Source organism: Amphibacillus jilinensis Y1 (assembly GCF_000306965.1).
GTDB classification, from domain to species: domain Bacteria; phylum Bacillota; class Bacilli; order Bacillales; family Amphibacillaceae; genus Amphibacillus_C; species Amphibacillus_C jilinensis.
In genome coordinates, this window is record NZ_AMWI01000057.1 from 1 (window position 1) to 57,671 (window position 57,671).

General features: G+C 37.6%; 55 protein-coding genes and 1 tRNA gene (1 of these 56 running past the window's edge). 5 read left to right on the forward strand and 51 right to left on the reverse strand.

The genetic code is table 11. The features are described from left to right. Positions 1–307 precede the first annotated feature (307 nt). The 16 genes from lysS to spoIIE form a co-directional block, all read right to left on the reverse strand. Positions 308–1,792, reverse strand: coding sequence for a lysine--tRNA ligase (gene lysS / locus B494_RS0100005; RefSeq protein WP_017470300.1), 1,485 nt, complete (start codon positions 1,790–1,792; stop codon positions 308–310). Positions 1,793–1,957: 165 nt separating this feature from the next. Further along, positions 1,958–2,947, reverse strand: a complete 990-nt coding sequence (gene dusB / locus B494_RS0100010) for a tRNA dihydrouridine synthase DusB (RefSeq protein ID WP_017470301.1) — start codon at positions 2,945–2,947, stop codon at positions 1,958–1,960. A 4-nt stretch (positions 2,948–2,951) separates the two neighbouring features. Next, positions 2,952–3,179 carry a helix-turn-helix domain-containing protein gene (locus B494_RS0100015; RefSeq protein ID WP_017470302.1) on the reverse strand — a complete coding sequence of 76 codons (228 nt, stop codon included), beginning with the start codon at positions 3,177–3,179 and terminating at the stop codon, positions 2,952–2,954. Beyond that, a complete protein-coding gene (folK, locus tag B494_RS0100020) occupies positions 3,149–3,661 on the reverse strand; it encodes a 2-amino-4-hydroxy-6-hydroxymethyldihydropteridine diphosphokinase (RefSeq protein WP_017470303.1) in 513 nt (170 codons plus the stop codon). Before folK ends, B494_RS0100015 begins: the two co-directional genes overlap by 31 nt. Then, positions 3,658–4,026 carry a dihydroneopterin aldolase gene (gene folB / locus B494_RS0100025; protein WP_017470304.1) on the reverse strand — a complete coding sequence of 123 codons (369 nt, stop codon included), beginning with the start codon at positions 4,024–4,026 and terminating at the stop codon, positions 3,658–3,660. Before folB ends, folK begins: the two co-directional genes overlap by 4 nt. Then, positions 4,027–4,857: a dihydropteroate synthase gene (folP, locus tag B494_RS0100030; RefSeq protein WP_017470305.1), complete on the reverse strand. Its 831-nt coding sequence runs from the start codon at positions 4,855–4,857 to the stop codon at positions 4,027–4,029. Between the two features lie 129 nt (positions 4,858–4,986). Next, positions 4,987–5,913, reverse strand: coding sequence for a cysteine synthase A (gene cysK, locus B494_RS0100035; RefSeq protein WP_017470306.1), 927 nt, complete (start codon positions 5,911–5,913; stop codon positions 4,987–4,989). 207 nt (positions 5,914–6,120) lie between these two features. Further along, positions 6,121–7,020: a peptidylprolyl isomerase gene (locus B494_RS0100040; protein WP_017470307.1), complete on the reverse strand. Its 900-nt coding sequence runs from the start codon at positions 7,018–7,020 to the stop codon at positions 6,121–6,123. Positions 7,021–7,022: 2 nt separating this feature from the next. Further along, positions 7,023–7,907 (reverse strand): Hsp33 family molecular chaperone HslO, encoded by an 885-nt coding sequence (hslO, locus tag B494_RS0100045; RefSeq protein WP_017470308.1) that lies wholly within the window; start codon positions 7,905–7,907, stop codon positions 7,023–7,025. Between the two features lie 16 nt (positions 7,908–7,923). Further along, positions 7,924–8,691, reverse strand: a complete 768-nt coding sequence (locus B494_RS0100050) for a type III pantothenate kinase (protein ID WP_026065087.1) — start codon at positions 8,689–8,691, stop codon at positions 7,924–7,926. 242 nt (positions 8,692–8,933) lie between these two features. After that, the gene (ftsH, locus tag B494_RS0100055) at positions 8,934–10,931 is read right to left on the reverse strand and encodes an ATP-dependent zinc metalloprotease FtsH (protein ID WP_017470310.1); all 1,998 of its coding nucleotides are present in this window, start codon (positions 10,929–10,931) and stop codon (positions 8,934–8,936) included. Positions 10,932–11,080: 149 nt separating this feature from the next. Next, the gene (gene hpt / locus B494_RS0100060) at positions 11,081–11,623 is read right to left on the reverse strand and encodes a hypoxanthine phosphoribosyltransferase (RefSeq protein WP_017470311.1); all 543 of its coding nucleotides are present in this window, start codon (positions 11,621–11,623) and stop codon (positions 11,081–11,083) included. 19 nt (positions 11,624–11,642) lie between these two features. Beyond that, positions 11,643–13,034 carry a tRNA lysidine(34) synthetase TilS gene (gene tilS / locus B494_RS0100065; RefSeq protein ID WP_017470312.1) on the reverse strand — a complete coding sequence of 464 codons (1,392 nt, stop codon included), beginning with the start codon at positions 13,032–13,034 and terminating at the stop codon, positions 11,643–11,645. A 60-nt stretch (positions 13,035–13,094) separates the two neighbouring features. After that, complete coding sequence (locus tag B494_RS0100070; protein WP_017470313.1) at positions 13,095–14,018, reverse strand: protein kinase domain-containing protein; 924 nt, start codon at positions 14,016–14,018, stop codon at positions 13,095–13,097. Further along, complete coding sequence (locus B494_RS0100075; protein ID WP_083855693.1) at positions 13,984–14,742, reverse strand: vWA domain-containing protein; 759 nt, start codon at positions 14,740–14,742, stop codon at positions 13,984–13,986. The genes B494_RS0100070 and B494_RS0100075 overlap by 35 nt, the downstream gene beginning before the upstream one ends. A gap of 63 nt (positions 14,743–14,805) precedes the next feature. After that, positions 14,806–17,229 (reverse strand): stage II sporulation protein E, encoded by a 2,424-nt coding sequence (gene spoIIE / locus B494_RS0100080; protein WP_144032144.1) that lies wholly within the window; start codon positions 17,227–17,229, stop codon positions 14,806–14,808. 448 nt (positions 17,230–17,677) lie between these two features. Between spoIIE and B494_RS0100085 the strand changes: the two genes are divergently transcribed. Next, positions 17,678–17,754: transfer RNA gene (locus tag B494_RS0100085), tRNA-Met, on the forward strand. 82 nt (positions 17,755–17,836) lie between these two features. Here B494_RS0100085 and B494_RS0100090 read toward each other — a convergent pair. The 5 genes from B494_RS0100090 to B494_RS0100110 are packed head-to-tail and all read right to left on the reverse strand — an operon-like array spanning position 17,837 to position 22,330. Beyond that, positions 17,837–18,658: an energy-coupling factor transporter transmembrane component T family protein gene (locus B494_RS0100090; RefSeq protein ID WP_017470316.1), complete on the reverse strand. Its 822-nt coding sequence runs from the start codon at positions 18,656–18,658 to the stop codon at positions 17,837–17,839. Next, positions 18,655–19,512: an energy-coupling factor transporter ATPase gene (locus tag B494_RS0100095; protein WP_017470317.1), complete on the reverse strand. Its 858-nt coding sequence runs from the start codon at positions 19,510–19,512 to the stop codon at positions 18,655–18,657. The genes B494_RS0100090 and B494_RS0100095 overlap by 4 nt, the downstream gene beginning before the upstream one ends. Further along, on the reverse strand, positions 19,503–20,318 hold the full coding sequence (locus B494_RS0100100; RefSeq protein WP_017470318.1) for an energy-coupling factor transporter ATPase: 816 nt from the start codon (positions 20,316–20,318) through the stop codon (positions 19,503–19,505). The genes B494_RS0100095 and B494_RS0100100 overlap by 10 nt, the downstream gene beginning before the upstream one ends. Before the next feature lie 21 nt (positions 20,319–20,339). Beyond that, complete coding sequence (menA, locus tag B494_RS0100105; protein ID WP_017470319.1) at positions 20,340–21,278, reverse strand: 1,4-dihydroxy-2-naphthoate polyprenyltransferase; 939 nt, start codon at positions 21,276–21,278, stop codon at positions 20,340–20,342. Between the two features lie 14 nt (positions 21,279–21,292). Continuing rightward, a complete protein-coding gene (locus B494_RS0100110) occupies positions 21,293–22,330 on the reverse strand; it encodes an FAD:protein FMN transferase (protein ID WP_017470320.1) in 1,038 nt (345 codons plus the stop codon). 352 nt (positions 22,331–22,682) lie between these two features. Between B494_RS0100110 and B494_RS0100115 the strand changes: the two genes are divergently transcribed. From B494_RS0100115 to B494_RS0100125, 3 genes are all read left to right on the forward strand, one after another. Then, positions 22,683–24,545 carry an FAD-dependent oxidoreductase gene (locus B494_RS0100115; protein WP_017470321.1) on the forward strand — a complete coding sequence of 621 codons (1,863 nt, stop codon included), beginning with the start codon at positions 22,683–22,685 and terminating at the stop codon, positions 24,543–24,545. A gap of 411 nt (positions 24,546–24,956) precedes the next feature. Further along, the gene (locus B494_RS0100120) at positions 24,957–25,484 is read left to right on the forward strand and encodes a Gx transporter family protein (protein WP_017470322.1); all 528 of its coding nucleotides are present in this window, start codon (positions 24,957–24,959) and stop codon (positions 25,482–25,484) included. A gap of 31 nt (positions 25,485–25,515) precedes the next feature. Further along, on the forward strand, positions 25,516–26,496 hold the full coding sequence (locus tag B494_RS0100125) for a polyprenyl synthetase family protein (protein ID WP_017470323.1): 981 nt from the start codon (positions 25,516–25,518) through the stop codon (positions 26,494–26,496). Between the two features lie 82 nt (positions 26,497–26,578). On the opposite strand, the gene B494_RS0100130 is transcribed toward B494_RS0100125, so the two are convergent. The 3 genes from B494_RS0100130 to B494_RS0100140 all read right to left on the reverse strand — a co-directional run bounded on the left by B494_RS0100130 (position 26,579) and on the right by B494_RS0100140 (position 29,383). After that, the gene (locus B494_RS0100130; RefSeq protein WP_017470324.1) at positions 26,579–27,106 is read right to left on the reverse strand and encodes a hypothetical protein; all 528 of its coding nucleotides are present in this window, start codon (positions 27,104–27,106) and stop codon (positions 26,579–26,581) included. A gap of 233 nt (positions 27,107–27,339) precedes the next feature. Next, on the reverse strand, positions 27,340–28,695 hold the full coding sequence (locus B494_RS0100135; protein WP_017470325.1) for a sensor histidine kinase: 1,356 nt from the start codon (positions 28,693–28,695) through the stop codon (positions 27,340–27,342). After that, the gene (locus B494_RS0100140) at positions 28,688–29,383 is read right to left on the reverse strand and encodes a response regulator transcription factor (protein ID WP_017470326.1); all 696 of its coding nucleotides are present in this window, start codon (positions 29,381–29,383) and stop codon (positions 28,688–28,690) included. Before B494_RS0100140 ends, B494_RS0100135 begins: the two co-directional genes overlap by 8 nt. Before the next feature lie 143 nt (positions 29,384–29,526). On the opposite strand from B494_RS0100140, the gene B494_RS0100145 reads away from it, so the two are divergent. Next, positions 29,527–29,745, forward strand: coding sequence for a hypothetical protein (locus tag B494_RS0100145; protein WP_017470327.1), 219 nt, complete (start codon positions 29,527–29,529; stop codon positions 29,743–29,745). Positions 29,746–29,853: 108 nt separating this feature from the next. Here B494_RS0100145 and B494_RS20745 read toward each other — a convergent pair whose 3' ends face one another. From B494_RS20745 to metG, 27 genes are all read right to left on the reverse strand, one after another. Beyond that, positions 29,854–30,000: a transposase gene (locus tag B494_RS20745; RefSeq protein WP_144032143.1), complete on the reverse strand. Its 147-nt coding sequence runs from the start codon at positions 29,998–30,000 to the stop codon at positions 29,854–29,856. Positions 30,001–30,257: 257 nt separating this feature from the next. After that, positions 30,258–30,668, reverse strand: coding sequence for a S1 domain-containing RNA-binding protein (locus B494_RS0100150; protein ID WP_017470328.1), 411 nt, complete (start codon positions 30,666–30,668; stop codon positions 30,258–30,260). 76 nt (positions 30,669–30,744) lie between these two features. Beyond that, entirely contained in the window at positions 30,745–31,125 is a 381-nt protein-coding gene (locus B494_RS0100155; protein ID WP_017470329.1) for an FtsB family cell division protein, read from the reverse strand. 48 nt (positions 31,126–31,173) lie between these two features. Next, positions 31,174–31,740: a spore cortex biosynthesis protein YabQ gene (gene yabQ, locus B494_RS0100160; protein WP_017470330.1), complete on the reverse strand. Its 567-nt coding sequence runs from the start codon at positions 31,738–31,740 to the stop codon at positions 31,174–31,176. Continuing rightward, positions 31,737–32,039: a sporulation protein YabP gene (gene yabP, locus B494_RS0100165; protein WP_017470331.1), complete on the reverse strand. Its 303-nt coding sequence runs from the start codon at positions 32,037–32,039 to the stop codon at positions 31,737–31,739. Before yabP ends, yabQ begins: the two co-directional genes overlap by 4 nt. A gap of 68 nt (positions 32,040–32,107) precedes the next feature. Continuing rightward, positions 32,108–32,371 carry an RNA-binding S4 domain-containing protein gene (locus B494_RS0100170; RefSeq protein ID WP_017470332.1) on the reverse strand — a complete coding sequence of 88 codons (264 nt, stop codon included), beginning with the start codon at positions 32,369–32,371 and terminating at the stop codon, positions 32,108–32,110. Then, the gene (gene yabN, locus B494_RS0100175) at positions 32,361–33,827 is read right to left on the reverse strand and encodes a bifunctional methyltransferase/pyrophosphohydrolase YabN (RefSeq protein WP_017470333.1); all 1,467 of its coding nucleotides are present in this window, start codon (positions 33,825–33,827) and stop codon (positions 32,361–32,363) included. Before yabN ends, B494_RS0100170 begins: the two co-directional genes overlap by 11 nt. Before the next feature lie 5 nt (positions 33,828–33,832). Then, positions 33,833–35,401: a putative polysaccharide biosynthesis protein gene (locus B494_RS0100180; protein ID WP_017470334.1), complete on the reverse strand. Its 1,569-nt coding sequence runs from the start codon at positions 35,399–35,401 to the stop codon at positions 33,833–33,835. Between the two features lie 466 nt (positions 35,402–35,867). Then, positions 35,868–37,895, reverse strand: a complete 2,028-nt coding sequence (gene ptsG / locus B494_RS0100185; protein ID WP_017470335.1) for a glucose-specific PTS transporter subunit IIBC — start codon at positions 37,893–37,895, stop codon at positions 35,868–35,870. Positions 37,896–38,168: 273 nt separating this feature from the next. Then, on the reverse strand, positions 38,169–39,011 hold the full coding sequence (gene glcT / locus B494_RS0100190) for a glucose PTS transporter transcription antiterminator GlcT (protein WP_017470336.1): 843 nt from the start codon (positions 39,009–39,011) through the stop codon (positions 38,169–38,171). 227 nt (positions 39,012–39,238) lie between these two features. Beyond that, complete coding sequence (gene spoVT, locus B494_RS0100195) at positions 39,239–39,772, reverse strand: stage V sporulation protein T (RefSeq protein ID WP_017470337.1); 534 nt, start codon at positions 39,770–39,772, stop codon at positions 39,239–39,241. A gap of 262 nt (positions 39,773–40,034) precedes the next feature. Next, positions 40,035–43,559: a transcription-repair coupling factor gene (gene mfd, locus B494_RS0100200; protein ID WP_017470338.1), complete on the reverse strand. Its 3,525-nt coding sequence runs from the start codon at positions 43,557–43,559 to the stop codon at positions 40,035–40,037. 104 nt (positions 43,560–43,663) lie between these two features. Beyond that, positions 43,664–43,894, reverse strand: a complete 231-nt coding sequence (locus B494_RS0100205; protein WP_017470339.1) for an anti-sigma-F factor Fin — start codon at positions 43,892–43,894, stop codon at positions 43,664–43,666. Positions 43,895–43,975: 81 nt separating this feature from the next. After that, entirely contained in the window at positions 43,976–44,533 is a 558-nt protein-coding gene (gene pth, locus B494_RS0100210; protein WP_017470340.1) for an aminoacyl-tRNA hydrolase, read from the reverse strand. A gap of 191 nt (positions 44,534–44,724) precedes the next feature. Continuing rightward, positions 44,725–45,360, reverse strand: coding sequence for a 50S ribosomal protein L25/general stress protein Ctc (locus tag B494_RS0100220; protein ID WP_017470342.1), 636 nt, complete (start codon positions 45,358–45,360; stop codon positions 44,725–44,727). 172 nt (positions 45,361–45,532) lie between these two features. Further along, entirely contained in the window at positions 45,533–46,486 is a 954-nt protein-coding gene (locus B494_RS0100225) for a ribose-phosphate diphosphokinase (RefSeq protein ID WP_017470343.1), read from the reverse strand. A 21-nt stretch (positions 46,487–46,507) separates the two neighbouring features. Next, positions 46,508–47,884 (reverse strand): bifunctional UDP-N-acetylglucosamine diphosphorylase/glucosamine-1-phosphate N-acetyltransferase GlmU, encoded by a 1,377-nt coding sequence (glmU, locus tag B494_RS0100230; RefSeq protein WP_017470344.1) that lies wholly within the window; start codon positions 47,882–47,884, stop codon positions 46,508–46,510. A gap of 173 nt (positions 47,885–48,057) precedes the next feature. After that, positions 48,058–48,348 (reverse strand): septation regulator SpoVG, encoded by a 291-nt coding sequence (spoVG, locus tag B494_RS0100235; protein ID WP_017470345.1) that lies wholly within the window; start codon positions 48,346–48,348, stop codon positions 48,058–48,060. Positions 48,349–48,667: 319 nt separating this feature from the next. Beyond that, positions 48,668–49,480, reverse strand: coding sequence for a pur operon repressor (gene purR, locus B494_RS0100240; RefSeq protein ID WP_017470346.1), 813 nt, complete (start codon positions 49,478–49,480; stop codon positions 48,668–48,670). Positions 49,481–49,549: 69 nt separating this feature from the next. Then, positions 49,550–50,404 carry a 4-(cytidine 5'-diphospho)-2-C-methyl-D-erythritol kinase gene (ispE, locus tag B494_RS0100245; protein WP_017470347.1) on the reverse strand — a complete coding sequence of 285 codons (855 nt, stop codon included), beginning with the start codon at positions 50,402–50,404 and terminating at the stop codon, positions 49,550–49,552. Positions 50,405–50,810: 406 nt separating this feature from the next. Beyond that, positions 50,811–51,077: a biofilm formation stimulator Veg gene (gene veg, locus B494_RS0100250; protein ID WP_017470348.1), complete on the reverse strand. Its 267-nt coding sequence runs from the start codon at positions 51,075–51,077 to the stop codon at positions 50,811–50,813. A 343-nt stretch (positions 51,078–51,420) separates the two neighbouring features. Further along, entirely contained in the window at positions 51,421–52,293 is an 873-nt protein-coding gene (gene yabG, locus B494_RS0100255; protein WP_017470349.1) for a sporulation peptidase YabG, read from the reverse strand. A 272-nt stretch (positions 52,294–52,565) separates the two neighbouring features. Beyond that, positions 52,566–53,450 carry a 16S rRNA (adenine(1518)-N(6)/adenine(1519)-N(6))-dimethyltransferase RsmA gene (rsmA, locus tag B494_RS0100260; protein WP_017470350.1) on the reverse strand — a complete coding sequence of 295 codons (885 nt, stop codon included), beginning with the start codon at positions 53,448–53,450 and terminating at the stop codon, positions 52,566–52,568. Beyond that, on the reverse strand, positions 53,443–54,003 hold the full coding sequence (gene rnmV / locus B494_RS0100265; protein ID WP_017470351.1) for a ribonuclease M5: 561 nt from the start codon (positions 54,001–54,003) through the stop codon (positions 53,443–53,445). The genes rsmA and rnmV overlap by 8 nt, the downstream gene beginning before the upstream one ends. A gap of 191 nt (positions 54,004–54,194) precedes the next feature. Beyond that, positions 54,195–55,406, reverse strand: a complete 1,212-nt coding sequence (locus tag B494_RS0100270; protein ID WP_017470352.1) for a ubiquitin-like domain-containing protein — start codon at positions 55,404–55,406, stop codon at positions 54,195–54,197. Positions 55,407–55,608: 202 nt separating this feature from the next. After that, entirely contained in the window at positions 55,609–56,385 is a 777-nt protein-coding gene (locus B494_RS0100275) for a TatD family hydrolase (RefSeq protein WP_017470353.1), read from the reverse strand. A 259-nt stretch (positions 56,386–56,644) separates the two neighbouring features. Further along, positions 56,645–57,671, reverse strand: partial view of a methionine--tRNA ligase gene (gene metG, locus B494_RS0100280; RefSeq protein WP_017470354.1) — the 3' portion only. It continues 920 nt past the right edge of the window; only the last 1,027 of its 1,947 coding nucleotides appear in the window; its start codon lies off the right edge, out of view — the gene reads right to left on this strand; its stop codon occupies positions 56,645–56,647.

Sequence of the window (57,671 nt, forward strand, 5' to 3'; positions counted from 1 at the left end):
TTTTGTTCAGTTTTCAAAGATCAATTCGCTTGCCGTCTTTTCGCGACAGCTTTTATATTATATAAAAACCAAGATTGAATGTCAACAGTTTTTTTGTTTTTTTCTAACGCTTCAAAACCGTTATTCAATTTGGCGACTTGATTAATATAACACGCACCTGTTATACAGTCAACCACTTTTTAAAAACAATATGCTCTATTCATAAAATAATCAACATTTCTTCTATACTCAAATTAAAAGCGCCACTCCAATCCCTATTAATTATAGAAATCCTTTGAGTAGCGCCTTTGTAACACATGACAACATATTATTCTTTGTTTTTCATTTGTGGAAATAACAAGACATCTCTAATTGAAGGGGCATTAGTTAGTAACATCACTAAACGATCAATGCCTATTCCTAAACCGCCGGTTGGTGGCATACCATATTCAAGTGCTTCAAGGAAATCTTCATCCATTTCATGTGCTTCATCATTCCCCTGTTCCTTCTCCTTCACTTGCGCTTCAAATCTTTCCCTCTGGTCTATTGGATCATTTAATTCCGAAAAGGCATTGGCGTGTTCTCGGCGAACAATGAATAATTCAAACCGATCTGTAAAACGTCCATCAACTTTATTCTTCTTTGCTAATGGTGAAATTTCAACGGGATGTCCATATACAAAAGTAGGCTGGACAAGGTGCTCCTCCACCTTTTGCTCAAAGAACTCATTAACAATATGCCCGTAAGTCATCGTATCTTGGATGCTAACACCATGCTCTTTAGCTAATAACTTTGCATCTTCATTACTCATTTGTTGCCAGAAGTCTACACCTGTATACTCTTTAATGATATCTACCATATGCACCCTTTTCCAAGAAGGCTTTAAATTAATCTCTTCTTCTCCATAAGTAACAGTGGTAGAACCTACAACTTCCTCAGCAATATGAGCGACCATATTCTCAACTAAATTCATAATATCATGATAGTCAGCATAGGCTTCATAAAGCTCCAACATCGTAAATTCAGGGTTATGTCTTGTTGATACCCCTTCATTACGAAATACACGTCCAATCTCATAAACGCGTTCCATTCCGCCAACAATCAATCGTTTAAGATGTAACTCTATTGCTATTCTCATATATAACGGTATATCCAAAGCATTGTGATGTGTGATAAACGGACGAGCAGAAGCTCCGCCGGCAATACTATGCATCATAGGTGTTTCCACCTCTAAAAATCCAGATTCGTCCAAATAGCGTCGCATAGACTGAATGATTTTACTACGCATAATAAAAGTCTCTTTACTCTCATGGTTTGTAATTAAATCTAAATAACGTTGGCGATAGCGCTGTTCAACATCCTTTAAGCCATGAAACTTTTCAGGTAACGGACGTAGGGATTTAGTTAAGATAGTAAACTCTATCGCTTTAATTGATAATTCGCCAACGTTTGTTTTAAAAACCGTTCCCGTAACACCAACAATATCACCCAAGTCAGCTCCCTTAAAAAGTTCATAGGCTTCTTCACCAATGGCATCCTTACGAACATAGAGTTGTATCTGACCACTTAGATCTTGTATATGAGAGAAGCCCGCTTTTCCCTTGCCTCGCTTGGTCATGATCCGACCTGCAACCGTCACTTCAATTGCCTTTTCTTCTAACTCTTCTTTAGAGAAAGAATTATATTCTTCAGTTAAAGAATTAGCAAAATGTGTGCGTTCAAACTTGTCACCAAAAGGATCTATACCATTATCTTGCATCATTTTTAATTTGTCTCGACGCACCCGCATGTGTTCATTTAATTCTTCTGACACCTTCTATCACTCCACTTCTTATTTATAGCTATATATTTAATTAGCATTCATTTTAAGAAAAATCGAATAATCCTATCATAGCATATTGCTAATAAAGTATAAATTATTAAAGTAATCAGGCAACTACCTTAGTTTACATTGTTAACTATCGACGAAACCGAAAAACTACACGAAACTATATTGAGACTTTAGGTGGTCAACAAATCGACTTAGGAGTTGCTCTAATGCATCACGTGTTTCAACCTCATTAATTTCACGACGCACCTTTTCGTTTCCTTTTAGTCCTTTCAAATACCATGCTGTATGTTTGCGCATCTCCATCACTGCTACTTTTTCTGATTTTATTTTAATTAAGCGATCTGCATGTAACATACAAACTCTAATCTTCTCTTCCGGTGATGGCTCATCTAATAGAACACCATGATCTAAATACTGAGCAATACGGTAGATGATCCATGGGTTACCTAGCGCAGCTCGCCCTACCATAACAGCATCAACACCTGTTTCTTCAAGCCTCTTTTTAGCTATCTCTGGCGAATCAATATCACCATTGCCGATAACAGGAATTGATACGTTATCCTTAACTGTCTTAATAATGTCCCAATCGGCACTTCCCTCATACATCTGCTCCCGCGTCCGACCATGTAATGCCAAAGCTTTTGCACCGGCCTCTTCTAAAGCTTTAGCATTTTCTAAAGCGAAGATGCTATCCTCGTCCCAACCTGTTCGCATCTTTACAGTTACAGGCTTATTAACAGCCGATGATACAGATGAGACCAGCTCATAAATTTTTTCTGGCTGAAGGAGCCACCTTGACCCAGCATCACATTTCGTAATTTTAGGAACTGGACAACCCATATTAATATCAATAATATCTGCATTCGTGTGTTGATCAACAAATTGCGCTGCCTTAATCATTGACTGTTTCTCTCCACCAAATATTTGTAAGCTCATTGGTTTCTCTGCTTCATCAATATAAAGCATATCCATTGTTTTTTTATTTTTATTCACGATTCCTTTATCGCTTACCATCTCTGCACAGACTAAACCCGCTCCAAATTCTTTGACAGTTAAACGAAACGCCCAATTACTAACCCCTGCCATTGGTGCAAGCACTACACGATTCGGTATAGTTATATTTCCTATCTGAAACATATCTTTACCCCCTTTCTTTGTTCTCATCTAACGGCGGTCTCAATTCTACCAAAGCAACCTCTAACGTCTCCACCGTTCTTTCTATAAATGCATCTGATGGTTGTCGTTTCCCTCGTTCTATCTCACCTACCATTGATAAGGAGTAGCCGACAGCCTCAGCGAACTCTATTTGAGTATAGCCCTTCAACTTCCGAAATGCTTTTATTCTTCTTCCCCATCTTGCTTGATCCATTTAACGACGCCTCTCTTTTCTTCATTAGATATTTGAGCAAGGTGTTCTTTTACGGATTTGTTTGTACCTGGTATCCTTAACCCAGGGTTAAGTTCAGCTAACGGTACAAGCACAAACGCTCGTTCATGCATACGCGGGTGCGGAAGAATTAATTGTTCCGTCACCATATTTTCTTGATTGTAGAGTAAAATGTCAAGATCTATTGTTCTTGGTCCCCATTTAATCTCTCTTTTTCTCCCTAAATCAGCTTCTATTGTTTGACAAAACTCTAATAGCTCAACAGAAGAAAGTGTGGTACTCACTTCAACAACCATATTAAGAAATTCCCCTTGATCTTGATAACCAATGGGAACTGTTTGATAGATCGACGAATGGTTGTTGATAAAGGCATGTTCAGATCGCTCAATATAGTCTATAGCCTGTGTTAAATGGAAATGCCTTGGAGCGATGTTGGAACCAAGCGCTACATAAGCTTTATTCATGCGGATAACCGCTCTCGATATATTTCCACTGCAACCGATTGATAATGGCCATGGATTGGGGGATCTGGCTTTATCAACTTAACACGACACGCTAATAATTGAGGGTAATTATCTAAAAGCTTTGACGCTATTGTTTCTGCAACCGTTTCTATCAATGCATAAGCTTGTCCCTCAACAACGTCCTTTGTCATTTGATAAACTTCTCCATAATGTACAGTGTAGGTCAGATCATCGGTTTCTCCAGCCTTTCTCAAATCGGCTTCTAACTCTAAATCAACATTAAACCGTTGGCCTAACTCATTTTCAGCTTTAATCGCGCCGTGATAACCATAAAAAGCTAATCCATTTAATAAAATTTTATCCATCTAATTCCCGCCCTTCTTCACCAGTAAATCTGTCATCTTCGCTACTCTTGCGTTCATCTTTACATTATGTACACGCACCATATCAGCACCGTTAACAATGCCATAACTTGTAGTCGCAGCTGTTGCTTCATCACGTTCGTTTGTCGGTAAATCCAATAAATGTCCAATCAGCGATTTCCGTGAAGCACCTAATAAAATTGGATAGCCCAAAGATTTAAGGGCATCAAGATTTTGAATGATCTCGAGATTCTGCTCAACATTCTTGGCAAACCCAACACCTGGATCAATGATAATTTGCTGCTTTTTCACACCTTTATTCAGCACTAAATCAATACTCTCAGTAAGGTCTGCCTTAACCTCATCAATTAAATTATAGTGATAAACGGGATGTTTACGATTTTGCATCAATATGATAGGGGCTTGATATTCAGCGGCAACACTAGCAATTTCAGGTTCAAACTTTGCCCCCCAAATATCATTGATAATGTCTGCTCCCGCCTCTAAAGCATAACGTGCTGTTTTAGCTTTAAACGTATCAATAGAAATAGGAACAGACACGACCTCCCGCACTTTTTTTATTATTGGAATAACACGTTCAATCTCTTCATCCTCTGATACCGGGGTATAACCTGGTCTCGTCGACTCTCCTCCAATATCAATAATATCTGCACCTTCTAAAACCATTTTTTCGGCTTGCTTAACTGCACGATCTATATCATTAAATTGCCCACCATCTGAAAAAGAATCTGGCGTAACATTTAGAATGCCCATAATAGCTGTCTTCTTAGCTAAATTTAGTTCACCATGTTGAGTGTAAAGCTTACGATTCAAAACGATCTTCCCTTCTGTTTTTATTTTATTTTAACACCAATTGGCAAAAATGAGCAGTCCCCTTTTATGATGTTTCAATAATGCGAGTAAAAAAATCAGCTCTCACCTTAAAGATGAGAGCTGATTCTTTTACTCTTGATCGAATTGATACAAAGGTGTGGATAAATAACGTTCTCCGTTACTTGGAATAACCGCTAGAACTTTCTTCCCTTTTCCTAATGATTTAGCCACTTGTTTAGCAGCAAAAATAGCGGCACCGGAAGAAACACCTCCTAATAACCCTTCCAATCGAGCTGCTTCTCTAGCCGTCTCATAAGCCTGATCATTCGTTACAGTTATAATTTCATCATATATTTCAGTGTTTAGAATTTTAGGCACAAATCCTGCACCAATACCTTGTATTTTATGAGGACCTGGATCTCCCCCAGATAATATCGCCGAATCTTTAGGTTCTACAGCATAAATTTTCACATCTTTATAATGTTCTTTTAATACTTTACCCGCTCCAGTAATCGTACCCCCTGTTCCAATACCGGCAACAAATGCATCTAACTGGTCGCCCATTTGTTCAACAATTTCTTTACCTGTTGTCTGCTCATGGACAGCTGGATTTGCTTGATTCTGAAATTGTTGTGGCATAAAGTATCCGTGCTTTTCTCGTAATTCTTCAGCTTTTTGAATTGCACCTTTCATTCCTTCTGATCCTGGTGTTAGCACGAGATCAGCCCCATAGGCACGTAATAGATTACGTCGCTCAAGACTCATTGTATCAGGCATAACAAGGACAGCCTGATAGCCTTTTACCGCTGCAACTAGTGCTATACCAATCCCTGTATTACCACTAGTTGGTTCAATAATCGTATCACCTTGTTTTAATTGACCACTTGCCTCAGCCGCTTCAATCATCGCTAAAGCTATACGATCTTTCACTGAACTCCCTGGATTCATAAATTCAAGTTTAGCATAAATCTCAGCATCTTCTGGACCAGATAAACGATTTAATTGAACAATTGGGGTATTACCAATTAACCCCGCTATCGATTGAGCTATTTTCATTTTTCAGCCTCCTAATTCCGAGTATTCTTATTTGTTTAATTATAAGTTAAAATCCTGATATTGTCAATAAAATGATCATTCAATCAGTGGCGGCTTTCATTCTTTTCCACTGATTGGTCGTTGAGTAAATCAGGACATTAGCATGCCGTTATTTCCTGTCTAACCGATTAACCCCGCCCCTATTTTGGGCAGTAGTGTTACGACCGGTTATCTGTGATAAATCCAATCCACATCAAGTTGTTGCCAAAATGCTTGGGTAGAAGGAGGTTCTCCTACTTCTTCGACAGCCAATTTAGTACGTATATGGTCCTTTAATTGATCATAGCTTAGCTCAACTCTCGGCAACTCGCGATGTAAATACAAAATGGCAAAGCCTTGATTCACCCTAACAGGTTCACTATAGCTAAACTGATCTAAACCTCGAACCTCCTCAAAATAACCATCAGGCAAGAAAGAACTTCCTTCAGTAAAAAAACCTAAGTAGCCACCATTTAATAATGATTCTTCGTCAATTGAATATTCACGTGCTAAGGCAGCAAAGTTAGCTCCTTCTTCTAATTCATTATAAATACGGTTTGCTGTTTCTTGATCTGCTACAACAATATGAGATACCTCTACCCGATGCGAAAATTCATATTGCGATTGGTAGGTATTATAATAAGATTCAATATCCGCTTCACTTATAGTTACATCTCTTGTAAAAATTTTTTCAGTTAGTAATCGATGTTCAATCGTTTCACGCCACTCTTCTTCTGTTTCCACCACATCTTCTTGTCGCATTTGACCGGCCAAAGAAGCCAACAGAGACACTTCTAACTCAATCACTCCCGGGTCAACCGACAAATTATATTGATCTGCTAACTGTGACACAACATGCCGATCCACCATTTGAGTGAGCGCTTCTTCTCCAAAGTGCGTTCCCAGATAATTCATCCATTCATTATAGTATATTTCTTCTTCATTTATGACAGCTACCGGCTGACGTACATCTATCTCCTTTGAGGGGATATAATTTGAAGAATCTCGATTACCATTAAGCAACAAAGACAACATTAAAATATTTGTCCCTAATAACACGAGAATAATGACTAGAATTATTTTTCGCATAACTACTGCAACTCCTCCGATTGCTTAAGTTTGCTTAAATCATCAGGTGAGAGGTGATAATGCTCATTACAAAAGTGACAGGTTGCCTCTGCACCACCATCAACCTTGATCATATCATCGATTTCGTCATTACCTAACCCTCTAATAGCATTGCTGATGCGTTCAATCGAACACGGACAATGGAACGTAACTGGTAGTTTATCTAAGATGTTCAGATTGGTTTCACCAAATAAAATATTAAGTATCGCTTCTGGCGACTTACCTTCTCTTATTAATGTTGAAATTGGCGGGATCGTCGCAATGCGATTTTCGAGTAGGTCAATGGCTTCATCACTAGCCCCTGGCATCACTTGAACAATGAACCCACCAGCAGCCAAAATCGTATGATCAGGGTTAACTAATACACCTGCCCCCACAGCAGATGGCACTTGTTCAGATGTAGCAAAATAATAAGTGAAATCCTCACTCACTTCCCCAGATACAATAGGGACTTGTCCAGTAAAATGATCCTTTAAACCAAGGTCTTTGACAACACTTAAGTTCCCCGCTGTTCCAACCGCACGAGCTACATCTAATTTGCCTTTAGCATTTAAATCAAAATCGACATGTGGATTCGTTATATAACCCCTGACTTGGCCTTTAGCATTAGCATCAACAACAATCGGTCCTGTAGGCCCATCCCCCTCAAGTTTGATCGTAAGCTTATCTTCCCCTTTGAGCATGGCACCCATGATCGCTGATATGGTCATCGTTCGACCTAGAGCCGCCGATGCCGTCGCCCATGTATCATGGCGTTTTCTTGCTTCCTCTACTAATTCCGTTGATTTTATCGCATAGGCACGAACGGTCCCTTCAAATGCCGTCGCCTTTATCAAATAATCACTCATAATAAATAACTCCTTTTCATCTCACACATTGGTAAATCTCCTTTAAACCTTTTAGGGTCAAAGCCGAATCTACTATGTCTATTGTAGCGGATTCATCAGCAATTAATTCAGCTAACCCACCAGTAGCAATAACTTTAGGGTTTTGACCGCTTTCCTTCTTAAATCGCCTTACCATTTCATCAACTTGACCTACATAACCAAAATATAAACCTGATTGCATCGCATCAACCGTTGATAAACCAATTATATTCTTCGGATGGGTGATCTCTACCTTTGGTAATTTAGCCGCTTGGCTGTACAAAGCATCAAGCGAAATTTTTATACCAGGAATGATGGCGCCTCCGACATAAGAGGCGGTCTCATCTATATAACAATAGGTCGTGGCTGTTCCAAAATCGACAACAATTAACGGACTTCCATATTCAGCAATCGCACCTACTGCGTTAACGATGCGATCAGCCCCTAACTCAGCCGGGTTTGGATATTTCATTTTTAAATAGCTATCAATCGGAGTTTCTCCGATTACAATAGCCTTACGATTAAAATATTTTTCGGCCATACTCTCAAGAGCATACATAATCGGTGGTACAACAGATGAGATCATAATATCTTTAACCACCGAAAAGCTTAATGCTTGATGATCAAACAATGATTTAACTAACATGGCAAACTCATCTTCCGTTTTATCTCTATCTGTCTTTATTCGCCACTGATAAGCGAGGTTATTACCTTCAAATAATCCGAGTACTGTATTTGTATTACCAACATCTAACACAAATAGCATATTCATCACCATCTCTTTTTTAAATAACAAACACTAAAACTGACTTTTCTCTATTTTACTTCTTTTTTTGACATTCTCCAAATAAATCAATTTTGCTAAAAAAATTCTTACTTCATATTGATATTAGCCTATACCAATAAACCTTTTTAACTCTAAAGATTTGATCTATTCTCAATTACACTAACTCAAAAGAAAAACCAGCAGAAAACCCGATATTATGGTTTTCATACTGGCTTTCACCGTTAATCTTCTTTTGTTTGGTTATCATTTCCATCAGATGTTTGTTCTGTTTCATTAACAAACAGTTCTTCGTTATCGTCATCCGCTTTGGCTTGAATATTAACCTTCACGTCTTCTTCAGCTTTTGTACTCGCTTCTTCATCATTAGATAGACCACTTTGCTCCGATACAACAGGGTCTGGAAGCGATCCTGTTTCAAATAGCGATTTAATTTGTGCGGCGTCTAACGTTTCAACTTCTAATAATGTTTTAGCAATTAACTCTAGCTTATCCTTATTTTCAGTAAGAATTTCTTTAGCACGACTATAGCAATGATTGATAAAGTTTTGCATTTCTTGATCAATCTCATATGCTATCGCATCACTATAATTTGCCTCGTTCTGCATATCGCGCCCCAAGAACACCTGACCTCCTGAACTACCAAATTGAAGTGGGCCAATCTTATCACTCATACCATATTCGGTAACCATTTTACGCACCATACTTGTCGCTCTTTGGAAGTCATTGTGTGCACCTGTACTCACTTCGCCAAAGGTAATTTCTTCAGCTACTCGGCCACCTAATAATCCTGTGATTTTATCAAGCAACTCTGGCTTCGTCATAAAGTAGCGATCTTCTTTTGGTAACATTACAGCATATCCGCCTGCTTGCCCACGTGGCACAATTGTCACTTTATGAACCATATCAGCCTCGTCGAGTACCATTCCAATAATAGTATGGCCACTTTCATGATAAGCCACAATATTACGCTCTTTTTTAGAGATCACACGACTCTTCTTCGCAGGACCAGCAATGACGCGATCAATCGCCTCGTCAACATCTTCCATTTCAACTTGCTTTTTATCACCTCGGGCCGCTACAAGGGCAGCCTCATTAAGCAGGTTTTCTAAATCAGCACCTGAAAAGCCTGGGGTACGCATAGCAATAGTCTTTAAGCTAACATCTTCTGCTAATGGCTTATTTCGGGCATGAACGCGCAAGACATCTTCACGACCTCTTAAGTCCGGTCGATCAACCGTAATTTGACGGTCAAATCGCCCTGGACGTAATAAAGCAGGATCTAAAATGTCAGGTCTATTCGTCGCGGCAATAATAATAATTCCTTCGTTTTCTCCAAACCCATCCATTTCAACTAGTAATTGGTTTAAGGTTTGTTCCCGTTCATCATGACCGCCACCAACGCCTGCACCACGTTGACGTCCAACCGCATCAATTTCATCAATAAAAATAATACACGGTGCATTCTTTTTCGCATTTTCAAATAAATCTCGAACACGTGACGCACCTACACCAACAAACATTTCAACAAAATCTGAACCACTAATAGAGAAAAACGGTACACCCGCTTCTCCAGCTACGGCTCTAGCTAGTAAGGTTTTCCCTGTACCAGGAGGGCCGACTAAAAGCACACCTTTAGGAATCTTTGCGCCAATTGCAGCAAACTTACGCGGATCTTTCAAGAAATCAACAACCTCTACCAGTTCCTGTTTCTCCTCGTCTGCACCAGCCACATCTTTGAAGCGTACTTTCTTCTTATCTTCGCTATACATTTTGGCTTTCGATTTACCGAAGTTCATGACACGATTACCGCCACCTTGTGATTGATTCATTAAAAATAAGAAAATCACAATAACGATAATAAAGGGCGCAAATGATATTAAGAAACTTAACCAAGGGCTCGGTTGCTCCTCTTCATCCCACATAACGACTTCTTGACTTGATGCTTCTGCATTAATCTCAGCAACAACGTCAGGATTATCAGGTATATTGGTAATAAAGTTCGTATTTTCTTCATCTGCTAATGTACCTGTAACACGAATCACACCATTAGAAGGGCGCATCTCCATACTTTCTATTTCTTCGTTATTTAAAGCATTTACAAATTCATTAAATTTAAATTCTTCTGTTTGTCCATTTTGTCCAGTTATAAATTGCATCACCGAAAGCAATACAAGTAATATAACACCATAAAAAATAAAACTACGCACTATACGATTCATCACTTTCCTCCTCCCAAACGAGAAAACTATATTACATCGTATCATAGAAAAAACAAGAATGACAACTAACTCGATCTCAGTATTTCCATAATATAATGTGTTTAGTTATAATATTTAATAATTTATTGCTTGTTGATTAGCGGGAGCTTTTATTCTCCACCATAAATATGTGGTTTTAGCACCCCAATATACGGGAGGTTGCGATACTTTTCCTGATAGTCTAAACCGTATCCAACGACAAACTCATTAGGTACTTTAAAACCAACAACATCTGCTTTAATATCAACTGTTCGACCTTCTGGTTTATCAAGAAGGGTGACAATTTTTATAGAACGTGCTTTTCGATATTTGAAAAGGTCAACCAAATAGCTTAAAGTTAAACCACTGTCAATAATATCCTCTATAATAAGTAAATCACGTCCCTCTACTTTTGTATTTAGGTCTTTCTCAATTTTAACCTCGCCTGAAGAACGCATTTCACCACCATAACTAGACACGTCCATGAAATCCATTTCCAAGTATGTATCCATATAGCGAAGGATATCAGACATAAACGGTAGAGCTCCTTTTAAAACGCCTATAGCTAAAGGGAACTTATCCTTATATTCTTCAGCTAGTTGCTCACCTAATTCTTTGCATTTTTCTTGAATGTCTTCTTGCGAAACCAATATTTTTTCGATGTCATTGTGCATCTTGATCCTCCTAAAACCTTTAAATAAATTGGTATATCAATTTTAAATAATGATCCCTATAGTCGCCTTTAAGGTCAACTCCCTTAGCCAAACCAAGCACCCACAAGATTCGATCATCTTCGTCCACGAGAATTGGCCACTGATCACGCTTATACAATGGAACTTTCTTATCAATGAATAAATCCTTTAGCTTCTTTCTCCCATTTAAGCCAGCTAAATCAATACGATCACCAGGCATACGTGTGCGTATCATTAACGAAGGATAGTCATCAAAACCATTAACAGGTAAGTAAAATGTCATTGGATTTGTTGCTGTGGGTTTTACGTGAACAAACTCCGCTTGTATAATGTGCCCCTCGGGTAAAACAGTTTGCCCTGGCACTTTCAAAGGCACGCAATACGGGGTCGTACCTTGTTCAAAATAAAAGTGTAAAGTTTGATATGATTTAACCATTTTTAGCGCTGATGGTAAATCTACAGATGCATTAGCACGACCACTATCAAGAAGGGTAAAGAATTGCTGTTCATGTCGATAGCTTAAACCATCTGGCAGGGTATCATATAGATAGTTTAATATTAGATGAAACAACCTTCTTTGTAAAGCACGGGGATGCTTTTTCAATTCATTAATTTGACAGGAAACTTCCTTAGCCTGTTCATGGTAATTTAATATTGAAGCACTTAACATTTCAGCTTGGTTCGTTAAATAGGCTACATCATCCTCCATTTTCTCAGTCGTATGCAAAATAGATTCCGCAAGATTGGGGTTTTGTCTTTTTAATAACGGCAAAATATGTATTCTAAAAAAATTCCTTGTATAAATATCAGCTTCATTTGAGGGATCACGGCGTGGCACGATATGATTTTCTTCACAATAGTTTTCTATCCTGGCTTTCGCAACTGATAATAAAGGCCGAATCAACCAGCCATTAGAGAAAGGTCTCGACTTTCTCATTCCTTGAAGCGCTTCAAGCTCCGTCCCTCTAGTCAAGCGCATATAGACGGTCTCGATTTGATCATCACTGTGATGACCTAGTGCCAAATAATCCGCTTGATGTTTTTCCATAGCATCTGCAAATACTTGATAACGAAGAATTCGAGCAGCTTTTTGTGTGCCATAACTGTACTTCTCTTTTAAGGCATTCACATCAATATAATGTGCTTCAAAGTCGACTTTATACTTTTGACAAAAGGTGCGTACATATTCAAGATCTTGCTTTGACTCCGCACCTCTTAATCCATGATCAACTGACACAACAATTAAATCTAATTGCCATGAACGGCTTTTTCCAATTAAATAGTGGAGAAGCGCCATTGAATCTGGCCCTCCCGAGACACCAACTATTATTTTAGCTGGATAAACCAATAAACGATGTTTTTTTATATACTTATCAACCATTTCTGTAAACATTTATAATAACCTTCTTTAAGCATTAACTTATTATGATAACTATCCTACCAGAAACAACCCCTAATAGAAAGTGGCAAGAAAAAATAGAATGACACTTATTGAAATGCATATCACAATCTCTAGCCAATCTATATCTCGCTTCTGTTGCTGTACAGCTGATCTTTTTGTTGTTAACTGTCGGGTTCGTTTTTTAAAATCCTGCTGCATCTCCTGACTATTTTGATATTGCCCTAATAGAGCTTTATGAAAAATAGGATCATAGGGTTTCAAGGGAGACGCCTGCTTTAATTTGGTTATTAAATACTTCTTCGGCTCTTTCGTTCGCCCAAATTGATTGGGATATGCAAAGCGGAGTGCCATCATTGCTAAAGCAAACAAATCATAAGCTGGATCAGCTGTGCGATTGCCACACTGCCAGTAGCCACGGTCATAAAATTCTGTATACTCTTTAACTGATCGTCCGATCAACGTTACACCTCCTACATCAATAAAACGAAGGCGAATTGGACGATGGGTGACAATGACATTTTCTATTTTTAAATCGCCTAAAATAAAACCGACGCGATGAAGTTGCTCTAACTCTTCTAGGAGTTGAGGAAATAGCACACCTAACCACTGCCTACCACGCTTGTTTAGAAATGTATCTAGCGACTCTCCTTGAACATACTCCATTGTATAAAAAGGATAACATTCCCCTCGTCTATCTATCCAATCATCAATTTCGTATAAAGAAGGTCCAGGGCTTTCACCTTGGACCTTCGCTAGTTTTTTTAAAACATTAATCTCTGATGTAATAGATGCAGCCTTATCACTAATTTTTAACGCTACCCATTGGTTATTGTCTTGCTTAGCTAAGTACACGGCACCAACAGCACCTGTTCCTAGCTTTTCTTTAATATAATATGTGCGTTGATGCCACTTTCCTCTTAAACATGTACCTGGCTTAAAGTTAAAAACCGAAATCGGCTTGCTCTGATTCAGCATCTTTTCTTAAGCTCCTTAATAAGCCTCCCTCACTAAACTGGTGGAGAGCTTCTCTTAAAGCAGGACCTGTGGGTGTAATCCCGCCACTTGTCAGTTTAGGAAACACGGAAGATAATTTATCCAAGTCTGATGACCATTCTAATATTTTATCTAATGCCTTTTTACGCCCTGGAAATGAGTAGATAGCAAATTTATTATCACCAGCTCTAGCGTTCATACTTATTGATAAATCAATTAATGCTTCTTTGACTGTATTTAATTTCTTTTGCATACTTGCGCTCGTATCGACTAACACAAGCAACTGCATATCACACGTTTCCGTTAAGTCATCAACCACTTCCATCACCTCACCTCTTTGATCAGGCGGTAAGGCTTCAATTGATTGATTATCCCCTAAAATCTGTCTTAGTTCTTGGTTGACAACCCCCTGAAGGGTTTGTGTCATTGCTTGCTTTGTCACTGCCTGTACGGTTTGTGTTAACACTTGCGGATAAACAATTTGACTTACGCCTCCACCTGAAGACGCAATATCTTCTACTTCTACTAAACTGTCAGAGTCTGTATCGCCTTGGTCAAGTACACCAATCACATTGACTGTAATGCCTGCTTCACGTATCATATTGGCGATTAAGGTTGGATCTTCTCCTTTGTTAGAACAGCCATCAGTAATCAATAAAATTTGCTTTAGCTTTCCTGTTCGCACGTACTCCTGCCTCCTATCAATTAAACTACTATCATTCTCGACTTCTTTTCTGTTTTTTATACGACTAAGTCGAAAACAATCTCCTTAAGATTTTGCATAGCATTGATAGTGAGGCACCGTTGCCCATTTAGATTGAAAATGATTAATCTTACCAACCAATATCGTCATGTCATCCTCTATTGTGCCTGACGATAGTCGAATCACTTCCTCAAGAATAAGATCTGCAATTTCTTGAGGATCATTGGTTTCCATCTGTTTAATAATTCGTTTTAACCAAATGTCTTGATTCTCTACAGTTTTAGGCGCTTCAAAGATACCATCACTTGTCATTATCAAGAGATCATCATCTTGCAATTGTTCGTCGACCACTTCTACATCGAATTCCTTTACAATACCTATAGGCAGATTACTTGATTCAATTGCAGAAACGTTCTTACCTCTTTTTATATAACTTGGTGTCGAGCCTATTTTTAAAAATTGGACGACGGCTGATTGTAAATCAACCATAGCTAAATCCAAAGTTGAAAAAATCTCATCCGTCATACGTAAAGACAGAATGGAATTAATCGATTTAATCGCCACTTGTTCATCAATACCTGATTGAAGAATTTGTTGGAGTAAGCGCAACGTTTGCATGCTTTCTTCTCTTGCCCGCTTTCCATTCCCCATGCCGTCACTAATTGCTAACGCATACTTTCCAGTGGCTAACTCCATGGTTGAATAACTATCACCCGAGATAAACCCACCACCTCGCGCAGCATGGGCAACACCGACTTCTAATTGATATGTCTTTGCTGATCGAAAAATCAAAAAGCAATAACCATTAGGCATTGGCGATACTTCTTCTTCACTAACAATCACATTTTCTTGAAGAATATCAGATAAAATTGGCGCAATGATCTTCGCCCCTTCATCATGGTAGTGATAAACAGACAATGTTATCTCTATATCAATCTCGCCTTTCTGCAATGAATAAATGTCTAGCTGGTCAATTTCCATTCCAATTGATTGAAGTGCTGTTATAATCTGTTGCTCTTGTTGTTCATGATATTGGCGTTCATTAATAATTTCCTTTGCAAAATTATCCATAACCTCCGACACACCTAATAACTGATCTGCTACAAAACGTCGACTCTCTCCAACCTGCTTTCTTAATTGTTGATTTGCTTTATAATAAGATAATTCTTCTTTCATTACCGCCTCCACCTTATGCGCCTTTTGACAATGCTTTTTAAACTTCGATTCTGTTAATTGAGAAATCGAGCCGCTTTGAGTCAACTCCTTCTTCATGTTTTCCATATGTTGATAGGTATCATCAAAATGTTTTGCCCAACACCATGATTTTTTAAAGCATGTCTGACACGTTCTCTCTGTCACATGACTTAAGAAATCGTCTGTCTCTACGGCATCATTTATCTGTTCCTGTTGCTCAATTAGTTTCCCTGTAAAAGTCTTTGATAAGGCTTCAAACACATCAGAGAATTGCTCCATCCGACTTGCTGTAACATCCCGTAATTTTTGTAAATACTGCTGTTGTTCTTCAATTTGCTCATTTGTTCCAGGAATATAGCGAGCGATTTTGTTTATCATTGTATTTGGTGTAATTATAAATAAGAAAATCGCTATTAACGATGCTAGTACAGATGGGAATAAGGCTCCCATTTCGAAACCATAAATGCCAAGCAAAAACGTACCAAGTAGTAGGCCTACACTAACCATCCACTTTTTCCCTTCCTTCATCAACCCACCTAGCAATCCACTAAAAGCAAGTAAACTCATTTGAGTTAAAGTTGTCTCATTAACTAAGCTTAATATTAGACCAATCACCACACCTACAGTCGCGCCAACTGTTGGACCTCCTGTTAATGCAAGTAATAAAATAAAATAACGAGAGATAACATAATCTAAATGCACACCACCTAGAGTTAAACCCGTCACACCACATAAAACTGATGCTGCTAAAATGACTAGCGATATCAGCTCTTCATTCTTAAGATTCGTTTTATATCGTTTAGGTGTTAATAATGGGGTGCTCTGTATGAAGATTAGAAATAAAACAGCCGTTATCAGTGCCTCGGTTATAGCCATAACAATTGTGTAGCTAGACCATTGATTCATTAGGCTATAATAAGCTAACCGACTTAACAAACTGGACGCTATAAGAATATATGGAAGATATCTCTTAGAGTGCACAAATAAACCCAAGGATATAAAAAAACCAAAACACAAAAAACTAATTAACGTTATGATAAAAGGGGAGAAGCCTAAAGTAAGCACGCCTAGCAGGCTAAACATCATAACCAAACGACAACGTTCTTTTTTAACAACCCAAACACTTGCTAAGTAAGCTAATGAAAAGGGAATAAGCTCCTCTAAAATAATAGCTCGTCCCAATAAAAAACCGATTCCATACAATAATAAATCTTGTTGCTTAATAAATTGGAAACTATGGTGAAGCCATTTGGTCTTCGTTTTAATCTGTGTTCTTTCTAAATAAGAATTTGTCATTATACCCACTATATTCTCACCTCTCTAATATTATACCCACTATTTAATCACATCCTTTTTTCATAATTTGTCAAAACAGCTCTAGAATATAATAAAATGATTCGACTTCTTTCTATAAAAATTAATAGAAAAAAGATACTGCACTTCCCCCACCACTGCACAACATTAGGCTGACAGACGGTAATTAATAGAGGATTTACTTCTTTTTCTATATAACTTTTTTCTTTGGATAAAAGAACGGTTACCATCGAAATTCAGCAAATTATAGCTGTTTGTGATTATTATTAATGAACAAAAAGAAATCAGAGATGACACAAACACTAATACTCATTAGCGATTTATTGAAGCCATATGAGTTCAATAGCCACAAACCAATCAAACAAAACTATTGACATGCCTTCTTTGCTGTTGTATTATATCACTTGTGACTTTAAAGTTTTTCAACTATGGCGGTGTAGCTCAGCTGGCGAGAGCGTACGGTTCATACCCGTGAGGTCGGGGGTTCGATCCCCTCCGCCGCTACCATTATTCAAATAAAACATTTACATTAATATTATATAAAAAGGAAACAGCGAGGTGTGCACACACCTCGCTGTTTTGTTGAAATCTATATATTAAATAATAGAACGAAATCAAATGTATTAAAAAAGGTAACACCTAATGTTAAGACAATTAGGCATACAATAGCCGCAACATCTCTCAAGTGCCATTTAAGCTGGCGAAAGCTTGAACGTTTTTCCCCAGAACGATAACCCTTTACTTCCATAACATCAGCCATTTCCTCGGCACGCTTTAATGAACTAACAAACAAAGGTAGCACAATAGGGACAAGCTTCTTCATCTGTTCAATTAAGTTTCCTTCACCAAAAACAACACCTCGAGCGCGTTGGGCATCCATGACCTTCTGTGTCTCATCTAGAAGATTAGGAACAAACCTTAAGGAAATCGAAAGCATTAAAGCAAAGTCATCAACAGGAATACGAAGCAACCGCAGGGGCTTAAAAAGTGCATGAATAGCATCAGTTAAATCAATTGACTTTGTCGTTAAAGTCACAACGGTTGATATGAGTATGATCATGATAAAGCGGCTAAACGTATAAAAGCCTGACAATAAGCCAAACCTGGAAATCATAATCGGTCCTAGACTAAAATAAATCGTCCCTCCACCTGTAAACAAAACACGGAGCATAACAGCAAATAGAATTAACCAGATTAGCGGTTTGACCCCCTTGAGATAAACGCTATAGCTAACTCCAGATAATCGCATTAACAAAAAGGTAAACAAGAATAACCAGATGTAGCCTTGTCCATTTTCAACAAAAAAAAGAAGACCAATAAAATAGAGAGCGGCCACTAATTTCAAACGCGGATCTAAACGATGCAAATACGACTCTCCAGGAAAATAACGCCCCAAAATTAATTTATTCATACTAGCTGCTCCTTTATCAGGTTAGCAGCCAATTCAGACCGCGTTAAACTAACTTGGCTTAGCTTAATACCTTTTTCTTGTTCAATACGCCGTTGCACCCTTAATGGTTCAGGCATATCAATAGCCAACTCATTTAGACGTGATTCATCACCAAAAAACTGACGCACGGATTGATAACTTGCTACACGTCCATGATCTAACACTAAAACGTCATCAGCATAAGTCGCGACGTCATCCATATCATGTGTCACTAAAAGGGTTGTTGCTTTGTGCTCATTATGCCAGCACTTTAACATAGACAAAATCTTCTTTCGGCCTTCTGGATCTAACCCTGCACCTGGCTCGTCCAACACCAATACATCTGGGTTAGTCGCCATAATGCCCGCTATCGCCACACGCCGTTGCTGACCTCCTGATAACGAAAATGGTGAGCGTTTTAATAAATCAACGGATAACCCTACTTTATCTAGACTGTCTCGGACAGCTTTTTTTGTTTGCTCTTGAGTAAAACCGAAATTTATCGGACCAAATGCTATATCCTGTTCAACGGTTTCAGCAAATAATTGTGCTTCAGGAAATTGAAACACCATGCCTACTCGCTTTCTCACTTGATTTAATATCTTCTTTTCACCGTTAGCATTTATCGTTAAGCCACCTACATGAACCTCTCCCGCTGTCGGAAGTAGCAAACCGTTTATTAATTTCAACAAACTCGATTTTCCCGCACCCGTATGCCCAATAATTGCTGTAAATGTACCCGTTGGTAATTCGACATTAATATCATTAATTACATTAGCGGTTCTGATAGGGCCTAACTGATAATCTGCCCTCACATGTTCAAATCTCACCTGCATATCCACGCCACCAATTCATCTTCTGTCATATAACCATCTGGCACTTCAATTCCTTTTCCTTTTAACTCTTGGCGCAATTGCTCCGCAAAAGGCGGTTCTATATCAGGGTTTTTTTGGAAGATCGCTTGCGGTTCCCCTTGATCGATTAACTTTCCAGCGCTTAGGACGAGTAATTGATCAGCCAAAGTCGCTTCTTCTCGATCATGTGTAATCGAAAGGATGGTTAAATTTAATTTCTTTTGTATGTTTTTTAATACCTTTAGTAATTCTCGCCGACTCTTCGGATCTAACATAACAAACGCCTCATCAAAAATCATTAAATCTGGTTGTAATGCTAACACGCCTGCTATAGCAACCCTTTGCTTCTGTCCACCCGATAATTGTGATGGATCTTTATCCCGGAAATGATACATATCAACAAGTTTTAACGCTTGAAATACACGCGTTTCCATCTCATGATAATCAAGATTTAAGTTCTCCAATCCAAACGCAACATCATCTTGAACAGTTGTACCAATAAATTGATTATCAGGGTTTTGAAAAACGATGCCTACTTTTTTTCTTAAATCCCATTTGCTTTGCTCATTTAATATACAATTATTAATAAAAATACTACCTTGCTCCGGTTCAACTAAGCCTACGATTAATCTGGCGAGAGTCGATTTTCCTGATCCATTGTCCCCTATCACCGCTGCCCAATCGCCTCGTTTAATTGTAAATGAAACAGCAGATAGAGCATAATCGTCGGTACGAATATCATAACGAAAGCTTAAATCTTTTACAGATAATATCGGTGAACCATTCATGTCTATCTGCCTCCTTCTCATCTATAATAATAAAGCAACAATAAACATAATAACAACCGATCCATTCATAAGCACTAAATTTTTAATAGCTACGACAAAAGTTTCTGATTTAACTTGTTTATGATTGAATTGTTGGATTTGCTTATATACAGGGTAAATGATCAACAACACGAGCAAGAGGACTGCTGGTAATGAACCTAAGAAAACAGCAATCACTAGCGCAAGAAAACTCATATAATAAAGGCCATTAAATAGTAATACTGCATTTTCCTTTCCTATATAATAGGGTAAGGTAAAACGAGAATTAGCGATATCTTCATCTAAATCACAAATATTATTGGCTAGCATCAAGTTAGCAATAGTGAAAATGCTCGGTATTGAGATCAATAGTATTTCTAACAACAAGTATAGATCGGCTTGAAAGTGAACCATTCGACCTTCCCAACCTAAGTGAACAATACCTTGGTCAAATGCATTAACATATACTGCTAAAAAGACAATACCAAAGCCCATTGTTACACCAGAAAACACCTCTCCTAATGGCATCCGTGATAACGGAATAGGACCAAACGTATAAAAAATTCCAATAGAAAAACACAGCACACCAATTAATAACACAAACAAATCGGTTCGAATGACAAGCCACAATCCCAATCCTACAGCTATGGACAACATAATAAAAATCGTTATAACGACAATCCGCTCAGGAATTTGGGCTTGCCCAATAATATTGCGTGTTTCTCTATATTGATCTGAACTTGCTTTGCGATAATCCATATAATTATTAATCGCCGTCGTTGTTAAATCGAAGATAAGCATTGCAATAAAGAATATGACTGTATTAACAATACTAAAGCTTTGATAACGATAAATAACAAAAAGTAATCCGATTAAAAATGGAAATACACTAGCTATTTTGGTTTGGATTTCAACTAATTTTAAAAATGCTGATATCGTCAACTTCATCACCTTTTCTAATGACTAATCAATTCAAATGCTTCATTTGTTAATTCAAACACTTCAGTTAATCCTGCAGTTAATAAAATTTCTCTGTCTCTTGTTACAAAGATAGCCTCTGCACCCTCCATTGCTTCAATAAAGGCCTTCCCTTCTTCTAACCCCTTAGCAAAAACAATGGTTGAAAGGGCGTCACCATCTACCGAATAATCACTAATAATAGTAACACCTGCAATTTCGTTATCAAATGGATAACCCGTATCTGGATCAAGCAAGTGATGATATTTTTGTCCATCTTCTTCAATGTAGCGCTCATAGATGCCAGAAGTGACAACAGACTGATTGGTCGCTTCAATCCGTCCGACGAGCTCACCACGAGCTAAAAACGGATTCTGGATTCCTACTGTCCAATCATCCCCTGAAGGTCTTGTACCTCTAACATAAATATTTCCACCTAAGTCTAAAATCGCTGTAGTGACACCTTCTGCTTCAAATAATTGATTAACTTCATCTGTAATATAACCTTTGGCAATTGCACCTAAATCTAATTGCATACCTTCATCAACTAAATATACGGATTGATCTTGATCATCAATCTCAACTTTTTCATGATCAATGAGCGGCAACACGTGATTAATTTCTTCTTGATCCGGTACCCGAGCATCATCATGCCCAATACGCCAAAGGTCTGTTAACGGACCAATCGTTATATCAAAGCCACCTTCTGAATCATCTCCATAGGCTAAACTTGCCTTAATTAATTGATAGAGTTGATCAGAAACTTGAACAGGTTCAACCCCTGCTTGACGATTGATTTCCGATACTTCAGACGTATCAATTTCTTCACTCATTATATGTTCGAGCTCATCAATACGCTCCATGGCTAAATCCAAGACATATTCCTTATCTTCATCATATATACTTAAATTAATGACCGTACCAATCAAAAATTCAGTATCGCGATGGGGAGAGTCTAATAAGCCATCATTTGATGAACAACCGAGTAAAACCAGCAAAATAGCCCCTATAATAAAGATCAACTTTTTTTGAAACATATCACTTGCCCTCTCTTTCTTAAATTAACAACATTCAATGTGAATTCATTCACATTGAATTACTCTGGGATTGAGTATATCATCGTCTTTGTTAACTGTCTATTAGACAAAATTCGACACCTTAAATAATAAAAGCAATCATATCCTATGATAGCGGTTTTTATAAAAGATGTGAATACTTATTGAACTTTTTTGTATGATAATTAGGTGAAACTTTATAGATTTTTTTATATATAATCTTTAAAAACCCTAGACACAAAATAAAATCAGCGTTACAATAAGTAACGGTTGTTCATAAATTCACAACAAATCTCGGTTTACAACTATTTATATTCAAAAGGAGTGAACATAAATGCCAAACAAGAATATTGTCATCATTGGTGCTGGTTATGCAGGTGTACACGCCGCAAAAAAACTAGCAAAAAAGTTTAAAAAAGATGACACCGTGTCAATTACTTTAATTGATCGTCATTCTTACCATACAATGATGACTGAATTGCATGAGGTTGCAGCGCACCGTGTTGAACCTGACGCGATTCAATTCGACCTTCGTCGCTTATTTAACCGTACAAAAGTGAAACTTGTCACAGATAATGTAACACATGTTGATCATGATACGAAAAAGGTGACGACTGCACACGGAGCATATGATTATGATTATTTAATTTTAGGTATGGGTGGAGAACCAAATGATTTTGGCACACCAGGTGTAGCAGAACACGGTTTCACATTATGGTCTTGGGAAGATGCTGTAAAGTTACGGGAACATATTGAAAACACCGTAGCAAAAGCAGCGACGATTCATGATGAAGCAACACGGCGCGCCATGCTAACATTTGCTATTTGTGGTTCTGGATTTACCGGTATTGAACTTGTCGGTGAAATGATTGAATGGAAAGAGCGCTTAGCTAAAAACAACAAAATTAATGCAGATGAAATTTCTCTTTACGTGATTGAAGCTGCTCCAACGATCCTTAACATGTTAGAACGTCGTGATGCTGACAAAGCAGAAGCTTACCTACTCAAACATGGGGTAAAAGTTCTTAAAGAATCACCAATCGTTGAAGTACGCGAGAATGAAATTGTATTAAAAAGTGGTGAAACGATTCCAACCTATACACTGGCTTGGACTGGTGGCGTCAAAGCTAACTCTGATACAGAGGAATATGGTATGGAGCAAGCTCGTGCTGGTCGTTTGAAAGTCAACAAATATATGGAATCTGATCAATACGATGATGTTTATGTTGTGGGTGACTTGGCTTATTTTGAAGAAGAACCAGGAAAGCCAACACCACAGATTGTAGAAGCAGCTGAACAAACAGGTACAACGGCAGCAAAAAATATTATTGCAGACATTAAAGGTGGAGAGAAAGTAGCTTATAAAGGAAAATACCATGGTATTATGGTGTCGATTGGAGCACGTTATGGCGTTGCAGACCTTATGGGCTTACACTTAAGTGGATGGTTTGCGAATTTTGTCAAACACATGGTGAACTTATACTATTTCTTCGGTATTGGTAGCGGCTATTATATGTTTAAATATATAGAACATGAATTTTTCCATACAAAAGATAAGCGTAATATTTTCCGTGACTTTTTAACACGTTATGGAAATGTACTGTGGAGCTTACCACTTCGAGTTTTTGTTGGTGGATTCTGGCTTGTTGAAGGTGGATCTAAACTTTGGGGATATGAAGTTTGGGAAAATGCAACTTCAAGTTTTTCCAACATCGGTCAATTATTTAGAGGTTTAGGTGAAGATTCTTGGCTCGTTTCATCGACTGTACAAATGGATTTCCCATGGTTACAAGATGCAACAAGTGCAGCTACTGAAGCTGGTGGCGATTGGGCTGATCCAATCCTTAGTGAAATGCCAGGATGGTTTGCTTGGATCATGCAAATTATGATGCCAACACCAGAAATTGCTTTATTTATGCAAAAAATGATGGTATTCATTGAGATTGCGATCGGTTTAGCTATCATTGTCGGCTTGTTTACTTGGTTAGCTAATGCAGCAAGTGTCGGTTTTCTTATCATGTTTACTTTAACAGCGATGCTAGGCTGGGATAAGGTATGGGCCCTCCCTGCTTCGATTGCACTTATGAATGGCTCTGGACGTACATTTGGTCTTGACTATTGGGTTGTACCATTTATCCAGAAAAAGTTGGGCCGTTGGTGGTACGGAAAAGAACAGGCCATCTATCAAGATAAATAAATTTTCTAATCAATCAGCGATTGGCTCTTTTAAAAGAGCCTTCGCTATCTTGTTTATCATCATGTATAATTGAATTATTCAATAGGCTGAACGCAGATTTTGACGATCATTGCGTTTTTTTTCTGAAAGGAAAATGATCAAAATATTAAAGGGAAAGAAAGAAAATCAATTTATTACAGCTAACCGTCCGCAAAATACCGGGCTTTTAAGTGATAGATAACGGATGCTAATATCTTGAATACACTCAACAGCTAATCAGTGGCAGAAGAAAGAAAAAAACTCTGACTGAAGGTTGATTTTATATAGCAAAAAATAAGTGTGTGTATTTCTTTTTTTCCTTTTACTGTTTTTATTTACAGATCGACTAGACATACGTTTTAATCGGCTTAGAAATGAAGGGGTGTTATTGTTATGACTAAAAACCAAAGGTTGGTCTATATCGCATTGCTAGCTGCTCAAGCCGTCATTATTAGCCTCCTAGAACGCGTGATCCCTTCACCGTTTTTTTTCGCACCTGGCGCTAAGTTAGGACTTGCTAATATCATAACTTGCATGGCCTTGTACACACTACCTGTTAAAGATGCCAGTAAAGTGGTCTTGATACGCTTAGTATTAGCTACACTACTTAGTGGCACTATTTCTACATTTATGTATAGTGGTGCCGGTGCCTTGCTTAGCTTCTTAGGTATGCTGCTTGTAAAACAATTGAGATTTGCTAATGTTAGCCTAATTGGTGTAAGTGCTACCGGCGCTGTACTCCACAACGTTGGACAATTATCAATTGCAAGTTGGGTCGCTCAGTCATGGTCTGTTATGCTTTACTTACCGATTCTTTCCTTAATTGGCATCCTGACTGGAGTAGCCATAGGTATTACTGCCAACTATTTATTAACACACATAGAAAGATTACACTATTATATGGATTTACAAACCATGTAGCAGACATTGAAACGAAAGAGGTTTTAAAAACATGGAAATACATCAAATGTGGCGTGATTATCCAGAATTAAATCAAGATTTGATCAAAGTCATGCAATTAATAGAGGACCATATACGTATCAGAGACAAGCGCGTGAATGAAACCCTTAAAGATGTTATTCATGCTGGTGGCAAGCTACTGAGACCTGCCTATACATTACTTTGTAGTCAAATAGGTGCTGAATATAATAAAGATAAAGCAATTGCAATTGCAGCGGCTTTAGAGACTCTACACATGGCAACGCTTATTCATGATGATGTTATTGATCAAGCTGATACGCGTCGTGGAAATGCCACTTTACAAACAAAGCATGATAACAAATTTGCTATATATGCTGGTGATTATTTATTTTCGATCTGTTTTTCTATACTGGCTAAACATGCTGATTCCATTTCGCAATCAATGTATAATATACGGAGTATAGAGAAACTTTTAATTGGTGAACTTGATCAACTCCACTCTAGGTTTCAACCTCCTAACAGTGTAAAAAGCTATTTATCAAGAATATCAGGAAAAACAGCACAGCTTTTTGCGTTAAGCTGTTATACAGGCGCAGTAGAAAGTAAAGCAAGTAAGCGCCAAGTCCGGATAGCATGGAACATGGGTCATTATATTGGGATGGCTTTTCAAATTATCGATGATATCCTAGATTATCAAGGTTACGAAGAGCAAATAGGTAAACCTGTGATGGCAGATGTCCAACAAGGTATTTACACATTACCGTTAATCTATGCGATGTTGGCTAACCCAGATGAAGTATCTGAGATTTTAGCCAATGACAAACCTTATTCTAAGTCTGATTTAGATAAATTAAGTGCCATTATTAGAAAGACTAAAGGTATTGATAAGGCAAAGAAACTTGCTGAACGTTATACGAACAAAGCATTGCGTGAATTAGAAAAGTTACCAAATGGGCATTATAAACATCATTTATATCAATTAACGTCACAAATGCTTAAACGGACCAGTTAAGGCTAAGGCCAACTGCATTTAAATCATCTAAATTTCAAAAGCCACTCCACATAATTGTGGAGTGGCTTTTCTTTAAAGCAAATTACTCAACAGTAGCTTCGCCTTCAACAGTTCCATCTAAACTTGCAGAGGCTTGATAATCTTCATTTGCAAAGATTACATCACCAGTAACAGTTGCTGTTTCATGTAACAAGAAACCATCAGCTTCAACATAAACATCACCGTCTAATGTTCCACCTTGGAAATTCAAATTTTCACTTTGAACAACAAGTTGTGGCACCGTAATTGTCCATTGATCAACAATGTTCCTGTCATCATCTTGTGTGTAGGCAGCAATCTTACGGTATACATCTTCATTTTCATCATCACCATTGTGGAATGTTCCTGCTACAACTAAGTCTTCCTCAAGTGTCATATCACTAGTCGGAATAATGATCCAAGTTCCATTTTCATCAGCTGCGGCATGAAGACCTTCTTCATCTTCAGCAAATGACGCTGCTGATACTGCATCAGTTCCCTCTTCATCAGTTGTATCTGTCTCATCAGTACCCCCACAAGCTGCTAATAAACCAACTGTTAAGAGCATCGCTAATAACCATTTAAATTTCATTACCGTTCCCCCTATAATCGTGTAGTTTGTACATTCTTGTACAATCATTATCTTAACATATTTTTTAAACTTATTGTATATAAATGTTGTCGAAATCACGGATATGCCTTTTTAGTATAGCCACTTTTGACTATATCATTCCGATTGTAGATTGAGTCAGGTCTTCTCCTCTGTTAACCCAATAATAACCTTCAACAAACACATTACTTATAACATTGTATAGTTATGCTTTTTTACTGATTAATTGGGAAACATACAACAACACAAGTTCCTTTACCTACTTCACTTTGCACTATAATTTTTCCTTTATGGGCTTCAATAAGAGCTTTTGCAATCGCCAAACCAATTCCTAATCCACCGGAAGTACGCTCTCTTGATAGATCTCCTCGATAAAAACGTTCAAATAAATGGGGCAATTGTGATTTTTCAATACCAACACCTTGATCTTTCACCTTAAAACCAACGTATTGATCATTATGGAAAACACAAATATCTACTCGTTTCTTGGCTGGCGTATAATCGTAAGCGTTAATCACAATATTTGTAAGAATTTGAAGTGAACGGTCTAGATCTCCGCTAAATGTTGGATTATAAGGATCCGTATGACCATGAAGCCCAAGGCCTTTATTATAAAAACTAGCTTGAAATTGATGAATCAACCGCTTAAGAATATCGTTTGCTGATAACTTTTCCATTCTCAGTTGAATTTGCGGATTCTCCGCAACAATTAATTGCTCCAAATCATCAACGAGACGAACTAAACGCATAAGTTCTGCATGTGTTTTCGCTAAATGATCGTCACTTGGTTGCCAAACACCATCTTGATATGCTTCAATTTGACTGCGTAAAGTAGCAAGTGGTGTTCTTAGCTCATGTGCTAGATCTGCCGTATACCTTTTACGCAGATGATCTTCCTTTTCTAGTGTGTCTAGTAAATCATTAAATGCCTCTGCTAAAGGTTGAAGCTCTAGTTCAAAATTAGGTACAGATAATCGACTTTGTTTATTAGGACCTCTTATTTGTTTAACCATCTGGACAATTTCCTTTAACTTCACTGTTAAACGGCTGGAGATGAAGACACTAATTAAAATAGAGAGGACAGTTGTTAATAGAACCGCCCAAATAACTTGTTGTTGTAGATTTCTAATAAACTCATCATCTGCTCCAATTAAATCTGTTGAATAGTTAACGACTAATGTTCCCATCTCTTCATTTTCACTCGTTAACTGTACCCTGACTTCTTGATCCAAGTCTAGCTCTTGGCGATGCCTGTTCATCATCTGTTGCATATGGTTAGAATCAACTAATACCTCCCCGTTTTGATCTAAAACTTGAATAAATAAATCATTTGTCATTGAATCTTGATGCAACCATGACCTTACTTGATTCGAGTCAAGATTTCCAGTTTGTTGATAGTGTTCAACTAAAAAAGTTCTAAGTTCTTCAATTGTCTTATTACGGTTTGTGTCTACGTATTCTCCAAATTGGTGCTCAACCCGAAAAAAAATCAAAAATCCTGTTATGCCTATACCTATTAAAGCAATAAACATTAAAACAATGATTAGTCGTGAACGAATACTTTTAATCAAGCGTGTTCACCTCAAATTTATAACCCATCCCAAATACGGTATGAATATAACAAGGTTGTCGTGGATCCTCATTTAATTTCTTTCGCAAATTTTTAATATGCGTGTCAATATTACGTTGATAGCCTTCTAAATAGTGCTCATCACCTGGTAAAGCTTTTAATAGTTCAGTACGACTATAAACACGTCCAACGTGCTCTGCCATTTTAACAAGTAAGTAATACTCATTTGGAGTTAGTGATATCATTTTACCGTTTACTTGAACGGTTTTATTATTTAAGTCAATTAGTAAGTGACCGTTGTTAAATTGTAAAGCTTTTGTTAACGACGGTTCTTTACGCCTTAATAATGTCTTAATACGAACAACAACTTCTCTTGAACTAAAAGGCTTTTTAATGTAATCATCAGCGCCAATCATTAAGCCGTTAATAAGGTCATCTTCTTTCGTTTTTGCTGTTAACATAATAATTGGAATATCGCTTATTTCACGTGTTAATTGGCAAATATCCTCTCCAGATAAATCAGGTAACATGAGATCTAAGATCATTAAATCATAACTTGATTTTTTTATTTCTTTTAGAGCTTCAGCTCCAGTAGTCACTGCTGTCGGTTGCCAACCTTCTTTAATAAAATAAGCAGCCAATACTTCACCTAGAACGGCTTCATCATCTACAATTAAGATATTTGTCATCCAAATCACCTCGTTTTTTCTATCATATCATTTCTTTTATGACTAAAAATTAATCTTCACAAATTCCACATAAGTTCTTCACACCAATTACAAATTATCTTGTTATCTTTATATTAAGAACAATAAAAAGGAGTGAATTAAGCATGAAAAAAGTCTCAATTGCTTTGTTAGCTAGCTTTCTACTATTAGCCAGTAGTCAATTCATTTTTGCAGATCAAGAGGAGGAAAACAATTTGGATTGGCATCGTGAACGTATGTCATCTGTTCATCCTGAATGGTCTAACGAGGATATTGATGAGAGATTGGAAACTTGTCACGGTCGTGAACGTTCCTCAAATATTAATCAACGACCATCTAATTAACATACACAATAATAAGCGTGATCTGGACCTATAAGACCAGTGGCATCCGTCACTGGTCTTATTATTGTTCTAACAATCCCTATTAATCCCCTATCATAAAACGAACTCTCAAAATGTAAGATCATACGATAACGATCGTTCCAAATAACTTATGTAGCCATATGCGAAACGGCTCAAAGCGCTAATCTTTTTGTTGATGCCCTCAATTCGTCCATTGCTGTATGGATAGCTGAAGGCCGTGCCTGCGAAAAGCACATCACTGGATAACCAAACACATTTCTAAAATCGGAGAAATAGAAATGACGCTAGCGAAAAGACTACCCTCATTTCACAAACGCGGAAATTGAGAATTTTCTGCACCAACGTCAAATAGTATACAACTATATAAAAAAGCCAGTCACGTTCCCAACGTTTACCAGCTTTTTAAACTTAATCTGATTCTATATAAAAAATATCGGTTATAAATGCACGCATGTCACTATAATATCAATACCACTAAATGAGACAGCAAGTTAGCCTTTTTTAGCACCTCGACCTCCACGCTTTGATTCAGTGTGCTTACGTAATGAAGCTAGGCGATCTTCAGAATCCTTTAAAAAGCGATTCATTTTCGCTTCAAAATTCTCTGTACGATCTCGGTTTGGCTTCGGTTGACTAGTATTTGTCTTCCGGCGACCTTGATTCGGATTATCTTTCGCTTTCTTAATAGACAACCCTATTTTTCCATCGTTTTCTACATTAATGACCTTAACTGTGACTTCATCTCCAACAGATAAGTGCTCATTAATATCTTTCACATAATTATCAGCAACTTCACTAATATGAACGAGGCCTGTCTTTCCTTCAGGTAATTCAACAAACGCTCCAAAATTAGTTATTCCTGTTACCTTACCCTGCAACTTGCTGCCTACTTCGATTGACATAAAAAAAATGCTCCTCCTTAAGAATTAAAAAAAGATATACTTCTTCCTACATTATAGCTAAGCAACAAAAACAATGTCAATAAGCAGGCTCCTCTTCTGTTAGTTTAAAGACAATTTCTCCTTCATCTGTGAAGAAATAATTTGTTTTTGCTATACGAAGTACATAAGATTCATCTTCTAGTAAATTTATCTCTTCTAATAATGACTGTTCTTCTACTTTTAAAGTGCGTATTTCTTGTTCTAACTCTTCATATTGGGACTGCTTTTCAGCGTATAATGCCCTTTGATTTATATGGTAAGTAAATAGTGTAAAGAAGGTGAGCACAGTCACAATAGCAAATAGCGTCAAACGCCTACGTAAAAGACGCTTTCTCTTTCGCTGTCGTTCCACATGAGCATCATATTGATTCATATACGTAGAATTAATTCTAGTTACTTTATGTTGACGTCTACCCATCGCTTGACACCTCCTTTACGTATTATACCAGTTATCTTATTAAATAATTCAAGGCTTTCTTTTATTAATAATATTCTCTATTTTACTATAGATTCCTGCCATTGAAACTAAGTATTTTCTCACATTTTTCGGCAATAACCGATAAATGAGTCTTATTACCCAAACAATTGGTCTGACTAAAATAAAAAGTAATCTTTTACCAAACAAATAAATAAATCCTATGACCGCCATAGCGATTTGATAACAAATGATTAATGGTTTTAGAACCATAATGTAGATCATCTGTTTAATAATATAAATAAGTTGGCAAACGATCATGATCACACGTTCTAATAAAGATTGATAAAATGTGCGACAGCGGGAGCAGTAGATCCAAAAACCAAACATAATTGTAAAAATAAAATATAAGTGGACTTGTCCATTATTTATTTTCACAAGACAAAAAAATACGATTAACGCTTGGATAAGCCAAAATAACAACTGAAACAGGAAACTTAACATCATATTCCCATTAAATCTCCCTATTAAACGCTCATTTGTATCGAACATAGCTCCTAAATAAATGCCAATGATCATCATAGCAATGAATGATAAAAATTGGATATCAATACTCATTTGAATAGCTTTCCTAAAAAGCCTTTCGATTGATCATGCTGGTGATCATCTAAATAGGAGAAGTCCATTAACTTCCCTTTGATTTCCACCTTACCTTGCGTCACATCAAGCGTCTTAATTTGCAAATTTTCCCCTCTAATCATTAAATAGCCCAAGACGGTTTCTAATAAAAATTCTTCATTGTCAAAACTATCAACTTCTTTTACACCAGATATTTCAATCATTCGACGATTGCGAACTTTGACTTCATGCTCAGTAGCTTGCGTTGGGGCTGAGTAATGGTTCGTTTCTTGGATCATTTATATTCCCTCCTTTAATCACTAGTATGATATGTAAGGAGGGCGCTCGATAGAACTATTATTATTGACTATTCTTTGTTTATGGGTTCCTCTTTCACAATCGAATAAAGCGTTGAAGCTTCATCCTTTCTCACCACGTCTTTTGTGGAGTCAACTTTAATCGTTACATGTTTTTGGCCGAACTTAATGACCAATTCATCATCTACTGCTACATTTGACGATGCCTTTGCTGGATTACCATTAATCGTAATGCGCCCTTGATCTGCAACTTGCTTAGCTAATGTACGTCTTTTGATTAATCGGGAAATCTTTAGAAATTTATCAAGTCTCATCTGTCATCCTCCTCTTTGCTTCTTCCCATAAATGATCTAATTCTTCAATTGACATATTACCCCATTCACTTCCGGATGCTAGCACCTTGCGTTCTATATATTGAAAGCGCTTGGTGAATTTAATATTGGTTTGGCTTAACGCTAAATCACTATTAACTTTATAGTAACGCGCCAAGTTAATGATCGCAAAAATAAGATCTCCAAACTCTGCTTCTATCTCAACTAATTGCCCACTCTCGACCGCTTGCTTTACTTCCTCTATTTCCTCTAATATTTTAAGCCAGATGTCCTCAGGATTGTCCCAATCAAAACCTACTTTAGCTGCTTCTTTTTGGATAGCCTCAGCCTTTACTATAGTTGGTGCTGATTGCGGAATACGATCGAGAAGAGAATCGATCGTCTGGTCCGCTTTCTCTTCAGCTTTTATAGCTTGCCAATTGGCAATCACGGTCTCAGTGTCTTCTGCTTTTGCATCACCAAAAACATGAGGATGGCGACGAATCATTTTATCCGTAATCGAACGAATCACATCATCAACAGTGAAGTACCCGTGATCCTCCCCTATTTGACTATGTAACATAACTTGCAGGAGGATATCGCCTAGCTCTTCAATGATATGGTGATCATCCTCTTGATTAATGGCATCAATCAATTCATATACCTCTTCTATTAAATAACGGCGAAGACTTTCATGTGTTTGCTCCTTATCCCAAGGACAACCACTTGAACCACGTAAAACAGCTATAATTTCGCGAAGTCGATTGAATTGATGGTTTAGTACTTCTTTTTTAGCTGGTTGCACATAAACACTAGTGAGATTACTTAATTCTACACACTGATCTAGCCTGACTAGCGGGATCGTTTCAACTTCAGCTTTTGAACTCCCAACTGATTTAATAATCACTACCGGGTGATCGGTTTGCAAATCTTCCAGCAGAGTTAATTTTAATTCTGAAGCAATCATTTTGTCATAAACCTGACAGAAAATAAGATGTTGGGTATAGTTAATTTGACTACGCTCAAAACTCGTCGCATCTAAAAATTGAAACCCTTCAATTGGATCAATTTGTATAGCAGTAAATAAGGCATCTAAATAACTCTGACCACCAACAATATCAATGTTAACTTCGTCCTGTTCAAGTAATAATTGGACCGTTCGTTCGGCTAACATCGGATGACCAGGTACCGCATATAGAATATGTTTGTTGTGCTTCGCTTGTTTGAGCAATTGCTCGACAATCGCTACATATACATCTTCAAACTGCTCGTGTTGTTTGTAGATAGGGTCAAATGAGGTGAAGTTGACACCCTGCTTCGCTAATGATTCTAGCACAGGATGATCGTTTGTCCGCACAAACAAAGGAACCTCTGCATTAATTAATTTATGATAAAGTCCGATTGTCAGTTGATCGAGGTCTCCTGCGCCTAGTCCAACCACTTCAATTTTTATGCTCATCTTTCTCAGCCTTTCTTTAAAAATCGTTTTAACGGTAACACATCAAGCTCTTGATCAGTAAAAGCACCTTGCTTAGTTAAAGCCTTGAAATAAACAAATACGCCTAGTATTACAAATAGCAAAATATAAAGAAACTGTCCTGATCGTGGCAGTACACTGAATAAAGGATTAATCAATCGATTTAAACCGAACACGACAACGATCATCAATATTAACGATAGGCTAAAGCTTTTCCATGGAATATCAATAAGCTTTTGATGGGGGATAGCTTTTTTTAACTGAATGAGATTTAGCCCCAATACCACAACGGTTGCTATAACTGTTGCTAACGCTGCTCCCGAGATATCGATTACTGGTATAAATAATAAATTAAGCAACAATTTCACAACAACACCAACTAAAACAAATAAGGCTGTACGGAAAATATGATCTAACCCTTGTAAAATCGCCGCTGTTGAAATAGCTAACGATGCAAAAATAATCGTTAACATAAAAAGTTGCAAACTGAATGTACCCGTATTCTCTAAAAAAAGTACGCTGTTTATTTCTGGAAAAAGAACAATTAGTCCAGCTGTTGCAGCACTAGCAAGATATAAGGTGAAGCGCCATGTACTAGAAATATAACTCGAAAACCGCTCTTGATCCTTTGACAACCGAGCTTTTGTTACAGAGGGTATTAAAGCTAATGTTAATGATGAAGCAATAACAATACCTAACTGTGCAAGGGGTTGACCACGATCCAAAATACCCTTTAATGTTTGTGCTTCATGTAAAGAAATACCTGCATCAACTAATTGTGGTACAAGTGTAAGTGCATCAATAAATTGAAGCAGTAACAATAACATATGATTAACGGCCATCACTATTCCATAACCAATAATGGTCGAAAATACATGTCGTGCACTAGTGCTTATTTCCTTTTCAACCGGCTGTTTATCAGGATAACGTTTTTTATAAATTAATAATATAATCACAGCACCCATAGCACCACTTATCGATGCAAGTGCAGCCCCTGTTCCAACGTCGTAAAGAGAGCGGTTAAATTGAGTAATAAAAGCAGCCGCTCCAATGATCAAACTCACGCGAATGACTTGCTCAACAACTTGCGAAGCAGCTGTAGGAACCATATTATTTTCCCCTTGAAACTGCCCTCTTAAACTCGAGATAAATGGTGTAAGTAAAAAAACGCATCCACTCACTTTAATTGCATTCGTCAAACCTTGATCTCCCATCGCTTGAGCAATTATCGGAGCAAGGATATAAATGACAGCAAAAATCGTTAGAGAAAAAAAAGCAAGTTGAATGAAAATCAATCGTTTAAGCTTTTTTGGTAAATGGCCTGTATAATTTGTGACTAAGCGCGAAATTGCTGCCGGGAAACCATATAAAGCTAAAACAGTCGCCGTTCCAATAAACGGGTAGATTTGTTGGTAAACATAAAAGCCCACATCTCCGGTAATATTTTGCAAAGGAATACGATAACCTGCGCTTAATACTTTGCTAAGTAATCCAGCATAAGTTAGTAAAAAGGCACCTCGAAAAAGCTGGCGCCGTTCTATAAATTTTTCATCCATAATAAAAGAACCTTCCTAGCTTTACAATTGACTTCATTATAGCACACGATGATTTGAAAAACTTAGCTTATATTCACTTGCATCCCGAAAAGCCATTACCCAGCCTTTAAATAGCTAATATTTAACAAACTATTGGTAACGCTAAGATTACGATATAGAAACGAGGGAAATAACGGAACATCTTGTAGAAAAGCGCAAACCTTAGCCATGTATTCTATTGTTTTCTATAACACAAGTCAAGCCTGCGTATAAAACGCCCCTTCAACCATTGGGCCTTCTCATACTTCTCCTACTGGGTGATCGCTGATTGGATCAGGAGAATGGCTCCCGTCTAAATCGATTTGCTCTACCTTCTAGTTTGAGGCGGGCGTCTAACAGACAGTTATAACAACTTGTCTTAACAAAGAAAACCTTGTACACATATGTGCACAAGGTCAAATTTGATATACTGAATGGCTAACAATCACTATCTAAGTGCAACAAACTCGGCTTGATTCATTTCAATCTCACCTTGTTGTACTTCTACCGTTTTTCCTTCTTCCAAGTTTGTGAAAATAATTGGTGTTACGGTTGAAGTAGCGTGCTCACTAATGTAGTCTAAGTCAATTTCCATTAGTAAATCACCTTTTTTCACGGTTTGGCCTTCTTCAGCAACTTGAGTGAAACCATTACCTTCAAGTTTTACTGTATCAATACCTATATGAATCAGAATCTCTAAGCCATTATCTGCTTGAATGCCAATGGCATGTTTTGTCGGGAAAATATTGAGAATTTTACCGTCAACTGGCGAAACGACTTTACCTTCCGTTGGCTTGATTGCAAAACCGTCACCCATCATTTTTTGAGAAAAGACTTGGTCTGGCACTTCTTCAATAGACAATGCTTCACCAGTCATTGGACTTGTCATATCAATGGAATCAACAGAAACCGCTTCTTGTTTGATCTCTTCCCCTGATTTTTCTTGTTTACGAGGCGCCTTACCATCGATAATATCTTGCATTTGTCCACGGATCGTATCAGATACTGGTCCGTATATCGCCTGAATGTTATTACCAACTTCCATAACTCCTGAAGCACCCAATTTTTTTAGGCGGTTCTTATCAACATTTTTAACATCGGCCACACTCACACGAAGACGGGTAATACATGCATCAAGGTTGGTAATATTATCTTTGCCGCCCATCGCTTCCAAGATATTATATGGACGATCATCACTAGAACCCGTATTGTCGTCACCATCATCTTCTGCTTCATCTTCACGGCCAGGCGTTGCTAAGTTAAATTTCAGAATCGCCCAGCGGAAACCAAAGTAATAGATCACACTGAAGATGAGACCAATAATGATCACCCACCACCAAGCTGTTCGGTTAGGCATCACACCGAATAGAAGGAAATCAATTAAACCACCAGAGAATGTCATCCCGATTCTAACATTTAAAATATGCATCATCATAAATGATAATCCAGCGAAAATCGTATGGATACCGAATAAGAGCGGTGCCACAAATAAGAATGAAAATTCTAGTGGTTCGGTTATCCCTGTTAAAAAAGAAGTTAATGCTGCCGAAGCCATAATCCCTCCAACCAGTTTCTTTTTTTCTGGCCTAGCAGTATGATAAATCGCCAAGGCTGCAGCCGGAAGACCAAACATCATAAACGGGAATTTACCGGTCATAAAGCTACCTGCTGTAAAGTCAACGCCATCGCGTAATTGCTCGAAGAAAATTCTTTGATCACCACGGAAAATATCACCGGCCTCATTAACATACTCACCAAATTCAAACCAGAATGGTGAATAAAAAATATGATGTAAGCCAAACGGAATTAATGCACGTTCAATAATTCCGAATATGAACGTTGATATCGTTCGATTCGTATCAAGCATAAAATGAGATAGTGCATTGAGTCCATCTTGTGCAAATGGCCATACAAGAACCATGATCATCCCTAAAATCAAAGAACTAAACGCGGTAATAATAGGTACAAAGCGCTTCCCAGCAAAAAAGCCAAGAAATTGTGGTAATTCAATTTTAAAGAAACGATTATACATATAGGCTGCAAGTATACCTACAATAATACCTCCAAATACACCTGTTTGAAGTGTATCAATGCCCAATATTTGTGCATAAGCTGGATTATCTTCAGCCATTTCTGGTGTTACACCTGCAAACACACCCATGGTTACATTCATAATTAAGTAACCAATAATAGCTGCAAGTCCAGCCACACCATCACCCTTAGCTAAACCAATAGCCACACCAACTGCAAACAGTAATGGTAAATTATCAAACACAACGCCACCAGATTCCTCCATGACTTGAAGAATAGTTAATACAACCTCATTCTCAAACCATGGAAAGCGTTCAAGCCATTCATCTTGAGCAAAACTAGTACCAAAAGCAAGTAAAATACCTGCTGCTGGCAAAAGAGCTACCGGTAACATTAATGCTTTACCGACTTTTTGTAATGTACCAAAAAGATTTGATTTTCCCATCCTAATTCCTCCTTTATCAGTTATACATCAACTTAGTCTGCGTCATTAAACAAAAAATATAAGGGCTGATACAGTTCATCGATCACATGCCATTAAAAAAGTTCGCAATCGCCTGCCTTTAGCGAATGTGTTCACTTTTCTTATACAAGTATTTTTAAATTTTATACTTTCTAACGTACAAAAAAAGGCATGAGTAAGACAACTTTATGGTCAGTAGTAGCCTGCCTTTAAAGTTCTTCTTCACTCATGCCTGATCGAGTCAGTAACACGCAACTAAATGGTATTCGTCAATCGTTGTAAATGGATCGTTAAATATAACACTTCTGTTTCATCTACAGGACGATTTAACTGTTTTTGCATAACTTTAATTAACTTCCACGCTAGATTGTAGCATAGCGGGTAAGTTATTTTCAATACATTTTCTAAATTATTTTGTTGGCCAAGTTTTTCACCTTGGTACACACGATCGATAGCGCGATGAAGGTGTTGAATTAAACGATTGAAATTCACATCACCTTTAGTTAACTTAATGTCTAATCCATCTTCAATAACTTCGATCATTTGTGAAATAAGTTTATGATGCTTATTTAAATCTCTAAGCTTCTTATCAGTGATTGCACTATGAATGTGTAAAGCAATAAAACCTACTTCACCATCAGGCAATGTGATGTCTAGATGTTTTTTTATTTTCTCTACAATTTCATGGGCAACTTGATACTCTTTTGCATAAAGCGACTCGATTTCAAAAAGAAAAGGGTTACTAAATTGAATCGATTGATCCGCTCTTCTAATAGCAAACGTTAAGTGATCAGTTAATGCGATATGAATATGTTCATTTAACGGACGATCCATACGCTCTTCAATATAAAAAATAATATCATTTAAAAATTGCATAAGATCATGGTCAACGTGTTTTATTAAATACATATATTGTTCCATTTCTTGCTCATCTGTAAGTAAAAATGTCTTTTCTGCTTGGTCAGATGGAACGGGGTCACCTTTGGAGCGATTAAAACCAATTCCCTTACCAATCAAAACAACCTCTTTATAAAGGGGGTGTTTGGCAATAACAACATTATTATTAAGAGCTTTCTCAACAATAACCTCTTGTTCCATAGGTTTCCTCCAGTTTTTCGACATTGTGTTACGTATACTATCGTAGCGATAAATGATCATCTTGACAAGTAAAAAAACTTTAATTTATTCCATATTTAATACAATCTAACGATTACCAACACGAAAAACTAAGACGATTCGTTATAGCTAGTCACGAATGCCTTAGTTTTCTAAAGTAAATATATGCTTGCCTACATTAGATCCAGCAGTCTGATCGGTTCAGTCCCTTATTGCATCTGTCTTCCTAAAAAGTTTGCTGCAATCTCAACCGTCGTCGTATCTTGTTCAGTTACTTTATCTTCTTTTGAGTATATAATGACAGCACCTACAGGATCACCATTAGCAATGATCGGTTGTATGACATAAGAAGCATTAATGACAGGTTGATCCTTAACTAATTCCAGAGCAACATGCGATTCTTTAATTAATGGCTTACGCTCATTCATCACACGTTCAACTAATTCAGCAATATTCTTACTTATATAATCTTTCTTACTTTCTCCTGCCACAGCAATGAACATATCACGATCACAGATGAGTATCGATTTGTTTAACGTATCAAAAAGTGCTTCAGTATATTCTTGCGCGAAATTACCTAATTCCTGAATAGGGGAATATTTCTTGAGAATAACTTCCCCTTCGCGATCAACAAAAATTTCTAGAGGATCACCTTCTCTAATTCTTAACGTACGTCTAATTTCTTTCGGGATAACAACGCGTCCCAAATCATCAATTCTTCTAACAATACCTGTTGCTTTCATGTGTTGAATCCTCTCTTTCTATACTAAATTATTCATTCGCCTTTTTAAAAAAACGAACCGCGGTCTTACTTCACTTTAATAAAGCTCTGACTTATTTATCGACCTATACAGCTAGACTATTAATCGTATAAAACGAACCCTCAATCAGTGGGCGCTTTCGTTCTTCTCCCACTGTTTAGATCAGGACATTAGCTTCCGGTATCTGTGATAAATAAGTGATTGTGCATTTAGTATGGTTATCCAAATCAGGAACTATACATCCTTACTGTTTTAAATTTTCCAACGCCTCTAAAAATGAACTAACGAACTGGTATCGATCCGGGTATGTTCGTTTTTCAAAATGAAAAGTTATCGTTAGTTTGTTCTGATCCGTGCCTAACAAAATCATCCTTCCAAAATCATTGGCATAGGTAAATAACGTTTCACCATCAATACGTTGGCTGGCTTCTTCATCGAGGCTAATGACGATTTTTTGCTTTAACTCCTTCATCGTTGTAACACGTTGGGATTTCGCAATAATACGAAGTCGGGCAACTTGAATGAGATTTTCCACCTCTACAGGGAAGTCACCAAAACGGTCAATTAGCTCATCTTTTATATCTGCTAATGTATCAAAGTCTTCGGCTGATTGGAACCTTTTGTACATATTTATTTTCTGCTTACCATCTTGGATATAGTGATCGGGAATGTAAGCGTCTAAGATTAACTGAAGTTCTGGATCAGGTGTTTTTTTCTCAAGATGAGGACCATCACTTTTTCTTCGTTCAATTGCTTCTTTTAACATCTCTGAATAAAGATCAAACCCAACAGAATCAATAAAGCCGTGCTGTTGTGCGCCAAGGATATTACCCGCTCCTCGAATCGATAAGTCACGCATCGCAATTTTAAATCCAGATCCAAGTTCGGTAAACTCCTTAATTGCTTGTAATCGTTTTTCAGCAACCTCTGTCAATACTTTGTCTTTTTGATAAGTAAAATACGCATATGCAATGCGATTGCTCCGACCCACTCGACCACGTAATTGATAAAGTTGACTTAGCCCCATTCGATCTGCATGATCAACGATCAACGTATTAACGTTAGGAATATCCACACCTGTTTCAATTATCGTTGTACTAACCAAGACATCATATTCACCTGCTAGAAAAGCAAGCATCACATTTTCCAGCTCTGCTTCATTCATTTGCCCATGTGCAACGGCCACTTTCACATCTTCTACCAGCATTTGAATTTCTTGCGCTTTTTGTTCAATGCTTTCTACCCGATTATAGAGAAAAAAGACTTGTCCTCCACGCCCCATCTCTCTCTCAATCGCTTCCCTTAAAAACATCGGGTTAAACTCTAATACATAAGTTTGAATAGGAAAACGATTAGCTGGAGGTGTCTCAATAACAGATAAGTCCCGCACACCAAGCATCGACATGTGAAGCGTTCGGGGTATCGGTGTTGCGGTTAATGTTAAAACATCAACATTTGTTTTTAACTGTTTAATCTTCTCTTTATGCTTTACACCAAAACGCTGTTCTTCATCAACTACTAATAACCCCAAATCTTTATACTCAACATCTTTAGATAGCAAACGATGTGTACCAATAACAAGATCAACGACGCCTTCTTTCAATCCTTTTAACGTCTCTGTTTGTTGCTTACGCGATCGAAACCGACTTAACAATCCAATCTCAATAGGATAGTCTTGAAATCTTTCTAAAACGGTCTCATAATGCTGCTGAGCTAAAATAGTAGTGGGTACCAAAATAGCGACTTGCTTCCCTTCAACAATGGCTTTAAAAGCGGCTCGAATGGCTACCTCAGTCTTCCCATACCCCACATCACCACAAAGTAGTCGATCCATTGGTCGAGACTTTTGCATATCTTGCTTAATTTCTTCAATACAACGTAATTGATCTTCTGTTTCTTGATAAGGAAAAGCGGCTTCAAACTCCTGTTGTAAAACCGTATCTTTTCCAAAAGCATAACCTTTAGTCGCTTCACGTTCTGCATACAATTTAATTAACTCATCTGCAATATCTTCAACTTTGGACTGTACTTTTTGTTTTACCTTCTTCCATTCCGTTCCACCCAATTTATAAAGCTTAGGCTCTTTGCTCTCAGAACCTACATACTTCTGCACCAAGTCAATTTGATCAATTGGCACAAATAACTTGTCATCTCCATTATATTTTAACAGCATAAAGTCCTTATGGATTCCCTGTACTTCTAATGTCTCAATTCCGACAAAACGACCAATCCCATGATTGACATGAACAACATAATCGCCTACCTTTAACTCCTGATAGCTCTTAATTCGCTCTGCATTCGATATTTTTTGCTTCTTGGGCTTACGTCGTGTAGATGTCGCTTTAAATAATTCTTGATCGGTTAAGACAGCTAGCTTATGCAGCGGCAACTCAAACCCCGTTGATAGTGTCCCTACCATAACTGCAGGTTGTTTTAAAGGCAAGCGCGTGGTTTCATCCGCCATGCCAATTTCAATTTGGTAGTCAGCTAAAATCGATTGAATCTTTTCAGCCCTAGTCGGTGTTGGCGCAATAAAGACAACAGAATAATCGGCTTTTTTCCACCTCTTCATTTCATTCTGTAACAAGTGCATTTGTCCATGAAACTGTTGCATGGCACGACTTGAAACATTGACGATATTTTGTGGCGCTGTGTTAGCAACATGCCTCAAAAAAACAGATAAATATACTTTTTGCTGCTCCATACTTTCCCAGATATGATTCCAGTCAAAAGAGATCGGTAAATCAACGACCATCTTATGCTCTGTAATCATTGTTTCAAGCCATTCCGCTTCTTCTTTGTCCAAATGCTGTGCCGTTTCTTGTATCCGACCAATCTCATCAAGGTATAAATAACCTACTTCGCCTAAATAATCTAGTAAACTAGCAGGCGTCTCATAGAAATACTGACTATATTTATACATATCTTGAAATTTTGTATTCGCTCTTAACTGCTCTAAATCATAACGCAAATGCTGATGAATCTGTTCTTTCACTTTTGGGTCTTTTACTTTTTTCAATGAATAGGCTAGCCCTTGTTCCAACCGATCTGCTACTCTACTCATATCTTGATCGGTTAAAAGAGCTTCGGTAACTGGACGCACCGATATGTTATTTAACTTGTCTAAAGATCGTTGTGTTGATGAATCAAAATAACGAATAGAATCGACTTCATCATCAAACAATTCTATCCGAAGTGGATGATCTTCTGTTATAGGATACATATCAATAATACCTCCCCGCATACTAAACTCTCCGGGGTTTGATACCATTTCAACACGTTCATATCCCATTTGTATTAACATATCTAAGTGCTCTTGTATCGTTATTACTTTACCTACTTGAAAGTGAAGTCGAAATCGTTTCCAATAATCGACTGGAGGTAAAATGCGTTTTAATGCTGCTACGGGAGCTATTAAAATACCATTGTCCTGCTCCAACCATAAAGATAAGGCAGAAATACGTTGACTACGCAACTCTGGACTGGATACTGCCATCTCTGCGACCATTAATTCGTTAACTGGATAAAGATGCACATGATCTGGATCTATGAGTTCAAGTAAATCTTCATATAATTGTTGTGCTTGTGTTAATTGATTAGTTATAATCAATGCCCGACGCTTTACACTATGATGGATGCTAGACACCCATACACTTCGAGATGATCCTGATAACCCTGTTACAAGCTGTTCATTCAAATTTGATGCTAAGCCTGTGACAACGGATTGGATATCATCATGCTCGAGTAAATACTTATCAATGCCTTTCATGTTTTTCCTCCTAATCATCAAATCTCCATTACTACACATCTATACGTACAAAAATGCTTTGGTTTAAACAACCAAAGCTTTTTATACTTAAAAAGAACCTATTGTTAATGAATAAAATAATCAAACTCATGATAGACTGGATATTTATAAAGCGCCGCTTCACAACTTTCACATATAACAAAAACATCAACATTCCCTGTATGATTATACTTGATCATACTTTTTTTCTGTTCAGGCGCCAAATGGTTAAAACCTAATTTTTCTAAATTTAATCGTTCATGATTAAGTTCTGCAATTGTTGATTGGCAATGTTTACAGCGGTAATGAATACGCACTTTATTTCCCTCCTAGGACAACACTTATTATAGTGTCTCCGATTTGAGGAAGGTTATACATCTATTAAAATGATATGTACATTAATTATATTCATTCATAACTTCAATAAACGGTTTATTTAGCCAAGATTCACAAGCACTGACTGATTTATCAATACTATCAACCAAAGCAGGTATTTCAGATTTTGAGAACTTGCCTAACACATGATCGGTGACTGTCACATCATGCTCAGGGCGATCAATACCAATGCGAATGCGATTAAATTGTTTCGTCCCTAAATGCTCGATAATGGAGCGCATGCCATTATGACCTCCGTGACCACCCGTTTGCCTTAACCGAATCTTTCCAACAGGTAAATCAAGGTCATCATAGATAACAAGCAGATTTTCTGGTGGAATCTGATAAAAGTCAATAAGTGGCTTCACACTTTCCCCTGATAAGTTCATATAGGTTTGTGGCAGTAAGATGACAAGTTTATCATTGTTAATTGTCTCTACTGTATAATGCCCATTAAATTTATTTTTTTGTAATTCCCAACCATGTTGTTCACACCAGCGATTAATCACCATAAAACCTACATTGTGTCGTGTTTTATTATACTTTCGACCAGGATTACCTAATCCAACAATACATTTCATCGTTTATTCATCTACCTTTAAATTCATATATGCCTTTTATTGTACTTTGTTTTTCTTTAAAAATAAAGTGATACTGATCCTTACTACATGAAGTGCTAACTTCTTCATCAGCATGGTTCACGGAATTAGCAGGTGTGAGGAGATAATGAAAAAGCTTGGACGCAGATGTGGTCCAAGCTTTTAGTGCCACTTTATTCTTCTTCAGTATTGTCACCTTTTTGATCAACAAGCTCAGGTTCAATATCCGCATCTGGATCTGATGGCTCTAAATCTTCTGTCGTATCAGGTGCTGTTACGGTAACAATCGTTGTATTTTCGTCTTCTAGAACTTCATAATTTTTGCCGTCTTTTAGGTCTGAGACCATCACCGAGTCACCAACATTTAATCCTGATACATCAATTAATATCTCTTCTGGAATATCAGCCGGTTTTGCTCGGACCAACAATTCATACATCGGTTGTTGTAATACACCGCCTTCTTTAGAACCTATTGCTTCACCCTCTAAATGGACAGGTACTGAAACATCCATTTCTTGAGACATATTAACAACATAAAAGTCAGCATGTAATAATTGATCTTTAAGTGGATCTACTTGATAATCATGAAGCATAACATCTACACTATCACCATCAACATCAAGGGAAATGATGGCATTTCGCCCTTCATCACGAACCGTTTTTAGTAAGTCAATACTATTTACCGAAACCGTTCTTGGCTGTTTATTGTGACCATAAACAACGGCCGGAATGAACCCTCCATCCCTTAATTGATGGGTGTTTGATTTTGATAAATCTTCTCTTAGATTTGCCTTTAGTTTAACTGCCATAACGCTCAACCTCCAATAATTTTCGTTCATAAAGTTTACCATTTTCAGCTAACTAACGCATAGAAAAAGCTTTATTTACCTAACGTCATCATCTTGCTTGACGGACAGATAATAAACGATACTAATGGTTACAATTCCCTTTTGACAATCATGTTAAACCTAATTTTAAAAATTAATCAAATAAAACACTAACTGATAACTGTTCATGGACACGAATAATCGCTTCACTAATAAGTGGTGCTACAGATAAGGTAACGACTTTCTCTGTTTTTTTCTCTTCAGGTAACGGGATGGAATTTGTAACAACGAGTTCTTTAATTGGCGATTCACCCACACGTTCCATAGCAGGTCCAGATAAAACCGGATGTGTACAACATGCATAAACATCATTAGCACCATTCTTTATAAGTGCATTAGCTGCCAAGCTGATCGTACCCGCTGTATCAATCATATCATCAATTAGTATAGCTGTTTTCCCTTCTACGTTTCCTACAATATTCATGACTTCTGCAACATTAGGGCGCGGACGCCTTTTATCAATAATAGCAATAGGCGCTTTCAAACGTTCTGCCAATTGCCTCGCCCTAGAAACACCACCATGATCCGGTGACACAACAACAACATCCTCAAATTTTTTCGAGCTCCAATAATCTCCTAAGATAGGAACACCAACCAATTGATCAACTGGAATATTGAAAAAACCTTGGATCTGTGGAGCATGTAAATCGAGAGTGATTACGCGTGAAGCACCGGCAACTTGTAAAATATCCGCCACCAACTTAGCAGTGATCGGTTCTCTTGCACGTGCTTTTCTATCTTGACGCGCATAACCGTAGTATGGAATAACAACATTGATCGTTGCTGCAGAAGCACGTTTTAACGCATCAATCATAATCAATAATTCCATAATATGCTGATTGACTGGAGCACTTGTTGATTGAACAACATAAACATCACAGCCACGAATACTTTCTTCTATATTAATTTGAATTTCCCCATCACTAAAGCTAGTGACTGAGCACTTTCCCAATGGAACCCCAATCTGTTCTGCTATCTCTGCTGCTAAATGCGGGTTAGAGTTGAGGGTAAATACTTTCAAAGTACGATCTTGATATTCCGTTGACATTTCGTCAAACCTCCATGTTATCTATTTTAATAATTTATTAAACTTTTTTGCATAGTTTGCTTTGTTTTCTTGCTTTGCTCTTGCGATCGATAGTGCTTCAGCTGGGACATCCTTATTAATCGTAGAACCTGCTGCTACTAAAGCGCCTTGGCCAATTGTAACGGGGGCGACTAAATTAGCATTACAACCAATAAACACATTATCTTCGATCGTTGTTTTATATTTGTTTTCCCCATCATAGTTAACTGTAATCGTCCCACAACCAACGTTAACATTTGTTCCTATTTCAGTATCCCCAATATAACTTAAATGGGACACTTTACTCCCTTTGTTAATGGTCGATTTCTTCACTTCCACAAAATTACCAACTTTAACTTGATCATTAATTTGGGTAGCAGGTCGTATATGTGCAAATGGACCAATCTTAACATGCGAACCAATATCGCTTTGATGTGCGACACTGTGCGCAATTTCCGTTGATTCACCAATTTTACAGTCCTCAACTTCACTATTGGGGCCAATCACGGTTTGGCTTCCTATATAACTATCCCCTTTAATAATAGATCCGGGTTCTATAATAACATCAGGCGCAATCTTCACAGATGGAGCAATATAAGTGTGGTCAGGATCAATAATCGTTACACCATTCCGCATATGCTGCTCATTAATACGTTGTTTCATTAGTTTTTCAGCCGTCGCTAACGCCACACGATCATTTACACCTAATGTTTCATTAGGATCAGCCGTCTGAAAGGCTGTTACCTTGCGCCCTTGCTTTTGCGCGATTTCGATAACATCTGGCAAATAATATTCACCCTGGTTATTGTCATTAGTCACATGATTGAGTGCTTCAAAGAGAAATTGATTATCAAAACAATATGTACCTGTATTTATCTCTTTAATTAACAATTGGTCTTGATTAGCATCTTTTTGTTCAATAATTTTCGCCACATGACCTTGTTGATCTCGAATAATACGACCATAACCTGTTGGGTCATTAATGGTAGTGGTCAATACCGTCACCTGTGCTTCAGCTTGCAAATGATGTTCAAACAAAGCATCAAGCGTCTCCTTTGTTAACAGCGGCGTGTCTCCACACACAACGATGGTCATACCATGGGCATTTTTTAATAACGGTTCTACTTGTAAAACCGCGTGGCCAGTCCCTAATTGTTGTTCTTGAACAACATAATCCGTTATATCTCCTAATTGCTCTTTGACTTGATCTGCTCCAACCCCCACCACGGTGACCATCTTGTTAAGCTTTAGCGCTTGTAATTGATCAACAATATGTTGAACCATCGGTCGACCCATTACTGGGTGAAGGACTTTATATAGCTTCGATTTCATCCGTGTACCTTGGCCAGCAGCCAAAATTACGGCATATTTATTTATCATGAAGGAAACCTCCGGCATTTGATTTATGTATTGACATTAAAATTATACCACTAACGAATATATCTTAAAAGGTTAAGCATTTCAATATAATCTCCTACATCTGTTAAAATATTGACACAGAAAAAGCCCAATCTTAGTGATTAGGCTTATCAAACATTGAAAATAAAAATGATTTAAGAGACCCCGGCTTCTTCAAGCTTTGATTCTGGCTCATTAGCATGGTGATACTTTGCTAGAACAGCATCTTGAATTTTCGCTCGCATATTTGCATTAATAGGATGAGCAATGTCACGGAACTCACCATCCGGTGTACGCTTCGAGGGCATTGCAACAAATAATCCATTATTTCCATCGATAACCCGGATATCATGAATCACAAACTCTTCATCTAAAGTAATCGAAGCAATGGCTTTCATTCGACTATCACTTGTCACGCGACGTAATCTTACATCTGTCACTTCCATTATGATCACCACCTTTTTCCTTTTGAACTTATTTAAATACTAATTCAACAGTCTAATTCTAAATTCCTGCTTAATTTCATTTATTTTGAAAAAATCTTTATTTATGACAAATTACCGCATGTTCACTTTCACCCTAAACCACAAAAGCTATATCAAACGAACCTTCAGTCAGTGGGCATTTTTACGGACAGTGATCTATGGTAATATAAAACCGAACACATTCAACGTTTATAAAGTGAATGTGTTCGGTTCTTAAGCGTACGCTATGAGATTCTACTTAGTTGTGCAGTCATTCTCTTGTTTCTTCATAAAAAGCAAATCATTCAAAATAATTTCCTGGCGATACCTCGATTTGGCTGTTTTTAACATCAACATTTGAAATTTGAAGTAATGATGTATAATCATTAACAACACGCTCATCTTCTTCATCTTCTGCTTCAGCTAAGACACCAATAGCCGCTACATTTGCATCAAATTCCTTAAGCAAATTTTTCATCCCGTCAATCGTGCCACCAGCTTTCATAAAATCATCAATAATACAAACCGTTGACCCTTGAGCGAGACTTCTTTTGGTCAACACCATCGTTTGAATTTTACGTGAAGAGCCTGAAACGTAATTAATACTGACGGTCGATCCTTCTGTAATCTTCGGATCACGACGCACAATAACCACAGGCACATTTAGAAAAGATGCCACCGCGTACGCGATTGGAATGCCTTTTGTTGCTACCGTAACAACCGCATCAATATTTAGCGGGGCAAAAGCATTGGCAAATAGTCGCCCTATCGTACGCACCGTATCTGGCTCGCCTAGAAGATCACTCATAAATAAATAACCACCCGGCAAAATTCGATCCGGATCTTCAAGTCGCTTCGCCAGAGCTTTAATAAAATTTATACTTTCCTTTTGTTCATATTGAGGGATATAGCGAACGCCTCCACCCGCTCCAGCAATCGATTCCAAATACCCTATCCCTTCTTCTTTAAGCATTTGATTCATAATTGTTAAATCTTCACTAATGGATGACTTAGCAGCATCATATTGCTTAGAGAAAAAAGGTAAAGATATTAATTGCATAGGGTGCTCTAAAATATATCGTGTCATACCGATCAATCGATGACTTCTCTTCATTTTTTCACCTCTGAAACCGAATGTTTTTCACCAAATATACCATTTTATACGGTTTTAATCAAGTCGTTTTCAAGTGCCTAACAATCGAACGACAAAAACTTCTTGGCAAAAGCCTCGTAGACTATTATAAATACGGTCTGCTCTACTTTCTTGGCGTGTTAGTCCATAGACTGTCGGACCACTACCACTCATTAACACAGCATCTGCACCAGATGATTCCATTAACGTTTTAATTTGACCAACTTCCGAGTACTGCTGCAATGTTACACTTTCTAATACGTTACCTAAATGGTCGATCACTTGTTGATAGTTATTCGTCTGAATAGCTTTAATCATCTGCTCAGTATTAGGATGATCTATATTGCTTAAATCCAGATGTTGATAGACTGAAGGTGTCGACACGCCTATTGTTGGTTTAGCCAATACCACCCAACAAGCAGGAGGAGCAGGTAGTGTCATAATCTTTTCTCCACGCCCCCGCGCAACGGCTGTCGAATTGTAAACACAAAAAGAAACATCAGATCCTATTTGAGCACCTAATGTGGCTAGTTCATGTGTTGAAATATTTAAGGACCAAAGGCGGTTAAGACCTCTTAAGGTCGCTGCTGCATCACTACTTCCTCCTGCTAACCCAGCGGCAACCGGAATCTGTTTATCAATTATTATTTTTATACCCTTTGTTATGTTATAACTTCTTTTTATTAATTCTGCAGCTTGGTACGCCAAATTTCTTTCATCATTTGGAACATACTTACTTTCAGATTCAATCACAATTTGATCTGTTTGCATTTCAATAAGTTCAAGGCGATCAGCCAAATCAATTGTTGTCATCACCATTTCAACTTCATGGTATTGATCAGGTCGTTTATAAAGTACATCTAAGGTTAAGTTAATTTTGGCTGGCGCTTTTTCAAAAACACGCATCTTTGTCATCCTCTTCTAGCATTTTCCTTTAACCATTGGTTGTAATCACATCATAACATATTTCCAAATAAAAAGACTGCTGATTTTGAAATCAACAGTCTTTTAGTGAGAAATATGAGGCTGAGACAAAACTCAGCTAAAATAAAACAGCCATCATCCCCACTGGAGTCACTGCCTGCATGTCAATCACGCTGATCTCTCTTCCATATTAAAACCTAATTTTAGTTCATAATAAGATGGATACGATTTTGACGGCTTAATACATCAATATTCTGTTAAGAGTAAAATCAAAAGCACATAGCGCTAAGAGCTTGAAAGTGGTCAAAACAATCGCACAAAAAAACACCACTATTGTGGTGTTGATAAAATTGCCTATACCAAGACACAAAGAAAGCAGCAAATGATATTACTGCTCACCAACCGCTATCTTATTTCTTTCTTCGATGAAGCTTAATTCCACAGTTTCCGTTAAGATGTCTGCGTAGCTATAGGAAACACGCTCAAATGCATTTTCATCTTGATCCAAAGCTACAATGAAGACTGCTGGATAAGTTTCTGCAAGCGTTCCATAACGTTCTACCGTCTTTTTTCTTCCGCCATTCGCAATAAGCTTCAGACGTTTTCCAATCTGGCCATCTAGGACTCGTTTAATTTCAACTAACGTTTTCGCCACTATACTCCACCTCACTTCATTCATTATAGCATGGACCAATAAATTAGTCAATAAAATATTTTATTATAACAGTAATTCATTTTATTTGTCAATAAATTATTTTACCGGGCAGTACCATAATTTAATCTGATATCTCATGAACTGTTAGTATTATGGCTTTGTTTAGTTTGTTTATACAAATTTGTTACAAAAATTTTATCACAGCTAACCGCCCGTAAAACGCCCGCCGCAAAAATAGAAAGTAGAACAAACCTATTGAGGCGGAGGCTAACGGACGCTAATATCCTAATCCGGGCAGCTACCCATCAGTGGAAGAACGAAAATCCCACTGATTGGGGACGTATTATTTTTCAGTACCCTCATCCTCCAAGTAAGGCATTCCTGTTCGCAAAAAACCTCGAGTCTCAATCCCCCCCAAACCTTTCTCTCCAGTAAGCGTATTGCGCAATACTTCCGATACCATCACTTTGTCCATAAATGAAGTATAAGCTAGTTTGGCAGTAATATATACAGGATCTAAAGCATGGATGTTGATACGGGATGGAGAGCTAGCAAAGTTTGCTCCTGCACGTATAAGCGATTGAAAATAAGATTGACAGGCCCCAGCAAAAATAACAAGTTGATCCAAGTTGGATTCAATCCGCCTTGCTTCTCTAACAGCTTCCACAAAATAGCGAGAATGACGATATGCCTTTAAATCATTCTTATCTCCCTTTTTTTCTGAAAATGCATCGTGTCCGGTAATCACAACGATATCTGGTTGTATTCGTTGAATGAGTCCTGCTATTTCTAATGGCATTTCTGACTCTTCAATATATAAGCCATGAACTTGTAACCCTATTCGTTTATATAAATCAATACACTTTTTTAAATAGTGGCGATCGCCATCAAGGTGTAACACACGAGCTGGTAATTGAAAAAAATCAGCGTGATCTATATAGCCTTCTGTGCTTTCATACGTTCGCTTTTCTTTCATCAGCTGATAATCTTGTTTAAATAGACGAAAAGAATAATCAAGCTGTTCTTTTTCCTGTTTTTCATGTGTCAATATATCTCGTTCACTCGCTTTAACCAAATCGTTAATTGGCGCATCCGCTTCTAGACGCAAGTCTTCACCGTGTAGTATTGCCACCTGCTCTTTTAATGCAGAAATGCGAAATAAAATATCATGTTGATGGGACGTTCTTGTCACAAGGTCACCAACAATAAACGTCATGTTCTTTTCCCCCTTCCACCTTAACAATAGCCTATGTGAAAGGTTAAATAGGTGTGAAAAAAGCTCCGATATCGATATCGGAGCTAGTACTGATATATTATAATTATCGAAGGCTTGACCTCATTAAACCGCCAATTATAAAACGCACCTTCAATCGGTGGAGATTTTCTTTCTTCTTCCACTGGTCGGTAGTTGAGTGAATCCCAACACCAGTAGACGTTAGCTCCCTCCTCAATAGATTTACTCTACTTTCTATTTTTGAGGCGGGCGTTTTACGAACGATTAGCTGTGACAAAGTGATTAGCTAAGTGAGCGAATTCTGTGATCGATAAAGATTCTGCACGTCGTGTCCCATCAATACCTGCACTTCTAAGTTTAGCTTCTACGGTTTCCTTATCATAACAATCTTTAAAGTGTCGAGCTAAATTATTTCGCAATGTCTTACGCCTTTGTCCAAAGCTTGCCTGAACGAGGGCAAAGAAGAACGATTCATCTTCAACATATACGGCTGGTTCCTCCCTGTAGGTTAGATGGAGTACAGAAGAATCCACATTAGGTTGAGGCATGAAAACCGTCTTTGGAACATTTAAAACAACCTGAGCAGTTGCATAGTACTGTATTGCAATCGATAACGAACCATAGCTTTTACTATTAGGTTGTGCTGCCATTCGATCTGCTACTTCTTTTTGGATCATGACCGTTATGCTTTCTAGTGGCAAGCGTGCCATCAGTAATTTTGTAATAATCGGTGTGGTTACATAATACGGCAAATTGGCAACTAATTTGAGGCGCTGATTTGGCTTAAAGTGTTGCGTAATGATCTTTTGCAAATCGGCTTTTAGCACATCATGATAAACAATAGAAATATTACTATAATCTGCTAAGGTATCTGATAAAATCGGTGCTAAACGTTCGTCAATTTCAAACGCTAGAACATTTTCGGCATGAAGTGCTAATTGTTCAGTTAATGCACCCATCCCTGGACCAATTTCTATTGCTCCTGTGTCTTTAGTAACCCCTGCCGCTTTAAGTATATTCGTTAAAATATTAACATCGATAATAAAATTTTGCCCTAGACTTTTCTTAAAAGTAAAACCATACTTAGCTAAATACATCTTGGTTTGGCTAGGTGTTGCAATAGCCTTATCTCTACTCATCATTTTCCTCCTGCACAATCACGTTCATCTGTTGGGCTATTTGCTCTGTTGTAATATTAAACATTTGTAGCCTTTTTAATAATTGCTTTCCATTAGCATACCCTAACCTTAATCGTTCGGTTAACTTCTCTCTTCTAGCTTTAGCTCGAGCGCCACCAATTAATCCAAAATCAATTAGATCTTCTCTTGAAATATCAGTTGGCTGTTCTTGATCGAGTTCATAAACGGCTGCTAACGCTTGTTTAATCGCATCTGCAGAAGCGTGCTCTATACCAATCCCCTTGTCGTGTTTAGCTCTTGCTTCCTGCTTCGTTAAAAATGCATGCTTGCATCCCGGCACCGCATCTGACACGATATGTCGGATTCTTTGACCAGGATAATCAGGATCAGTAAATATAATAACCCCACGCTTTTCGTGGGCATGTTTAATTTGATTAAGCGTTGAACGGTTGATTGCCGAGCCATTTGTTTCAATTGTATCTGCATTTAACACTTGTTTTATTTTAGCTGTATCATCTTTTCCTTCAACTACAATAATTTCTTTTATACGCACCCATCTAACCTCCGTTAACTTGATAACCTATTCATTATAGTATAAGTCGGCTTTGAACTAAAGTGCAAGCACCGTTAAATGCTGGTGCTAATAAAACGACCCTCAGTCAGTAGGCAGTGAATCAGGAGATCAGCACCCGTTATCCGTTATAAAAAAGCCTGTTAATGCGCATGCATCAACAGGCTTAACTATTAATCTACAATTTCCACTTGAACCGTGCGTCTTCCGAAGCGCCGCGCTTCTTCACTTGAAGACATATGCAAATCGATTTTATTACCATTTATTGCACCACCAGTATCTCTTGCTACAGCATACCCATAGCCTTCAATATATAGCTTAGTACCTAATGGAATAACACTTGGATCAACAGCTACAACACCTTGAGGATTAGCTTTCAAGTTATAACCAGTGGATGTTAACCCACGACCATCACATGAACCGCAATTCCAATTATAGGCGGTTGCTTCCATCGTCATTGTATTGGAGCTTGGTGCACTACTACTCTGCTCAGACGCATTATCGTTGCGTGAAACAGGCTCTTGAACAACCTTTGTTCCCACTGCAATAATACGTTGCTCACTTTCTTGCTTTACTTCTTCATTAACAAGCTCACGTTCCACTTCTTCACCATTCTCAATCGTTACACGATATTCTTTTTCGACAAGGCCTTCCGCACCAGACTCAACCACTTCCTCTGTTCCTTTTTTAAGGGAATCGTCATCGCGTCGAACTGTAGCGTAGTCGATTGTTTCTTCTACCACATCCGTTACTTCTTCAACACGAGTAATACGAACTTTCATATCTTCAGTTATGGTGTCATCTTCCTCAGGTTCTAATCGATCTAGTTCATCTAATTCAATTGATTCTGATTCCAATAGTTCAGAAACGGTCTCTTCTGTGGTCCAAACCTTCTCTTCTTCATTTGCATCCTTAATGATCACTTGAACAGCTTGATCCAAGACAATCGTTAAATCGGCCTCAATCAAATCAGAAGCATCAACATTTAACTGGTCATGTTCTCCTACTTCTACCCCAATATTGTCAAGAAAATCGGCTACTGTTTTTTCTGTTGTATAATACATGGTGCTTTCTCCGTCGATCACTAGGGTCAAAGCTTGTGCTTCTTTATAAACAATTTGCATCTCTGATTCTATTGCTGCATCTAAACTATGTGATAATTCATCATGCTCGCTTATCTCTATATCTAACTCTTCTAACAGATCTTCAACTGTTTGTGCGCGTGTTTCAATGGTTTCTGTTTCATCATTGTAGGTAAATTGAATTTCCGCCTTTGTCACTTCTAAAGCAACAAATCCTGTTACAAGAATAAGTGTGATTACAGTAATAATAGGTATAATGACTTTGTTTCTTAATACTGGCAATAGCTTTGTTTTTAAATCCATGCTTATTTGCCTCCTTTTTGTAGCGCGAGTGTATTATATAAACTTACAAAAAGGATGTCAAACAAGGTTTTTCACAATATTACAAAGATAAACCGCTATATATCAAGGGTTTTAAGCGTTCAACTCCAACTTATTTCACATTCATTAAAAAAAGGTTACACAGTAGGTCTTTCGTTACATTGCCGTAATATATCCTAATTTCTTACTTCACTTCATCCAAACCAAAAAGGCGATGAGCATTCGCTGTTGTCGCCCTCCCTACCTCATCTCTTGTCATCCCTCTTAGCTCCGCAATATGATCGGCTACTAAAGTTACATAAGCGGGTTCATTACGCTTACCTCGGTTAGGATGGGGCGCCAAAAATGGACAATCTGTTTCTATCAGTAGTCGATCAATCGGCACAATCTTTGCTACTTCTTTTGGCAGTTTTGCATTTTTAAACGTCACCGGACCACCTAGAGAAATATAAAAATTCATCTCTAAGCAAGCCTGGACATATTCAGGACCATCATTATAGCAATGCATAATCCCACCTGTTGTCTCGGCTTGCTCTTCTTGTAGAATGGAAACAATGTCTTCCGTTGCCTCTCGGTTATGAATGATAATAGGTAAATCTACTTTCTTAGCTAATTGTATTTGCTGTCGAAAAACGTCTTGTTGCACGTGTTTCGGTGATTTATCCCAATAATAATCAAGACCCATCTCTCCTAAAGCTACGACTTTCGGATGTGAAGCAAGTTTTTCTAGCCATTGTAGCTCCTCACCTGTAAAATCAACAGCATCGACAGGGTGCCAACCCACTGCTGCATAAATAAAATCATATTGTTCAGCTAGCTGTATTGCTTTCGGTATCGTATCGTGATCAAATCCAACGACGACCATCTCTGTTACCCCTGCTTCTACAGCACGTTGAATAACAGCTTCTCTATCTTCATTAAAATGATCGACATTTAAATGTACATGAGTATCGAATAACATCAATAAACCTCCTAATTGATAATAATGACAATTCTTTTCAAATGAATTAAGCTGCCTTGCTTACAGATATCTCAATAGACCGCCCTCAAAAAACTCGATGGAAAGAAGAGAATACTAAGATAGGAAAATCCGAACAATTAACCTCTGATTACACACCGCTTCAGATTGTTCGGATTCTCTCTTTCCTATTTGGTTAAGTCCAATCTCGTGTTCATCACAGATAACAGTCCGTAAACACCCACCTCAAAATAGGGGCGCTTTATTTTACTACAGACCCATTTGGTAGGGTAGGATCATATACTGTAGTTAATGATAAGTTACCCTCTGAATCTTCTCCAGTTAAGATCATTCCTTGAGATAATTCTCCACGTAGTTTAACAGGTTTAAGGTTAGTTACACAAATCACTTTCTTACCTATTAGATCATCGGGTTGATAAAAGGCTGCAATGCCAGAAACAATTTGCCTTTTTTCAGTGCCTAAATCAACATAGATCTTTAATAGTTTATCTGCTTTTTTTATTTTTTCAACTTTAATAATTTCAGCAACACGCATGTCAAGTTTGAGAAATTCGTCAAAAATAATTTCTTCTTTAATTGGCTCAACCTTTTTTTCTGGTTTAGACTTTTTCATCATATCTTTAATAACTGCTATCTCTTCTTCCACATCAAGTCTTGGAAAAATGGGCGCTTCTTTTATTACTTCCGTGCCTGTTGGTATAATCCCTATTTCTCTTGAACTTTCCCACGTTTTATATTGAGCGTCTGAAATCCCTAATTGTTTAAAAATCGCCTCTGGCGTTTCCGTTAAGAAGGGCTGCAACAATACGGCTATTCGACGAAGGGCATCAGCTAGATGAGCCATGACATTGCCAAGCCGCTCTTTTTTATTTTCTTCTTTAGCCAATAACCATGGCTGGGTTTCATCAATATATTTGTTCGTTCTACTAATGTATTGCCAAATCGAAGAAAGAGCTATACTAAATTCCATCTTCTCAATCGCATTTTCAACGTGATTGATCGTTTCCTCAGCAAAAGCCTCGAGTTGTTCGTCATACACATCTTCAGCCGCTTTAAATGCAGGCAAGCTGCCAGCAAAATATTTATCAATCATAGCCACCGTACGATTAAGCAAATTACCTAAATCATTTGCAAGATCATAGTTAACACGATCAACAAAGGCTTCAGGTGTAAAGACACCGTCAGAGCCGAATGGGACTTCTCGCAATAAATAGTAACGAAGTGCATCTAAACCATAACGATCTGTTAACGATATCGGATCAACAACA

Excerpts from the sequence above, each read along its gene's own strand:
- B494_RS0100125 (WP_017470323.1), top strand. The coding sequence starts at position 25,516 with ATGGAAATACATCAAATGTGGCGTGATTATCCAGAATTAAATCAAGAT.
- rsmA (WP_017470350.1), bottom strand. The coding sequence starts at position 53,450 with ATGAGTAGAGATAAGGCTATTGCAACACCTAGCCAAACCAAGATGTAT.
- yabG (WP_017470349.1), bottom strand. The coding sequence starts at position 52,293 with ATGACGTTTATTGTTGGTGACCTTGTGACAAGAACGTCCCATCAACAT.
- spoIIE (WP_144032144.1), bottom strand. The coding sequence starts at position 17,229 with ATGACAAATTCTTATTTAGAAAGAACACAGATTAAAACGAAGACCAAA.
- B494_RS0100050 (WP_026065087.1), bottom strand. The coding sequence starts at position 8,691 with ATGCTATTTGTGTTAGATGTTGGTAATACAAATACAGTACTCGGATTA.
- dusB (WP_017470301.1), bottom strand. The coding sequence starts at position 2,947 with ATGTTTCAGATAGGAAATATAACTATACCGAATCGTGTAGTGCTTGCA.
- spoVT (WP_017470337.1), bottom strand. The coding sequence starts at position 39,772 with ATGAAAGCAACAGGTATTGTTAGAAGAATTGATGATTTGGGACGCGTT.
- ispE (WP_017470347.1), bottom strand. The coding sequence starts at position 50,404 with ATGCGTGTTTTTGAAAAAGCGCCAGCCAAAATTAACTTAACCTTAGAT.
- purR (WP_017470346.1), bottom strand. The coding sequence starts at position 49,480 with ATGAAGAGAAGTCATCGATTGATCGGTATGACACGATATATTTTAGAG.
- B494_RS0100275 (WP_017470353.1), bottom strand. The coding sequence starts at position 56,385 with ATGTTATTCGATACTCATGTACATTTAAATGTCGATCATTTTAATGAA.
- B494_RS0100110 (WP_017470320.1), bottom strand. The coding sequence starts at position 22,330 with ATGTTTCAAAAAAAGTTGATCTTTATTATAGGGGCTATTTTGCTGGTT.
- yabN (WP_017470333.1), bottom strand. The coding sequence starts at position 33,827 with ATGAGCATAAAAATTGAAGTGGTTGGACTAGGCGCAGGAGACCTCGAT.
- B494_RS0100180 (WP_017470334.1), bottom strand. The coding sequence starts at position 35,401 with ATGGATGAAAAATTTATAGAACGGCGCCAGCTTTTTCGAGGTGCCTTT.
- B494_RS0100270 (WP_017470352.1), bottom strand. The coding sequence starts at position 55,406 with ATGGATTTAAAAACAAAGCTATTGCCAGTATTAAGAAACAAAGTCATT.
- B494_RS0100040 (WP_017470307.1), bottom strand. The coding sequence starts at position 7,020 with ATGCGAAAAATAATTCTAGTCATTATTCTCGTGTTATTAGGGACAAAT.
- tilS (WP_017470312.1), bottom strand. The coding sequence starts at position 13,034 with ATGTTTACAGAAATGGTTGATAAGTATATAAAAAAACATCGTTTATTG.
- B494_RS0100150 (WP_017470328.1), bottom strand. The coding sequence starts at position 30,668 with ATGTCAATCGAAGTAGGCAGCAAGTTGCAGGGTAAGGTAACAGGAATA.
- B494_RS0100155 (WP_017470329.1), bottom strand. The coding sequence starts at position 31,125 with ATGGGTAGACGTCAACATAAAGTAACTAGAATTAATTCTACGTATATG.
- B494_RS0100170 (WP_017470332.1), bottom strand. The coding sequence starts at position 32,371 with ATGAGACTTGATAAATTTCTAAAGATTTCCCGATTAATCAAAAGACGT.
- B494_RS0100130 (WP_017470324.1), bottom strand. The coding sequence starts at position 27,106 with ATGAAATTTAAATGGTTATTAGCGATGCTCTTAACAGTTGGTTTATTA.
- yabQ (WP_017470330.1), bottom strand. The coding sequence starts at position 31,740 with ATGAGTATTGATATCCAATTTTTATCATTCATTGCTATGATGATCATT.
- glcT (WP_017470336.1), bottom strand. The coding sequence starts at position 39,011 with ATGGAACAAGAGGTTATTGTTGAGAAAGCTCTTAATAATAATGTTGTT.
- ftsH (WP_017470310.1), bottom strand. The coding sequence starts at position 10,931 with ATGAATCGTATAGTGCGTAGTTTTATTTTTTATGGTGTTATATTACTT.
- folB (WP_017470304.1), bottom strand. The coding sequence starts at position 4,026 with ATGGATAAAATTTTATTAAATGGATTAGCTTTTTATGGTTATCACGGC.
- glmU (WP_017470344.1), bottom strand. The coding sequence starts at position 47,884 with ATGATAAATAAATATGCCGTAATTTTGGCTGCTGGCCAAGGTACACGG.
- yabP (WP_017470331.1), bottom strand. The coding sequence starts at position 32,039 with ATGATCCAAGAAACGAACCATTACTCAGCCCCAACGCAAGCTACTGAG.
- B494_RS0100120 (WP_017470322.1), top strand. The coding sequence starts at position 24,957 with ATGACTAAAAACCAAAGGTTGGTCTATATCGCATTGCTAGCTGCTCAA.
- hslO (WP_017470308.1), bottom strand. The coding sequence starts at position 7,907 with ATGAGTGATTATTTGATAAAGGCGACGGCATTTGAAGGGACCGTTCGT.
- hpt (WP_017470311.1), bottom strand. The coding sequence starts at position 11,623 with ATGCACAATGACATCGAAAAAATATTGGTTTCGCAAGAAGACATTCAA.
- B494_RS0100070 (WP_017470313.1), bottom strand. The coding sequence starts at position 14,018 with ATGCTGAATCAGAGCAAGCCGATTTCGGTTTTTAACTTTAAGCCAGGT.
- cysK (WP_017470306.1), bottom strand. The coding sequence starts at position 5,913 with ATGAAAATAGCTCAATCGATAGCGGGGTTAATTGGTAATACCCCAATT.
- pth (WP_017470340.1), bottom strand. The coding sequence starts at position 44,533 with ATGAAATGTATTGTTGGATTAGGTAATCCTGGTCGAAAGTATAATAAA.
- B494_RS0100100 (WP_017470318.1), bottom strand. The coding sequence starts at position 20,318 with ATGAATGGTTCACCGATATTATCTGTAAAAGATTTAAGCTTTCGTTAT.
- B494_RS0100225 (WP_017470343.1), bottom strand. The coding sequence starts at position 46,486 with ATGTCAACGGAATATCAAGATCGTACTTTGAAAGTATTTACCCTCAAC.
- B494_RS0100220 (WP_017470342.1), bottom strand. The coding sequence starts at position 45,360 with ATGGCAGTTAAACTAAAGGCAAATCTAAGAGAAGATTTATCAAAATCA.
- folK (WP_017470303.1), bottom strand. The coding sequence starts at position 3,661 with ATGAATAAAGCTTATGTAGCGCTTGGTTCCAACATCGCTCCAAGGCAT.
- B494_RS0100095 (WP_017470317.1), bottom strand. The coding sequence starts at position 19,512 with ATGCAGGTGAGATTTGAACATGTGAGGGCAGATTATCAGTTAGGCCCT.
- spoVG (WP_017470345.1), bottom strand. The coding sequence starts at position 48,348 with ATGGAAGTGACAGATGTAAGATTACGTCGCGTGACAAGTGATAGTCGA.
- mfd (WP_017470338.1), bottom strand. The coding sequence starts at position 43,559 with ATGAAAGGCATTGATAAGTATTTACTCGAGCATGATGATATCCAATCC.
- B494_RS0100140 (WP_017470326.1), bottom strand. The coding sequence starts at position 29,383 with ATGACAAATATCTTAATTGTAGATGATGAAGCCGTTCTAGGTGAAGTA.
- B494_RS0100115 (WP_017470321.1), top strand. The coding sequence starts at position 22,683 with ATGCCAAACAAGAATATTGTCATCATTGGTGCTGGTTATGCAGGTGTA.
- B494_RS0100015 (WP_017470302.1), bottom strand. The coding sequence starts at position 3,179 with ATGGATCAAGCAAGATGGGGAAGAAGAATAAAAGCATTTCGGAAGTTG.
- ptsG (WP_017470335.1), bottom strand. The coding sequence starts at position 37,895 with ATGGGAAAATCAAATCTTTTTGGTACATTACAAAAAGTCGGTAAAGCA.
- B494_RS0100145 (WP_017470327.1), top strand. The coding sequence starts at position 29,527 with ATGAAAAAAGTCTCAATTGCTTTGTTAGCTAGCTTTCTACTATTAGCC.
- B494_RS0100090 (WP_017470316.1), bottom strand. The coding sequence starts at position 18,658 with ATGAATAAATTAATTTTGGGGCGTTATTTTCCTGGAGAGTCGTATTTG.